Source organism: Micromonospora sp. MH99 (genome assembly GCF_021442385.1).
Lineage (GTDB): Bacteria > Actinomycetota > Actinomycetes > Mycobacteriales > Micromonosporaceae > Micromonospora.
The window spans coordinates 1-51,200 of the sequence record NZ_MUZA01000048.1; the positions used below are offsets into that span (position 1 = coordinate 1).

The window sequence follows — 51,200 nt, forward strand, 5'->3', positions numbered from 1 at the left end:
GCGGTGGCCGTCGCGGACCGCCGCCCCGGCACGCCGTCGGCGCGGATCCGCCGGGCCACCCCCCTGGACGAGGCGACCGCCCGGGAGGCCGCCGGCCCGCTGCTGTCCACGCGCCGCGAGGTGGGCTGGTCCGACGGGGACGTGGTCGCCCGTGAGGTGACCCGGCTGGGCGCGATCGAGCTGGTGGCGCGGCGGCTGGACCGCCCGGACCGGGCGGAGGTGGCGGCGGCGCTGCTGACCGGCCTGCGCCAGGAAGGGCTGGGGTTGCTGCCGTGGACGCCGGCGGCACGAGGGCTGCGCGAGCGGATGGCGTTCTGCCGGCACCACCTCGGCGACGAGTGGCCCGACGTCGGCGACGAGGCGCTGCTCGCGGCCGCGCCGACGTGGCTGGGGCCGGAACTGGCCGCCGCCCGCCGACGCGCCGACCTGAGCCGGGTGGACGTGACCTCGGCGCTACGCCGGCTGCTGCCGTGGGCGCAGGCCGCGCGCCTCGACGAGCTCGCGCCGGAACGCATCGAGGTGCCCAGCGGCTCGCGGATCCGGGTGGACTACGCCGAGCCGGCGGCGCCGGTGCTGGCGGTCAAGCTCCAGGAGACGTTCGGCTGGCCGGCCGCCCCGCGCATCGGCGGCGGCCGGGTGCCGGTGCTGCTGCACCTGCTCTCCCCCGCCGGCCGACCGGTGGCGGTCACCGCGGATCTCGCCTCGTTCTGGCGTACCGGCTACGCGCAGGTCCGCTCGGAGCTGCGCGGTCGCTATCCCCGCCATCCGTGGCCGGAGGACCCGGGCACGGCGACGCCCACCCGGCGTGCCGCGCCGCGTCGGCGCTGAGGAGGGCTACTCCTCGACGACGTCGGCCACCACCACTGTGACGTTGTCCGGCCCGCCGGCGTGCAGCGCCAGGTCGATCAGCTTGCCGGCGCAGGCGGACCGGTCCGGGTAGCCGGTGAGCACCTCCGCCAGGGTGTCCGGGCGGACGACGTTGGAGAGGCCGTCGCTGCACAGCAGCCAGCGGTCGCCGGCCCGGGGCACCATCGTCGCGTACGACGGTGAGACGTCCTCGCCCTGCAACGCCTGGGTGACGACCGCCCGGCGCGGGTGGCTGCTCGCCTGGTCCGCGGTGATGACGCCCTGGTCGACGAGCATCTGGACGAAGGTGTCGTCGCGGGTGACCTGTTTGAGCACACCCTCGCGGAACAGGTAGGCCCGCGAGTCACCGACGTGGGCGAGGGCCAGGCAGCTGCCGGTACGCGCGAAGAGCAGGGCGGTCAGCGTGGTGCCCATGCCCTGGCGCTCGGGGTCGTCGGCGACCGCCTGCCGGATGCGGGCGGTGGCCAGCGCGATGCCGTCCTGCAGGGCCGCCACCAGAGCGTCCTCGGGTGTCTCCACGTCCAGCGGAGCGACCGCGTCGATGGTGAGCGAGCTGGCCAGGTCACCGGCGGCCATTCCGCCCATGCCGTCGGCGACGGCGACGAGCCAGGTGCCGGCGTGCAGGGCGTCCTGGTTTCCGCTGCGGATCAGCCCACGGTCGCTCGTTCCCACGGAACGCAGCTTCAGGGTCATGGGAGGCAGCCTGCCAGGCGAAGGGCGCAGTTGTCTCTAGGAGATCAGGACGACGGGGCGTGGCGCGGTCAATCTCACGTTGCCCGGCCGACGCGACGACGGTGCGCGACCGGACCGGCCGCCCTCGTCGCGCGCCAGAACCCATCCAGTCAGATCAATTGACACGGCGATCCGCCACTGGAAACATCGAGCCGATACTTGGGAGCGCTCCCAGGTTTTGCCGCACCACCGCACACCATCACCGTTCCTCTTCCCGTCCCGGAAGGACTCCCCGTGACGCCATCCCGACGCCGCCTCCTCCTGGCCGCGGCGACCACCCTGGCCCTCACCGGCGCGGGCGCCGGCGCGGCCCACGCCGACCCTCCACCGGACGCCCCCGAGCAGATCGACAACGGCGACTTCAGCGCCGGTGTGAGCCCCTGGTTCTCCTTCGGCACCGGCGCCCTCGCGGTCACCGACGGCCGGCTCTGCACCACAGTCCCCGGCGGGCTGGCCAACCCCTGGGACGCCGGCATCGGCCAGGACGGGGTGCCGCTGATCGCGGGCGCCGAATACACCCTCGGCTTCGCCGTCTCCGCCACCCCCGGCGCGGCGGTCAAGGCCGTGCTGCAGCTCGGCAGCGCCCCGTACACGACGTACGCCGCCGTGGACGCCACCGCGACCGGCACCGCCCAGCGGGTCGAGCAGACCTTCACCGTCCCGGACGACAACCCGAACGCCCAACTGATCTTCCAGGTCGGCGGCAGCGCGCAGGCGCAGACCATCTGCCTGGACGACGTCTCGCTGCGCGGCGGCGAGCCGCCCGCGCCGTACGAGCCGGACACCGGGCCGCGGGTGCGGGTCAACCAGGTCGGCTACCTGCCCGGCGGCCCGAAGAACGCCACAGTGGTCACCGAGGCCACCGCGGCGCTGCCCTGGCAGCTGCGCTCGGCCGCCGGCGCGGTCCTGGCCAGCGGCACGACCACCACGCGCGGCGTCGACGCCGCCTCCGGGCAGAACGTGCAGACCGTCGACTTCTCCAGCTACCGCACGCCCGGCAGCGGGCTGACCCTGACCGTCGACGGCGAGACCAGCCACCCGTTCGACATCTCCGGCACCCTCTACGACCGGCTGCGCGCCGACTCGCTGCAGTTCTTCTACGCCCAGCGCAGCGGCATCGCCATCGACGGTGACCTGATCGGCGACGAGTACGCCCGCCCCGCCGGTCACCTCGGCGTGGCCCCCAACAAGGGCGACACCAACGTGCCCTGCCAGCCCGGCGTCTGCGACTACTCGCTCGACGTGCGCGGCGGCTGGTACGACGCCGGCGACCACGGCAAGTACGTGGTCAACGGCGGCATCGCCACCTACCAGCTGCTCAACACGTTCGAGCGGACCAAGACGGCGGCCACCGCCGACGGCGGCGCGGGGCTGGCCGACGGCTCGCTGCGGGTGCCCGAGCGCGGCAACGGCGTGCCGGACATCCTCGACGAGGCCCGCTGGGAGCTGGAGTTCCTGCTGCGCATGCAGGTGCCGGCCGGCAAGCCCCTCGCCGGCATGGTCCACCACAAGATCCACGACCAGAACTGGACCGGCCTGCCGCTCGCCCCGCAGGACGACCCGCAGCCACGTGAGCTGCACCCGCCGTCGACCGCGGCCACCCTCAACCTGGCCGCCACCGCCGCCCAGTGCGCGCGGCTGTTCGCCCCCTACGACGCGGCGTTCGCCGGCCGCTGCGCCACTGCCGCGAAGACGGCCTACGCCGCCGCCAAGGCCCATCCCGCGGTGTACGCCAGCCCCAACGACGGCACCGGCGGTGGCGCGTACGACGACGGCAACGTCACCGACGAGTTCTACTGGGCAGCCGTCGAGCTGTACCTCAGCACCGGGGAGCAGTCCTACCTGACCGACCTGAGCGCCTCGCCGCACCACACCGGCGACGTGTTCGACCCTCGGGGCTTCGGTTGGCAGAGCGTCGCGGCGCTCGGCCGCCTCGACCTGGCCACCGTGCCGAACGGCCTGCCGGCCGCCGAACTGACCCGGGTCCGCGCCTCGGTCACCGGCGCCGCCGACGCGTACCTGGCCGAGCTGCGCCGGCAGGCGTACGGACTGCCGATGCCCGGTGACGCCGCCAGCTACTTCTGGGGCGGCAACAGCAGCATCATCAACAACGCCATCGTGCTGGCCACCGCCTTCGACCTGACCCGCAACGCCACCTACCGCGACGGCGCCGTCCAGGCGATGGACTACATCCTCGGCCGCAACGCCCTGAACATCTCGTACGTCACCGGCTGGGGCGAGCACAACGCCCAGAACCAGCACAGCCGGATCTTCGGCCACCAGCTCAACCCCGACCTGCCCCGCCCGCCCGACGGCTCCCTCGCCGGTGGCGCGAATGCGGCCCTGCAGGATCCGTTCGCGGCGCAGCTGCTCGCCGGCTGCAAGCCGATGTTCTGCTACGTCGACGACATCAACTCGTACTCGACCAACGAGGTCGCGATCAACTGGAACTCGGCGCTGGCCTGGATCTCTTCGTTCCTGGCCGACCAGGACGAGGCCGGCGCGGTGCCGGCCTCCACCTGCTCGGTGAGCTACGCCAACTACGGCGCCTGGGAGGGTGGCACCGGCTTCACGGGGCAGCTGACCGTGCGCAACACCGGCACCACCGCCGTCAACGGCTGGACCGTACGGTTCGCGTTCACCGGTGACCAGCGCGTCCGGGAGGCATGGCTGGCGAAGGTCACCCAGGCCGGCGCGACGGTGACGGCACGCAACGAGTCGTACAACGCCAAGATCGCCCCCGGCGGCACTGTGACGTTCGGCTTCAACGCCACGACCAACGGCGGCGCCAACCCCAAGCCGGGTCTGGTCACCGTCAACGGAAACCCCTGCTCGCTGTCCTGAGCAGGCACGGCTGGTGGCCGCCCTCCCCCCGGGCGGCCACCAGCTCGGCTGGACCCGCGTACCTACCATCACGAACATGGATGGACGAACGTGGCTCCTGACCGGGGCGGCGGCAGCCGTGGTGCTGGCCGTCCTGGCGCTCTTCGCACTACTGCGCCGTCGCCGGGCCCGGACAGACGGACCCGACGAGACGATGCGCCGAGCCCGCCAGGCGATCCGGGCCAGCGGGCACGAGCAGCGCCGCCAGCGCCGTGGCAGTCTGCGCGGCAAGGGGTACGGCGGCGACGACAACCAGGCCTACAACAGCGGCGTCGCCAGCGACTCCGGCGGCACGCCCTGACACCCGCTTCCACAGTCGATGTGACGGGCAGCGGCATCGGACGGCAGAACGGCCCGCACCCGGCAGGTGCGGGCCGTTTCAGCGTGCCTCAGGGTCTGCGTCTCGCGCCCGGTGCGGTCGGTGCTCACGGCCACCGGACAGCAGACGACTGCGCGGCACGGGCGCGCTGACCCACGGCACGACCCCGGCGCTGCGGCCAGGCGCTGCGGATCGCGCAGGTCGAGCTGCCGGACGCGCTGCGGGTCGTGGCACAAAAGTTGTCGTACACCTGTTCTATTCTCGGTCCATGGTGGAGGAGTTGACGCAGGCCGAGGCGGCGGTCGCCGCGTGCGTCGACGCCCCGGCCTGGGCGCTCACCGAGCCCGACCTCGTCGCGGCACTCGACACCGCCCACCGGCTCGAGCAGCGCTTGGCGGCCGTGCAGCTGGCGCTGGTGCGTGAGCTGGACGGTCGCGGCACGGCCCAGGCCCAGGGCGCGTCCTCGACGGCCGTCTGGTTGCGTGACCGGCTACGACTCACGGTCTCCGCCGCCCGCCGGCTGGTCGACCTCGCCGGCGCGATGGACGCCGGAGCGCCGGGCGTGCGCGCCGCTCTGGCCAGCGGCGACATCAGCGTGGAGCAGGCCCGCGTCATCGACGACACGGTCCGCACCGTGCACAACGCCGCCGGCGCCGAGGCCGCCGACAAGGCCGTCGGCATGCTGGTCGGGTGGGCCGGGCAGTTCGAGCCGACCGTCCTGCGCAAGCTGGGCACGCGGATCCTCGACCACGTCGCCCCGGAAGTCGCCGACGCCGCCGCCCGGGCCGCGTTGGAGGCCGAGGCCCGCCGCTGCGACCGGGACCGGCACGTCACACTGTCCGAGTTGTCGGACGGCCGACTGCGGCTCAGCGGCACCCTGGACGCCGAGGCCGGCGGCCTGCTCCGCGCCGCGATCGACCCGCTGACCGCGCCGTCCGGCCCGGACGACGCGCGCAGTCCCGGGCAACGCCGCCACGACGCGCTCGCCGACCTCTGCCGCCTCACCCTGCGCACCGGCGAGCTACCCGAGCACGGCGGCGAGCCCGCGCAGATCGTCGTCACCACCAGCTTCGACACGCTGGCCCGGCAGCTCGACGCCGGCACCCTCGACACCGGCCCCCGTCTCACCCCGGAGACGGTCCGCCGCCTCGCCTGCGACGCCGCCATCCTGCCCGCCGTCCTCGGCAGCACCAGCCAGACCCTCGACGTCGGCCGACAACGCCGCCTCATCACCGGCCCACTCCGCCGCGCACTCGTCCTGCGCGACCGCGGCTGCGCCTTCCCCGGCTGCGACCGCCCACCCCGCTGGTGCGACGCCCACCACATCCACCACTGGGCCGACGGCGGCAACACCAGCCTGCCCAACGCCGTCCTGCTCTGCGGTCACCACCACCGACACATCCACCACGGCGACTGGACCATCCGCCTCGGCAACGACGGCCACCCCGACTTCATCCCACCGGCCTGGCTCGACCCCGCACAGGTCCCCCGCCGCAACCACTACCACCAGCGGACGTGACCAGAGCCCACCCGGCCAGGCACGAGCCCAACCCCGGAGTTCCTGCCATCGCGTCGGGGCGGTGTGACGGGCGTCGCGTCGTTCGGGACCGCCAACTCCGCGCGGCCTGCCTAGCGTCGCCACCATGACTGTCAACGGCGACACGTTCGAACGGGCCACCGGGAGCAACCGGGCCACGCACCGCGCCCAGGTCACCGACGGCGATCTCGCCACCCCCGGCGACCGGGTCATCGACTTCGCCTCGGCCGTGGTCATCGCGCGCTGATGCGGGGCGTCTCGCCGCTGCCGCCGTCCGGGCGGCTGCGCACCCTCTCCCTCGCGACGTTGGCGAACACCGTCGGCTCGGGACTGTGGCTGACCGGCGCCGCCATCTATCTCACCCGGGACGTGGGGCTCTCGGCCGCTCAGGTGGGCGTCGGGCTCAGCGTCGCGGGGCTGGTCGGTCTGACCGCCAGCGTGCCACTCGGCGGTCTGGCCGACCGACGTGACCCGCGTACGCTGCGGGCCGTCCTCCAGGTGCTCCAGGCGGTCGTCGCGGCAACGTACCTGCTGGTCGGCTCGTTTGCGGTGTTCCTCGTCGTCGCGGTGCTCGACCTGCTCCTGGCCTCGGGCAACCTCGCGGTCCGCGCCGCGCTGGTCGCCGCCGTCGCCGGCCCGCAGGGCCGGGTGCACGCCTTCGCCACGCTACGGGCGGTGGCGAACCTGGGCATCGGGGTCGGGGCGGGTCTGGCCGGGTTCGCGCTGGCCGCCGACACGCACCTGGCGTACCAGATCCTGGTGGCCGGCAACGCCGCCACCTATCTGGTGTCGGCGGCGCTGCTGTTGCGGCTGCCGGCCTGTCCCCCAACCGCGCAGCGCCGGGCCGCGCCGGCCCCGACCGAGCAGCCCTCGTCCGCGCTGGCCCCCACCGCGCAGCCCTCGACCGCGCGGCCCTCGGTGCCGGCCTCGACCGAGCAGCCATCGACCGCGCCGGCCTCGACCATGCCGGCCCCGACCGCGCTCGCCCCGACCGAGGCGGCCCCGACCGCGCTGGCCCCGACGGCCGCTGCCCGCCGTGGGCGGCCGCTGCGTGACGGCCGTTTCCTCGCGGTGAGCGGCGCGTCGGCGGTGCTCGCCCTGCATCAGACGATCCTCACGCTGGTGGTGCCGCTCTGGGCGGTGACAGTGGTCGGAGCATCCCGCCGGTCGTGTCGGCGGTGCTGCTGACGAACACGGCGCTCACCGTCCTGCTGGCGGTGCGGTTGAGCCGGGGCGCGGACACCGCCGCTCCCGCGGCGCGGACGATGCGCCGGGCCGGCCTGGTGCTGGCCGCCGCGATGCTGCTGTACGCGGCCACGGCCCGCCTGCCCACCACTGCGGCCGTCGCACTGCTGCTGATCGCCACCGTCGTCTACACCGCCGGTGACCTGTGGCACTCCGCTGGCGGAGCGGGACTCGCCTACGATCTCGCTCCGCCGGACGCGGTGGGCGCCTACCAGGGAGCGGACGGCATGCTGGCCGGTCTGGCCCGTGCCGTCGGCCCGGCCCTGTTGACGCTCGTGGTGCTCGACGGCGGGATGCCCGGCTGGGTGGCCGTCGGTGCGCTCTTCGCCGCGGTGGGTCTGGCCAGCCCCGCGCTCACCCGCTGGGCCCTCGCCGGCCGCCCCGCGACGCCGGGCCCGGCAACGACGGACCGCGCTGGCCGGGTAAGCGGTGGCCAGCCTCCCGGCCGCCGCGACGCCGTGCCGGACCAGCCGGTGAACGATGCCGGCCGCCCCGCAACGCCGTCCCGGACCAGCCGGTGAACGATGCCGGCCGGTCCTGCGATGGGCAGGACCGGCCGGTCAACGGCGTTCGGGATCGGTCAGCCGATCTCCTCGTCAACGAAGCACCAGCGCCAGGCCTCGCCCGGCTGCGCCGAGCGGATCACCGGGTGGCCGGTGGACGCGAAGTGCTTGCTCGCGTGCTGGTTCGGCGACGAGTCGCAGCAGCCGACCTGGCCGCAGCTCAGGCAGGTACGCAGGTGCACCCAGTAGGTGTCGCCGCTGGCGACGCAGTCGGCGCACTCGTCGGGGGTGCGCGGCTCGGCCGTGCCGGCCTCGGTCAGGTGCTGACAACTCACTGCTCGACCTCCTGCCGCAGCAACGACTCTTCCAGGTCCAGGTCACGATAGGCCCGCACCAGCACCTCCTCAGGAATTCGACCGGCGTCCCGGGCGGCCCGGAACACGTCCCGCTCGGCGTCGATCATCTCTTGTCGCAGCCGACCGTACGCCTGCGACGGGGTTTCCCGCTCGTCGCCGCCGAGCCGTTCCCAGGCCATGTTGGTGCGGTCCTCCTGCACCCGGCGCAGCCGATCCACCACGGACCCCGGTGCGCTCTCGGCCAGCTCCTCCAACCGGTCCCGTGCGGCCCGGCTGGCCTGCTGCTGCACTCCGGCGGCCGACAACGCGTCCTGCACCGGGTCGTCCTGCGGGAGCTTCAACCGTCGGGCGACCAGCGGCAGCGTCGCGCCCTGACCGACCAGGGTGACCACGATCACCGCGAAGGCCAACCAGATGAACAGGGCCCGGGGGTACGCCTCGTCGTCGGCCAGGGTCAGCGGGAGGGCCAGGGCGGCGGCGAGCGTCACCACGCCCCGCATTCCGGCCCAGCCGATGATGATCGGGACCTTCGGTGACGGGGCCGCATCCCGGCGGCGGATCCGGGGGACCAACCGGGCCAGGTAGGTGGCGGGGAAGAGCCAGACGAAGCGGGTCAGGAAGACGGTGGCGAGCACCCCGAAGGTGATCAGGACGAGTGAGCCAGTGGGCTCGTCGAGCTCGCGCAGCACCTCCCGCAGTTGCAGTCCGACCAGGAGGAAGACCAGTCCTTCCAGCAGGAACCGGACCAGCCGCCAGAACGCGCCGACCTGCAACCGGGACGCCGCCGACAGCAGTTGCGGCAGTTTGTGCCCGAGCACCAGACCGGTGACGACCACCGCGACCACGCCGGAGGCGTGCAGGTGCTCGGCGCTGAACACCACAGCGAACGGGATGATCAACGACAGGGCGTTGTCCAGCAGCGGGTCGCTGATCCGCCGGTGCAGGAAGCCGAACACCAGCGCCCCGAGCGCCCCGATCAGGATGCCGCCGCCGGTGGACCGCAGCACTTCGAGGGCGATCCTTTCGGTGCCGACGGCCGTGCCGATGGAGGCCATTGTCGCGACCCGCAGCAGCACCAGCGCGGTGGCGTCGTTGACCAGGCTCTCCCCCTCCAGGATCGTGACCACCCGGCGGGGCAGGCCGACGCGGCGGGCGACGGCCGTGGCGGCCACGGCGTCCGGCGGTGCGACCACCGCGCCGAGGGCCAGGCAGATCGCGAACGGGACCTGCGGCAGCAGCAGGTGCAGCACGACGCCCACCGCGAACGCGGTGAACAGCACCAGGCCCACGGCGAGCAGCAGGATCGGCCGGATGTTGTTCTTGAACGCCGGCACCGACGTGTCCAGCGCGGCGACGTACAGCAGCGGCGGCAGGATGCCGATCAGCACCAGCTCCGGTTCGAGCTCGATGTGCGGGAAGCCCGGCACGAACGAGAGCGCCAGGCCGAGCACGACCAGCACGATCGGCGCGAGCAGGCCGAGCCGGCGGGCCAGCGCCGCGCCGAGGGTGGCGATCGCCAGAAAGACGACGACCGGAAACAGGCTTTCCATGGGGTACGAGCCTAGGGGTCGGGCGAGCGACGCCCGATCAGCCCGCCGAGCGCAGCTTGGGCAGCACCTCCGCGCCGAACGCGTCGATGAACCCGCGCTGCTCCTGCCCCACGTGGTGCAGGGCGATCTGGTCGAAGCCGAGCGCCGCGTACTCCTGGAGCCAGCCCACGTGCCGGCCGAGGTCGGCGGAGATGTTCACCACCTGGGCGATCCGCTCGGGCGGCACGTCGGCCGAGACCACGTCGAAGTGTTCGACGGTCTCCAGGTCCCAGCAGACCGGAGGGGTGAAGACGTTGCTGCGCCACTGGTCGTACGCGAGCGCCTCGGCCTGCGCCTGCTCCGGCGCCCAGGAGACGTGCACCTGCAGGTGCAGTGGACCGCGCCCGCCGGCGTCCCGGTACGCGTCGATCATCTCGCGCAGGTGCTCCACCGGCGCGTTCACGGTGATCAGTCCGTCGGCCCACTCGGCGCACCAGCGGGCGGTGGCCACGCTGACGGCCGCGCCGACCAGCGCGGGCGGCTCTTCGGGGCGGGTCCACAGGCGGGCCCGGTCCACCCGGACCAGACCGTCGTGGCTGACCTCCTCGCCGGCCAGCAGTGCCCGGATCACGTCCACGCACTCGCGCAGCCGGGCGGCGCGGACGTCCTTGCGCGGCCACGGGTCGCCGGTGATGTGTTCGTTGCTGGCCTCGCCGGTGCCGAGGGCCGCCCAGAACCGGCCCGGGTACATCGCGCCGAGGGTGCCGATCGCCTGCGCGATGATCGCCGGGTGGTAGCGCTGACCGGGAGCGTTGACCACGCCGAACGACATGCCGGTGGCCTGCAACGCGGCGCCCAGCCAGGACCAGGCGAAGCCGGACTCACCCTGCCGGGTGCTCCACGGGGAGAAGTGGTCGGAGCACATGGCGGCGTCGAAGCCGGCCCGCTCGGCGTGCATCACCGCCTCCAGCAGGGCGCGGGGTGGGATCTGCTCGTGGGAGGCGTGGAATCCGAACGACGTCATGGGCGCACTTCCTACCCATGACGCCGTCAGGTGATGCGTACCGCGCGGGAAGCTACTCGGCGTGCGCGCCGGCACCGGCCGACGCGGCTCCCTCACCCACCCAGACCGTCTTGATGTTGCAGAACTCCCGCATGCCCAGCTCGGACAGCTCCCGGCCGTAGCCGGAGTTCTTCACGCCACCGAACGGCAGCTCCGGGTAGGAGGTGGTCATCCCGTTGATGAAGACGTTGCCGGCGTCCAGGTCGGTGGCGAAGCGCTCCTGCTCGGCCGCGTCCCGCGTCCAGGCGTTCGACCCGAGGCCGAAGCTGGTGCCGTTGGCCACCTCGATCGCCTCGGCGTACGAGGACACCCGGTACAGGCCGGCGACCGGCCCGAAGACCTCCTCGGACCACATCCGCATCTGCGGGGTGAGGTCGGTGACCACCGTCGGCGGGTAGAACCACCCGTCGCCGGCGGGCACCTCGCCGCCGCAGAGCACCGTCGCGCCGTTGTCCGCCGCGTCGCGCACCTGCGCGTGCACCTCGTCGCGACCGCGTTCGCTGGCCAGCGGACCCACGTCGGTGCCCGGCTCCATGGGGTCGCCGACGCGCAGCGCGGCCATGTTGGCGGCGAACTTCTCGGCGAACGCGTCGAAGACGTCGGTGTGCACGATGAACCGCTTGGCGGCGATGCAGGACTGGCCGTTGTTCTGGCAGCGGGCCGTGGTGGCGACCTCGGCGGCGGCGTCGATGTCGGCCGAGGGCATCACCACGAACGGGTCGCTGCCGCCCAGCTCCAGCACTGTCTTCTTCAGCTCCCGGCCGGCGATCTGGGCGATGGAACGCCCGGCCGCCTCGCTGCCGGTGAGAGTGGCGGCGCGGACCCGGGGGTCGGCGAGGATCCGCTCGACGGCGTCCGAGCCCACCAGCACTGTGGTGAACGCCCCCTCGGGGAAGCCTGCGCGACGGAACACGTCCTCCAGCAGCAGCGCCGTCTGCGGCACGTTCGAGGCGTGCTTGAGCAGGCCGGTGTTGCCGGCCATCAGCGCCGGCGCGGCGAAGCGCATCACCTGCCACAGCGGGAAGTTCCACGGCATCACCGCGAGCACCACGCCGATCGGCTGGTAGCGGATGAACGCCCGGGTCGCCTTCACGGCGGCGGCGTCGGCCGGTTGGTCGGCGAGGAACGCGGGCGCCTTGTCGGCGTAGAAGCGGGCGGCGGTGGCGCACTTGGTCACCTCGGCCTGCGCCGCGACGTACGTCTTGCCCATCTCCGTGGTCATGATCCGGGCGATCTCGTCGCGCTCGGCGTCCAGCAGGTCGGCGGCGGCGTTCATCCACCGGGCGCGCTGGTCGACGCCTGTGCCGCGCAGCTGCTGGTACGCGAGGTCGGTGCGCTCGATGGCGGCGTCGAGCTGTTCGGTGGACATCGCCTCGTAGGTCTTGAGCACCTGTCCGGTGGCGGGGTTGGTGGTGGCGATGTGGGGCATCTCGTCCTCCTGTCACTCGAACAGCGAGTGTCGTACGCCTGGCTCCTCGCGGCGGCGAGCGGCGCGGCGGCGCTGGATCACGATCAGGTCGACCACGGCGACGACTGCGAAGATCGCGCAGAGCACGCCGAGCCAGGCGAGCCCCGCCCAGAACGCCAGCACCGCGAACAGCACCATGATCACCAACCCGAAGCCGGCGAGGGTGAGCCGGAGGTTCAGCGCGCTGTACGCGTGGCCGACCGTGCCACGGGCACGCCGGGGCTGCGATCTCGTCATACCTCCTGACCTACCCCCGATCGGCGCCGTTAACCGGCAGCCATCGTCCGCGCTGGTGGCGCTTATAGCACTCCCGCCGCTCGTTCGACGGCACTCGGCCGCATACCCGACAGCAACTTCCCGCCCGACCACGTCCAGCGCATACAGTTACCGCGCTGTCGCTCTGTGCTGCTAGACGGGGGATGTCATGCCTCGACGCTGGGTTGCCGCCCTGGCCTGTCTCGCCGCGCTTGTGGCGCTGGCCTGCGAGGGGGGCACGTCGGCCTCCCCCCGTCCGACGAAGAGCGCACCGTCGTCCAGCGGGCCTGGCGGCATCGCCGCGCTCGGCGACTCGATCAGCACCGGCTTCGCCTCCTGCCTGGTGCTCACCTCCTGCGAGCGCAACTCCTGGTCGACCGGGGACGGCCTGCGGGTGCAGAGCCACTACCGGCGGCTGCTCGACCAGAATTCCGCGATCCGCGGCAAGGCGTACAACCACGCCCGGCCCGGCGCGCGCGCCGACGCCCTCGAAGGCCAGGCGCAGGCGGCCGTACGCGACCGGGCCGACTACATCACCGTGCTGATCGGCGCCAACGACATCTGCCGGGGCGGGGTGGACGCGATGACCCCGGTGACGCAGTTCCGGGCCGACGTCGACAGGGGTCTGCGGGTGCTGCGGACCGGCCGGCCGAAGGCCCGGGTGCTGGTGGTGAGCATCCCCGACCTCTACCGGCTCTGGGAGGTCGGGCACGGCGACGCGCGGGCGGCACGCGCGTGGCGGCGGGGCATCTGCCCGGCGCTGCTGGCCAACGCGACGTCGACGGCGCCCGCCGACAAGGCCCGCCGCGCCGCCGTGCGAGCCCGGATCGACGCGTACAACGCGCAGTTGGTGGCGGCCTGCCGGGCGTACGGCTCGCGCTGCCGGCACGACGGGGGCGCGGCGCACAAGGTCCGCTTCACCCTGGGCCTGCTCAACCCGCTGGACTGGTTCCACCCCAACGCCACAGGTCAGGGCCGGCTGGCCGAGGTGACCTGGCGCTCGTCCGGCCTGGCCGACTGAACCACCCGAGGATGGTTCAGGAGCGGCGAGGCTCCGGGACGGCGGTGCCGCGCCGGCCGTAGAGCGCCCGGGAGCGCTCGGCCAGGTCCTTGGTCGCGGACGAGTTGGCCCACGTGCCGAGCACTATCGCCGCCCCCGGGACGATCTTGGCGACGAGTCGCTTGGCCGCCCGGACGCCGGCCATCTGGGCCAGCCGGACGCCGAGCTGCAACATCACCCGCCCGAGCGGGCGCTGGCCGCCCAGGCCGAAGAGCGCGTCGGCGCGTTCCCGGCCGGCGGCCACCCCGAGCGCCAGGCGGGCGCTCTCGGCGACCTTGTGCACCCGCTGGAGCACGAGCAGGTCGGTGGCCCGGTCGCTGTGCAGCGGGTCGACGTCGTACGCGGCGGCGATGTGCAGGACCATGCGCGCCTGGGTCCAGGCCAGCACGCCGACGTCGAGGACGGCCCCTGGCAGCCCGGCCGCTCCGGAGACCGCCCCGGACAGGCGAGCCAGGTTGACGAACTTGCGGGCCGCCTGGTCGGCAAGGACGTCGGACGAGACACCGGGGTGCTCGCTGCGGACGCGGGCGGCCCACTGCGCGGCCTCCGGCCCGAGCCGGCGCACCGCCTCCAGGGCGAGGTGCTCCGGGGCGTACTGCGGATCGTCGCGCATCCGGTCCCAGAGTCGGGCCGGCGGCCCCTCGGGCACGGCCACCGGCACGGCCGGCAGGCCTGCCGACGGCTCGGGCGTGGACGGGGCGGGCTGACCGCCGGCGGGCGGGGTGTCGGTCACCGGGTCTCCCCAGGGGTGGGTACGGGCAGGACGGCCGGTGGCGCGGTCAGCGGCGGCGGTTGGACAGTCGCGCCGCCAACCCCTTGAGCTTCTGCTGGTTGTCGGGCTTGGCCAGCTCGCGCCGACCCCGGTCCACCAGCTGCTGACCCTTGGGCGATCTCAGGAAGGTGCTGATCCGCTGCATCAAAGACATAACGTCCTCCTGTCGGTGATCCCTCAGTCATGTGTACCCCGAACCCGCAACGGATGTACCCGGGACGCGACAGGCTCAACCCTCACCGTCCACTGTGGTCGGTAGGCTACCGCCCGGCCGGCACGATGGCGTCGACGACCCGGGTGGCCCGCCACTCGTGCTGCTGGTAGTGCTCGGGGTACGCGGAGACCTGCACCGCCTGCGCGGCGTCGGTGAGCCGCATCTGCTGCCAGCCGGGCACCTGCTCCAGCGCGCTGAGGAACTGCCGGGTGGCGAACTCGGGGTCCATCAGCCGGCCGACCGGGCCCCAGCCGCTGCTGGAGCGCTGCTGGAACAGGCCGACCGAGTCGTGGTCCCAGCCGACGCCCTGGTGCGGGTAGTTCTGCGACTCCGGCAGCACGCCGCTGGCGACGTTGTAGAGGTTGCTCTCCTGCATGGCTGTCGCCACCGCGATGACCAGGCCACGGCGCGGGACGCCCATCTTGCGTCCGGTGTTGACGATCGCCTCGGCGTTCTCCATCTGGTCGTCGCTCAGGCCGACGACCGGCGCCGGGTCGGTCGGCCGCGCCGAGGCGGCCTTGCGGGCACGCGCGGTGGTGTCCGGGTCGGCGGAGGTAGCCGAGGCGGACGGGGTGGCGGAGGGGGTGGCGGCACGGTCGAGAGAGCGGGAAGCGCTCTGCTGCTCGGCGCGCTGCGCCAGCTCGGTGCTGCTGTCGGCCCGCGTCGCCGCGCCGGCGGTCTCGTCGCGGACCTGTGCGACGGCGGTCAGACCGAGGCAGCAGACCACGCCGGTGGCGAGGGCCACCTGGGCGCGGCGTCGACCGGTCAGGTCGCGGGCGTACGCCCGAAGCCGACTCGCGGCGGTTGTCCGTTCGGCTGAGGTGCCTTCCTCCGTTTCGGTAGTGGGGCTGCTCGGGGCGTACGGGTCGTCGAGGGTGCCGTCGTCACGCATCAACCGAGGCTAGGCAGGCGGAAACCCCGATCACGCACAGTGATCACGTGGCCCTCGCCACAGAATCAGGGTCTCCGGGTGGACGAGCGGGGCGGCTCGACCCGCCCGGGGAACGGACCTCGCGTACCGGAGAAAACCGGCGCGGCACGTGGGCCGGCACGGACGGCGACAGGGACGGACATCGGGCCGCGAGGACCGACATGATCGACAAACTCGGCCTTTGGGCCGAACCGCCCATCGGCCGAACGACGTAATCGGGTGGTTCGTCCGATCACGCCCAGCCGACGGTCGACGGATCGCCCGACGCAGGAATGCGCCAGGATGGCGGGTACGTTGCCCGAATCGGGTGCCGTCCACCGTGTCGGCATCCGCGTAGGCACATTTCAGGGAGGTCCGCACCGGTGCTCGACCCACACGAGCTCTATCAGCTCACCGACGATCTGCCCGACCTCGGGCAACCGGTCCTGGTCCAGGCCCTGACCGGGTTCGTGGACGCCGGCAACGCCAGCCGGCTGGCCCGCGAGCAGCTGCTCACGTCGCTCGAGGGCCGGCCGATCGCCACCTTCGACGTGGACCAGCTCTTCGACTACCGCTCCCGGCGACCGGTGATGACCTTCGTCGAGGACCACTGGGAGAGCTTCGACGCCCCCAAGCTGGAGCTGCACCTGCTGAACGACGACGACGAGACACCCTTTCTGCTGCTCACCGGCCCCGAACCGGACCTGCAGTGGGAGCGGTTCACCGCCGCCGTCGCGGGGCTCGCCGCCCGCTTGGACGTACGGCTCACCGTCGGGCTCAACTCGATCCCGATGGCGGTGCCGCACACCCGGCCGACCGGCGTGACCGCCCACGCCACCCGCCCGGAGTTGATCAGCGGGTACGAGCCCTGGCTGCAACGGGTCCAGGTGCCCGGCAGCGTCGGTCACCTGCTGGAGTTCCGCCTCGGCCAGCAGGGCCGCGACGCGCTCGGGTTCGCCGCGCACGTGCCGCACTACGTGGCGCAGACCGAGTACCCGGCCGCCGCCGAGGTGCTCCTGAGCGCGGTGTCGCGCAGCACGGGGCTGCTGCTGCCGGGCGACGGGCTGCGCTCGGCCGCCGAGGTGGTCCGGGTGGAGATTGACCGGCAGGTCGCCCAGACCGAGGACGCCGCAGCCCTCGTCCAGGCCCTGGAGGAGCAGTACGACGCGTTCGCCCGCGGTCGCGGCGAGCGGAACCTGCTCGCCCCCGACGCCGGCCCGCTGCCCACCGCCGACGAGCTCGGCGCGGAGCTGGAACGGTTCCTGGCCGAACAGACCCGTCCCGGCGACACCCCGGGCAGCTGACCCGGCGACACGGCAGCGGATGCGGCAGGGTGGAGACATGCGCCTGGCGACCTGGAACGTGAACTCGGTGAAGGCCCGGCTGCCCCGGCTGTTGGAGTGGCTGGCCGGCACCGGGCCCGACGTCGTCTGCCTGCAGGAGACGAAGTGCCCGGACGGCGCCTTCCCGGTGGCCGAGGTGGGCGAGCTGGGCTACACCGTGGCCAGCCACAGCGACGGCCGCTGGAACGGGGTGGCGATCCTGTCCCGGGTCGGCCTGGACGACGTCCGCGTCGGCTTCGCGGCTGAGCCGGGCTTTCCCGCACCGGAGGCCCGCGCGATCTCCGCCACCTGCGACGGGCTGCGGGTCTGGTCGGTGTACGTGCCCAACGGCCGCACACCGGACGACCCGCACTACGCGTACAAGCTGGCCTGGTTCGCGGCGCTGCGCGACGCGTTGGAGGCGGAGCTGGCCGGCGGCCCGCCGCTGGCCGTGTGCGGCGATTTCAACGTCGCACCGACCGACGCCGACGTCTGGGACCCGGCGGTGTTCACCCACTCCACGCACGTCACCCCGGCCGAGCGGGCCGCCCTGGCCGCGCTGCGCGACCTCGGGCTCAGCGACGTGGTGCCGACCCCGATGAAGGGGCCACACCCGTTCACCTACTGGGACTACCGCGCCGGGATGTTCCACCAGAACAAGGGCATGCGGATCGACCTGGTGTACGCCTCGGCCCCGTTCACGCGGGCGGTCCGCTCGGCGTACGTGGACCGGGAGGCCCGCAAGGGCAAGGGCCCGTCCGATCACGCCCCGATCGTGGTCGACGCCGATCTGGTCCCCGCCGTCGAGGCGTTCTGAGCGCCGGCGCTGGCTAGGGTGGGCAGATGGCAGTCGTGAAGATCAACGCAATCGAGGTTCCGCCGGGCGCGGGCGCCGAGTTGGAGAAGCGGTTCGCGGCCCGGGCGGGCGCGGTGGAGAACTCCCCCGGCTTCCTCGGCTTCGAACTGCTCCGCCCGGTGGCCGGGGAGACCCGCTACTTCGTCTACACGAGGTGGGAGAGCGAGGAGGCGTACCAGGCCTGGGCCTCCGGCCCCTCCCGCGAGGCCCACGCCGCCGCCCCCGGCGACAAGCCCCGCCCGCCGGTGTCCAGCGGCGCCAGCCTCCTGGAATTCGAGGTCGCCCTGCACGTCCCTGCGCCCTGACCCACCTGCCGACGATCCTGGGCTCGTCGGAACCCCGCCCGGGCGGTGACCTGCGCTGATAGCGTCCGGCCATGTTCGACGGGTTCGAAGAGTTCGACATCCCCACGTCCGGCGCGACGATCCACGGACGCCGGGGCGGCAGCGGGCCACCCGTGCTGCTCCTGCACGGCATCCCGGAGACGCACCTCATGTGGCACACGGTGGCGCCCCGGCTCGCCGAGCACTTCACGGTCGTCGCCACCGACCTGCGCGGCTGGGGAGACAGCGGCACACCGCCGAGCACCGCCGATCACGAGCCGTACACCATGCGCGCCATCGCCCGTGACCAGATCGAGGTGATGCGGCACCTGGGTCATGACCGGTTCCACCTGGTCGGCCATGATCGCGGGGCCCGGTGCGCGTACCGTCTCGCGCTGGACGAACCGGACGCCGTCACCCGGCTGGCGGTCATGGACGTCGTGCCGGTCGGGGACGTCTACAACCGCGCCGACAAGGCGTTCAGCCTCTCCTACTGGGTCTGGTCCTTCCTGGCGGCGCCGGCGCCGGTGCCCGAGCAGTTCATCGGCGCGGCGCCCGCCGTGCTCGTCGACTACATGCTCGGCACCTGGCCCAAGGTGAAGGACGCCTTCCCGGCCGAGGTGCGGGCGGCGTACGTCAGGCAGTTCAGCGACCCTGACACCGTCCACGCGATCTGCGAGGAGTTCCGCGCTGCCGCGACGCTGGACTACCAGCAGGACGAGGCGGACCGCGGCAACCGGAAGATCCGGTGCCCGCTGCTGTTCCTCTGGAGCCAGGAGGGTCAGGTCGCGAAGCTCTACGACGACCCGATCGCGATCTGGCGGGAGTGGGCCGACGACGTACGCGGCGGGCCGGTGCCGGTCGGGCACTTCATCCCGGAGGAGGCCCCCGACGAGACGGTTCGCCAGCTCCTGGACTTCCTGCGCTGACGCGGCCCGTACTGCTTGATCCACTCGGGTTCGGCGAAACCGGTCTGTCCGGGTCGGCCGGACACCGCGACTTCAAGGATTCCGAGTCGATCAAGCGCCAGGGGTTCGTCCGAGCAGGCGGGCGGGCGGGCCGGGTCCGTCTCACGGCTTGCGCGACGACTGGAGGGTGGCGAAGGCGATCACGTTGTCGGCGTAGCCGGTGCGACCGCCGATGAACTGGCCGCCACAGGTGATCAGCCGCAGGCCGGCGGGGCCGTCGTGGCCGTAGATCCGCTCGGCGGGCAGCCGGTCCTTCGGGAAGTGCTCGACGGTGTCGACCTTGAACACCACAGTCGACCGGTCCGCCCGGGCCACCTCGATCAGGTCACCGGGCTTGAGCTTGCCCAGGTCATAGAAGACCGACGGGCCGCTCTTGGTGTCCACGTGGCCGACGATGACCGCCGGACCGGGCTCGCCGGGGGTCGGCCCACGGTCGTACCAGCCGGTCTCGTTGTGCCGTTCCAACGGCGGTACGGCGATGGTGCCGTCCCGCGCCTGCCCGACGGGCGCCACCGGCGCCTCCACCTTGATCGCCGGGACGGTAAGCCGCACCGGGCGGCTGGCCGACAACCCGACCGTCTCGCTGCGCGGTGGGCGGTCACCGCCCGCCGGGGTCCAGTCGAGCGGGCCGACCGAGCGGCCCAGCCCCGCCCCGGTGGCGAAGACCCCCGCCAGCACCAGCACCACAGCCAGCGGCACCGACCAGGGGCTACGGCCCGACGGACGGCTGCGCCGAGGAGCGACGGCGGTCGGCGGCCGGCTCGCGACCGGTGGTCTTTCGGAGGCCCGCTCTGCGCCGTCGGGCGACCACGAACCGGCAGGTGGACGGGAGCCCGGGGGCGGGCGGGAGCCGGCGGGGGGTGGCGTGGGGCGGAAGATCTCCATGGCGGGCTCAGCGGCGCGCGACGCCACGGACGGCGCGGGGCCGACGCATTGCCACCACGGCGAGGATCAGCCCGGTGATGGTGAGCGCCGCACCGCCGGGCAACAGCAGCTTGCCGGTCATCCCCCCGGAGGTGCCGCCGAAGCCGGTGGCCGGGCCCCGGCTGGGCTGGGGGGACGGCACCTTCTTGACCACCTGGAGCATCGTCGACGCGGTCTCGCCGTCGCGGCACTCCAACTTGACCCGGTAGTTGCCGGGGCGGGTCCGCTCGCGCACCATCGGCGCGGCGGTGAGCACGCCGCGCTGCGGTTGCACGCCGACCGCGCCGAACGCGTCGGAGACGACTGTGGCGCCCACCGAGTTGTCCCGACAGCTGGCGCGGATGCCGACCAGGTAACCGGGCTGCACCGTGCTGGGACTCACCTCGACGAAGACGTCCACCGGGCCGGGCTGCGGTGCGCCCCCGGGTTGGCTCTCGGGCTGACCCCCGGGCGCCGCCGCGGCGAACACGAGCGGGCCGGCGACGGGCACGAGACCGGCGGAGACGAGGGCAGCCGGCGCGGCGAGCACCGACGCGGCGGCCACGGGACCGCCGGCAGCGGGTGCGGCGTGTGCGGGGGCGGCGGCCAGCAGGGGGCCGGCGAGCACGGTCACCACCGACAGGGTCACGCCGCCGCGGGTCACTGCCACGATGCCCCCTCTCGACGCCGTAGGACCGCGCCGGGCAGCGGACCGCCCGGCCTGCCGTACCAGATCGATCCTCTCATTACCTGTCGCACATCACATCCGATCCGCGGACGACGTCGCGTACCCTCGAACCGCTGTGACCACCACCGACCCTGACCCCGCCGCCGTCCCGCCCGCGGGCCGGACGATCCGCACCTTCCACCCCCGACGGGGCCGGATGAGCGGCCGCCAGACCGAAGCGCTGGAGCGGCTCTGGTCGACCTACGGCCGGGACGTGTCGGGCGAGCCCGTCGACCTGACCGCCCTGTTCGGCCGCCGGGCCCCGGTGGTGCTGGAGATCGGCTCGGGGATGGGCGACAGCACCGCCGCGATGGCCGCCGCCGACCCGGATCGAGATTATCTGGCGGTCGAGGTGCACACGCCGGGAATCGCGAACCTGCTCGACCTGGTGGACCGCGATGGCCTCGGCAACGTACGGGTGGCCCAGGGCGACGCGTTGGAGCTGGTCAGCGGCCTGCCCGAGGGTGTCCTGGACGCCGTACACATCTTCTTTCCCGACCCCTGGCCCAAGGCCCGCCACCACAAGCGGCGGATCATCCAGCCGGCGCACGTGGCGCTGCTGCGCTCCCGGCTGGTTCCCGGCGGGACGCTGCACTGCGCGACCGACTGGGCCGAGTACGCCGAGGCGATGCGGGAGACCCTGGACGCCGACCCGGAGCTGGTCGACGCGTACGGCGGCTTCGCGCCGCGTCCGGCGCACCGCCCGGTGACGAAGTTCGAGCGGCGGGCGATCACCGCGGGGCGGCCGGTCGCCGACCTGATCTACCGCCGACGGTGACGGGCCGGCCCGGACGGGTGCCCGCCGGAGGTCGGGTTGGCGCGCGGGGGCATGATCCAGGCACCATGGACGGGATATGACGCTCACCGCCGCGCTGCCGACAAGCGCCGACCCCGACACCCTCTTCGACGCGTTCGCCAGTTGGGCGAAGGAGCGCGGCCTCGACCTCTACCCCCATCAGGAGGAGGCGGTCATCGAGATCGTCTCCGGCGCCAACCTGATCATGAACACGCCCACCGGCTCGGGTAAGAGCCTGGTGGCGATCGCGGCGCACTTCGCGGCGCTCGCGGACAGCCGGACGACCTTCTACACCGCGCCGATCAAGGCCCTGGTGTCGGAGAAGTTCTTCGCGCTCTGCGAGGTCTTCGGCGCCGAGAACGTCGGCATGCTCACCGGCGACGCCAGCGTCAACGCCGACGCGCCGATCATCTGCTGCACCGCGGAGATCCTGGCCAACCTGGCGCTGCGCGAGGGCGCCAAGGCCGACGTCGGCCAGGTGATCATGGATGAGTTCCACTTCTACGCCGAGCCCGACCGGGGCTGGGCCTGGCAGGTGCCGATCATCGAGCTGCCGCAGGCCCAGTTCGTCCTGATGTCCGCCACCCTCGGGGACACCACCCGGTTCGTCGACGACCTGACCCGACGCACCGGTCGGCCGACAGCCGTCGTGCGCTCGGCGGAGCGGCCGGTCCCGCTGATCTTCTCGTACGCGATGACGCCGCTGCACGAGACGCTCGAGGAGCTGCTGGAGACCAAGCAGGCCCCGGTGTACGTCGTGCACTTCACCCAGGCCGCCGCGCTGGAACGCGCCCAGGCGCTGATGAGCGTGAACGTCTGCACCCGCGCCGAGAAGGACATGATCGCCCAGGCGATCGGCGGCTTCCGGTTCACCTCCGGCTTCGGCAAGACGCTGTCCCGGTTGGTCCGGCACGGCATCGGCGTGCACCACGCCGGCATGCTGCCCAAGTACCGCAGGCTCGTGGAGACCCTCGCCCAGGCCGGCCTGCTCAAGGTCATCTGCGGCACCGACACTCTCGGCGTCGGCATCAACGTGCCGATCCGCACCGTGCTGTTCACCGGCCTGTCCAAGTACGACGGGGTGCGCACCCGACTGCTCAAGAACCGCGAGTTCCACCAGATCGCCGGGCGGGCCGGCCGGGCCGGCTACGACACCATCGGCCGGGTCGTGGTGCAGGCTCCCGAGCACGTCATCGACAACGAGAAGGCGCTCGCCAAGGCCGGCGACGACCCCAAGAAGCGCCGCAAGGTCGTCCGCAAGAAGCCGCCGGAGGGCTCGATCGGCTGGGGTCAGCCCACCTTCGACCGCCTCGTCGACGCCGAGCCGGAGCCGCTGACCTCCAGCTTCCAGGTCAGCCACTCGATGCTGCTCAACGTCATCGGCCGCCCCGGGGACGCCTTCACGGCGATGCGGCACCTGCTCACCGACAACCACGAGGAGCCGGCCGCCCAGCGCCGGCACATCCGCCGGGCCATCGCCATCTACCGGGCGCTGCGCGCCGGCGGGGTGGTCGAGGAGCTGCCCGAGCCGGACGAGACGGGCCGGCGGATCCGCCTCACCGTCGACCTCCAGCTCGACTTCGCCCTCAACCAGCCGCTCTCCCCCCTCGCCCTGGCCACCATCGAGCTGCTCGACGCCGAGTCGCCGTCGTACGCGCTCGACGTGCTCAGCGTGATCGAATCGATCCTCGACGACCCCCGGCAGATCCTCTCCGCACAGCAGTTCAAGGCCCGCGGCGAGGCCGTCGCCGCGATGAAGGCCGAGGGAATCGAGTACGAGGCACGCCTCGAACTGCTCGACGAGGTGACCCACCCGAAGCCCCTGGCGGAGCTGCTGGAGGCCGCGTACGAGATGTACCGGCAGGGCCACCCGTGGGTCGCCGACCACCAGCTCTCCCCCAAGGCCGTGGTCCGCGACATGTACGAGCGGGCCATGACCTTCACCGAGTACGTGCAGTTCTACGGGCTGACCCGTTCCGAGGGGCTGGTCCTGCGCTATCTGGCCGACGCGTACAAGACGCTGCGCCAGACCGTGCCCGAGGACGCCAAGACCGAGGAGCTGATCGACCTCATCGAGTGGTTGGGCGAGCTGGTCCGCCAGGTCGACTCCAGCCTGATCGACGAGTGGGAGCGGCTGCGCAACCCGTCCGACGTGGCCGAGGTGGCCCAGGCGCACGCCTCGCTGAGCGACCGGCCACCCGCGGTGACCCGCAACGCGCGGGCGTTCCGGGTGCTGGTGCGCAACGCGCTGTTCCGCCGCGTCGAGCTGGCCGCGCTGCGCCGCTGGGACCTGCTCGCCGAGCTGGACGCCGAGGACGGCTGGGACTACGACGCGTGGGCCGACGCCCTCGCGCCGTACTTCGAGGCGTACGACTCGATAGGCGTCGGGCCGGACGCCCGCGGCCCGGCGCTGCTGATGATCGAGCGGGGCCGGGAGCGGTGGACCGTCCGGCAGATCTTCGACGACCCGGACGGCGACCACGACTGGGGTATCAGCGCGGAGATCGACCTCGTCGCCTCGGACGAGGTCGGGGCGGCTGTCGTCCGGATCACGGACGTCGGCCAGCTCTAGCCACCGTCTCGACAGGGGGTCGTCCGCACGCCGGGCGGCCCCCTTTGTCGCGTCTTCCGCACCTCCGTTTTCACTGGGCGATGTCAGGGGTGTCGATTAGAATGTATGTACTAATACCGCTCCTGAACTGGGAGGACGCCCGTGACCGCGCCCGCCTCCACGCCCCTCACGCCGTACGCCACGTTGCTCGGTTTCACCCGCTACGTCGACCGCACCGGCCCCACCAAGGCGACCTTCGTGGGCGGGCTGCGCAAGCAGCGCGCCAGCCGGTCCGGCTTCAACCCGCACGGCCAGTTCGTCAAGGCACTCAAGGCCGACATCGCCTTCCACACCGGCGGCACCCACCTGGCCGGGGTGGCCGACATCGTCAAGCCACGGTGGCGCCCGCTCTACCAGGCCCTCGTGCCCGGTGCCACGGCCTGGCTGCACTCCCTCGGCGAGCCGGCCGCCATCGACCTCGCCCAGACCCGCGACGCCCTGGCCATGCTGGGTGACCTGCCCGTCAAGATCAACCCCCATTTCGGGGTACGCCACGCCGACGGCCGCGCCGAAGCGGTCCGCCTGCACTTCGACGAGGCCCCACCGAGCGAGGAGTCGGTGCTCGCCACCCTGCACCTGATGGCCCGTCACATGGATGCGGTCCTCCCGCACGCCGAGCCGGTCCTGGTCGACGTCCGCCGGGGCCAGGCCCACCGCACACCCGCCGACGCCAAGCCCGACCAGATCGAACGATGGCTCTCCGGCGAAGCGGCAGCCTTCCGCGCCATCTGGTCCACCGCCGCCTAACCCCGACCCACCGCCTCCGTCTCACCCACCCGCGCGGCCACCCGTCGCCGCCGCGCCCGGCAAGATCGCGCTCGATCCAGGATGTAGTGGTCTCCGCTTCTCGGGGAGGCCACTACATCCATGTTCGAGCGCGATCATGGGGACAGCGTTGCGCACCGACGCCGGCCCGGTGACGGTGGTTATCCACAGGGGCAGCGTGGTGCGCGCGGATTCGGCCAGCCTGACGCCATGCCGAAAGCTCCTCGTCGGCCGCCGCAGTTGCGGGGTCGGGTCTTCCGTGGCTCGACCGCCGTCTCGCGAGGCCTGCTGACCCGCAACGACCTCCGCAGCTCGGCGTGGCGACCGCTCTTTCGGGACGTCTACGCCGATGCCCAGGTCACCGTCACCCACACCATCAGATGCGCCGCTGTCGGACGCTGGTTGGTCCCGCCCGGCGCCGCCATCGCGGGGCGTGCTGCCGCCGGCCTCTACGGCTGCGCACAGCCGATCGCGAACGACCCGGTCGACGTCCTCGTCCCCGCCGCCACCCGGATCGGCCCGAGCGCCGGCATCCGGGTCCACCACGCGGAGATCGACTCCGGCGACACCGTGGACCGGGCCGGGATCACGGTGACCAGCCCGGCGCGTACCTGCTGGGACCTGGCCCGCTGGCTCGACGTGATCGAGGCGGTGGTCGTCATCGACGCCATGCTGGCGAGCCGGCTGACGACCGCGCCAGCCCTGCGCGAGTACGCGCTGAGCCGGGCCGGACGACGCGGCTGGCGGTCGCTGCTACGCGCAGTCGACCTGGCCGACGCGGGCGCGGAGTCCCCGCAGGAGTCGCGCACCCGGGTGCGGCTGGTGCTCGCCGGCCTGCCGCGACCGGAGACGCAGTGGGTCGTGGCCGAGCAGGGCCGGTTCGTGGCCCGACTGGACCTGGCCTGGCCGCAGTTCAAGGTCGCCGTGGAGTACGACGGGCTCTGGCACGACGACCCCGAGCAGTTCCACCGGGACCGCCGACGCCTCAACCGACTGCTCGGCGGCGACTGGATCGTGCTCCACCTGACCGCCAGACGCCTCCGGGACGACTTCGACGGGTTCCTCGCCGAGGTCCGAGCCGCGTTGCGAACCCGCTCGCGCTTTCCTCGGTGACGGTGATCGCGCTCGAACATGGAAGTAGTGGCCTCCCCGTCGAGGGAGGCCACTACTTCATGGATCGAGCACGATCATGGTCGGCGCGCGGGGTGCGCGGCTGGTCAGGCGGCGGGGAGGTACTTGGCCAGGTCGTCGAGGATCTTGTTGGCGGCGCCGACGCCGATGCCGGTCATCCAGACCTCGTCGGAGACCGGGTACGCCTTGCCGGCCTTGACCGCGCCGAGGCCCTTCCAGAGGGTGCCGCCCGCCACCTTGGCCTGCTCGGCGGCTGCCTTGTCGCCGTACGCGGTCACGAAGATGACGTCGCCGTCGACCTCGTTGATCCGCTCGGGGCTGACCAGGTCGAAGCGCTTGTCCTCCTTGTTGGCCAGCATCTGCCGCTCGGGGCGGCCGAGGCCGGTGTCGCCGACGACGATGCCGGAGAAGGAGTCCGGGCCGTACACCCGGATGTTGCCCGGGATGAAGCGCACGATCGACACCTTGCGGGCGGCGGGGTCACCGAGGGTGGCGCCGAAGTCCTTGGCCCGCTTCTCGTACGCGCCGAGCAGGTCCTTGGCCTGCTGTTCGCGGCCGAGCGCCTTGCCGTCGAGCAGGAAGTTGTCCTTCCAGGTGATGCCCACCTTGTCGGTGAACACGGTGGGCGCGATGGCGGCCAGCTCGTCGTAGAACTTCTCCTGGCGGAACTTGCTGCCGAGGATGAGGTCCGGCTTGAGTGCGTTGATCGCCTCCAGGTCGGGCTCGGTGAGCACCCCGACCTCCTTGATGCCGGTGAGCTTGTCCGCACCGAAGTACGTCGGCCAGCTCTTCGCCTCACCTGCGGTGGCCGCGCCGACGGGGGTGATGCCCAGCGAGAGCGCCGTGTCGATCTTGTCGGTGTCGAGCACGACGACGCGCTTGGGGTCGGCCGGGACCTTGGTGGTGCCCATGGCGTGGGTGATCTCCCGGGTCTCCCCGGTGGCGGAGCCGGCGACCGGGTCGCTCTCACCGCAGGCGGTGAGGCCGGCCCCGAGGGCGACGGCCGCGGCGAGAGCGGCGACGAGACGACGCATCAGAGTCCTTTCGAGGGGTACGTGCCGGCGAGCGGGTTGACCGCGTCGCCGGTGGCGGGTCGGGCGTCCGGTACGGACGCCGTCGACGAATCGGAGCCGCCGGCGGCAGCGGGGCCGCCGGTGTGGGCGGGGCCGCCGGTGTGGGCGGGGCCGCCGGTGTGGGCGGGGCCGCCGGTGTGGGCGGGCACCACGAGCGGCGCTCCGGTCACCGGGCAGGGGACGACGACGCAGGCCAGCCCGAAGACATCCCGGACCAGGTCCGCGGTGAGGATCTCCCGGGGCGGCCCGGCTGCCACCACCGCGCCGTCGCGCATCGCGATCAGGTGGTCGGCGTAGCGGGCCGCCTGGTTGAGGTCGTGCAGCACGGCAACCACGGTGCGGCCCCGCTCGACGCGCAACCGGTGCAGCAGGTCCAGCACCTCCACCTGGTGGGCCAGGTCGAGGAAGGTGGTCGGTTCGTCCAGCAGCAGGGCGTCGGTGTCCTGGGCGAGGGTCATGGCGATCCACACGCGTTGCCGCTGGCCGCCGGAGAGGCTGTCCACCGGCCGGTCGGCCAGGTCGGCCACGTCGGCCAGGCTCATCGCCTCGTCCACCGCCGCGGCGTCGGAGGACGACCACTGCCGCCACCACCGCTGGTACGGCTGCCGGCCGCGCCCGACCAGGTCGGCCACCGTGACGCCCTCGGGCACGAGCGGGCTCTGCGGCAGGACGCCGAGCCGGCGGGCCACGTCGCGGGTGGGCAGGTCACGGATGGCGGTGCCGTCCAGCAGGACCGTGCCGCGTCGCGGGGTGAGCAGGCGGGCCATCGTGCGCAGCAGGGTGGACTTGCCGCAGGCGTTGGGGCCGACGATGACGGTGAACGCGTCGGTCGGCAGGTCCAGGGTGAGCCCGTCGAGCACGGTCCTCTCGTCGTAGCCGACCACCAGGTCGCGGGTGGAGAGCATCACACGACTCCTTGAGGGCGTCACGACGACCGCCGCCGTCCACGAAGCAACAGGAAGATGAGGTACGGGCCGCCGATCGCGGCGGTCAGCACACCGGCCGGCAGCTGGGTGGGTGCGAACAGCCGCCGCCCGGCCAGGTCGGCCAGCACCAGCAGCAGCGCGCCGAGCAGCGCGGCGCAGACCAGCGGGGGCCGTTCGGCGCGGACCAGCCGGCGGGCCAGTTGGGGTGCGACGAGCGCCACGAAGTCGACGGCGCCGACCTGGGCGGTGACCATCGCGGCGACGAGCACGCCGGTGCCGGCCAGCCCGATCCGGCGGGCCACGGGACGCAGCCCGACGCCCCGCGCGGTGTCGTCGTCCAGGGCGGTGCTGTTCAGCGCCCAGCCGGCCCAGGCCAGCACCGGCAGCAGCACCAGCAGGGTGCCGGCGATCCAGGCGGCCTCGGTCCAGCCCTTGCCGGCGAGGGTGCCGATCAGCCAGATCTGCGCCCGCAGCCCGTCGATCGGGTCGGCGGTGAGCATGACCACCTCGGTGAGCGCCCGGAAGGCGAACGCGACAGCCACGCCGGCGAGGACGAACCGCTGCGCGGCCAGCCCGTGCCGGGCGCCGAGGGCGAACAGCAGCACGGCCGCCAGGAGTCCGCCGACCAGCGCGCTCGGCGCCACCAGCACCGCCGCCGCACCGCTGGTCAGCGCCACTGTCGCGGCGAGGCCGGCGCCCTGGGTGATGCCGATGACGTCCGGGCTCGCGAGGGGGTTGCGCGCCACGCTCTGGATCAGCGTGCCGGCCACGCCGAAGGCCGCCCCGGCCACCGCGGCCAGCACGATCCGGGGCAACCGCAGATCAAAGACGACGAGGTCGTACGGGGTGCCCGCGCCGGAGAGCGCCCGCAGCACGTCGGCCGGGGCGACGTAGGGGGTGCCGAGGGACAGGCTGAGCAGCATCGCGAGCAGGAGCAGCACGGTCAGCACGGCGGCGACCAGCACCGCCCGGCGGCGGATCTGCAGGCTGACCGGGCCCAGCAGCAGCAGTGACCGCCCCGGCAGCCGGGCAGAGCCGCCACCGGGCGAGGCGGCGGGGCCTGCCGGGCCGGGGACCGGGCGCTGGGTGGTCGTCACGCGGTCACCACCCGGGCGCGGCGGACCAGCACGGCCAGCAGCGGCGCACCGATCAGAGCGGTGATGATCCCGGCCGGTATCTCGCCGGGCGGGGCGACGAGCCGGCCGACGACGTCGGCGCCGAGCAGCAGCGCGGGCCCGAGCAGGGCGGAGACGGCGAGGGTCCAGCGGTGGTCCGCGCCGACCAGGGCGCGGGCCAGGTGCGGCACGGCCAGCCCGACGAAGGCGACCGGCCCGGCGGCGGCCACCGCGGCGCCGGTCAGCAGCACCGCGGCGAGGCCACCACCGAGGCGGACCAGCCCGATGCGGTGGCCCAGGCCGCGGGCCACGTCGTCGCCGAGAGCCAGCGCGTCCAGGCCCCGGGCCACCAGGACCGCCAGCAGCAACCCGACGAGGACGAAGGGCAGCACCTGGGCGGTGACGCCGAGGTCCCGGCCGGCCAGCCCGCCGACGACCCAGAACCGGTACTCCTCGAAGGTGCGGGCGTCGATGCTGAGCAGCGCGTACACCCCGGAGGCGAGGCTGGCGTCGAGCGCCGCGCCGACCAGCGCGAGGGTGACCGGACTCGCGCCCTCGCGGGCCCGGCTGGCGATGGCGAAGACCAGCAGCCCGGCGACCAGCGCCCCGGCGATGCCGAACCAGACGTAGCCGGCGAGCGTGCCAACGCCGAGGACGGAGATGGCGAGCACCACGCCGAACGACGCGCCGGCGCTGATGCCGAGGATGCGGGGCTCGGCGAGGGGGTTGCGGGTGAGCGCCTGGAACAGCACCCCGGCCACGGCGAGGGCGAGCCCGACAGCGAGGCCCAGGGCGGTACGCGGCATGCGCAGTTCCCAGACGATCGTGCTCGCGTCGCTGCCGTCCGGCGCGACGATGGCGTGCCACACGGCACCGACACCGAGTGGCCGGCTGCCCAGCGCGAAGCTCGCCAGCACGGCGAGCAGCAGCACCAGTGCCGCCCCGACGGTGACGGCCACCCGCCGGCCGGTACGGGTACCGGACCGGTTGCGGGCCGGCGTCGGCCGGTCGACGAGGGTGGTCACGAGTCTCCTGCACGTTCGAGCTTAGGTTCGCCTAACCTTAGCCGACCTGCAGAAAGTGACCTAACCGGCGTCGGTCGATGCCGACCCGGACGTGTCCGGGTCGCGCGCCGTGCTGCCGTCCCCGGTCGCCGCACCGCCGCCCGGCAGCACGTCAAGTGGCCGCATCATCTCGTTGTCCTCGTGCTCCAGGAGGTGACAGTGCCAGGCGTAGCGGCCGGGCAGGTCGAAGCGCGCCTTGATCCGGGTCACCTCCCACGGGTACGCGAGCACCGTGTCCATCCGTCCCCGTTCCCCCGGAGCCGGCGGCACCCGGCCCGAATGTCCGCGGCCGAGCACCTCGAACTGGGCCTGGTGCAGGTGGATCGGATGGACCAGGCGGGTGAAGTTGCGCAGTTCCCACACCTCGGTGGCGCCGAGGGTCGGCTGCTCGGTCGACGGATCGCTCCAGCGCATGGGCCGAGGACGGCCCCGCTCGTCGAGGGTGCCGAGCAGCATCGTCATCGACCCCGACGAGCCGGACATGCGCTCGTTGAGCGACAACCGCCGAACCCGCTCGGCCGCTGGCAGCCCAGGATGCGCCGGCAGCCGCAGCTGCTCCGGCGGCACGCTCCGGTCCGGGCCGGTCGCCTCGGTGACCACGAAGCGCAGCACCTGCCCGGTGGTTCGCGGATCGGCCGGCGGGAAGTCGACCCCGGGTCGGCCACCGCGGTACGCCCGGTCGGGTCCCTCGTTGACGAGGTACAGCTCGGTACCGGCGGGCACGTCGGTGAAGTCGACGATGACGTCGACCCGCTGGGCGGGGCCGAGGCCCACGCGTTCGTGCGACACCGGCTCGGGAAGGAACCCGCCGTCGCTGCCGATCTGCCAGATCGGCAGCACCGGGCGGGCCGGCCGCGCCGTGGCGTGGGCAGCCACGCTCAGCAGCAGAAAACGATTGTTGGAGGCGTTGAGCAGGCGGAACCGGTAGCGCCGCCGCTGCACCGTGAGGCTCGGCCAGGTGCGACCGTTGACCACGATTGTGGAGCCGGTGCCGTGCCACGAGCGCTCCCCCGGGTAGAGCAACTCGCCGTCGGCGGTGAAGCTCCGATCCTGGATCAGCAGGGGAATGTCGCGGTAGCGGGTGTCCGGCGGATCGTCGTGAGCCGGCGCCGGGCCGGGTAGCACCCCGTCCGGCAGGTCGTCGCCACCGAGCAGGTAGAAGCCGGCCGGCCCGGCGTAGACGTTCTGGGCGGTCACCCCCAACGTGTGGTCGTGGTACCAGAGGGTGCCCGGCGCCTGGTCGTTGGCGTACTCGAAGGTGGCCGAGCCCGGCGCCCAGCGCAGGCCGGAACGCTCGGCGAAGCGGGACCGGAACTCGTCGTACGCGCTTCCGCAGACGGCGAAGTCGGACGGCAGGTCGCGCGCCACCGGCAGGTACCATGCCTCGGCGTGTCCGTCGCTCTCCTGCGGGCTGTGTGCACCGTGCAGATGCACCACCTGGGGCACCGGCCCGCGGTATCCGCGCGGGTCGCCGTCGCGACGGCCGTGCTGGTCCCGGTTGGCGTTTCCGCCGGCGGGGTTGGCCCAGTGCAGGGTGGGATCGACCGGCAGCAGGTGCGGCAGAAAGTCGCCCCGGCCGTCGACGAGCTGGTTGACCCAGGTCACGCGCACCGGGTGGTTCACCCGCGCCACGATGCTGGGCGCCGGGTAGCCGAAGCTGCCGGGGTGGGCCGTCGAGCCGTAACCCCACACCGTCGTACGCGGCCACGAAGGCGGCAGGATCTGCTGGCGGAACTGTCGTACGCCGATGACGTACGTGTCCCGCTCCGGACCGGTCGCCACGGCCGGCATCGCCGGTGGGATCCGCAACGGCGCGACGTACTTCGGGATGTCGGCGGCGTCCAACGACGCCACTCCGGCGAGCGCGCGGCCCGCGGCCGTGGAGCCCGCCGGTACCAGCACCGCCGCGCCACCGGCGGCACCGGCGGCAAGCAGCCCTCGTCTGGTGACCATGCCACACCTCCCATTCGCGTCCCATTCCCCGATAAGAGAATGAGTTTCGCGGACGGGAACAAGTGCGACAGAACACCGATGCCACCCGTAAGAGGGACATCCGGCGCCGATCGCGCCGTAGGGTGTAAGCATGCGATTCGACAGGCACACGGTCGTCCTCCTGATCCGGCCGTCGGATCCGCCGGACCTGCCACTGGAGGCGATCGACCGGGTGCAGAGCGCCCACCTCGCCCACCAGGCGGGGTTCGTGGAGCAGGGGCTGGTGCTGGCGGCAGGGCCGTTCCTGGACGCCGACGACGGGCAACTGCGGGGCTTCGTCGTGTTCTCGATCTCGCCGGAGGAGGTACGCGCGCTCTACGCCGACGATCCGGCCGTCCGCGCCGGCCTGCTCGTCGCACGGGTGACGAGTTGGATGGTGCCCGAGGGCAACGTGCGGTTCGAGAGCGTGCCGATGCCCCGGTCGATGCTGGAGGCGGCCTCCGGCGACTGAGGCCGGCGAATCGGAACCCTCGACGGTCAGCGAAGCGGGGCCCTCGACGGTCAGCCGGGCAGGCCGTCGATCGGGACCACCCGCAGGTCGTCCACCTCGCCGACGATCACCCGCAGCGACGGAAAGTAGGCACCGAGCACCTGACCGCACCTGTCGCACGGCTCGATGACCGCGCGGCCCCGGTCGGTGACCGTGACGATCGTCTCCAGCTCGGTCACGCCCTGAGTGGCGGCGGCGCCGATCACGACCAGTTCCGCGCAGGTGTCACCGCTGTCGTGCTGGATGTTCACGCCGGAGAACACCCGCCCATCGGCGGTCCGGGCGGCCGACGCACCGGTGTGGCGCTGGCTGCGGCACCGCAGCTTGGCGACCGCAGTGGCGGCCTGCACCAACGCCCGGTCGGTGTCCCGCAGCTCCATCCCGGCCCCCCAGCGCTCGACGTCGGCCGCAACTCTAGACGGCGGTGGACGCGCTGCCGCACCGCTTGAGGCGGTAACCCAGGAGCGATCCGCCGCCGCGCTGCCTATCCTTGGGCACGACATGCAGAATCCAGCCGCCTCCGCCGCGACCGATCCCGTCCGCGAGCTGCACCGCCGCCTCACTCCCCTGATGTTCCGCGACCAACGCCGGCTCCAGCGGCGCCTCGACGGTGCCCGCAAGCTGCGCGACCCGCAGCGCCGGGAGGCGGCGCTTACCGAGATCACCGCCGAGCTGACCCGGGCCGAGCAACGGCTGGCCGCCCGACGGGCGGCGGTGCCGGTGATCACGTACCCGGCCGGGTTGCCGGTCAGTGACCGCAAGGACGACATCGCGGCCGCCATCCGCGATCACCAGGTGGTGATCGTGGCCGGCGAGACCGGCTCCGGCAAGACCACCCAGATCCCCAAGATCTGCCTGGAGCTGGGGCGCGGCGTCAACGGCCTGATCGGGCACACCCAGCCCCGGCGGCTGGCCGCCCGCACGGTGGCCGACCGGATCGCCGACGAGCTGGGCACCGAGCTGGGCGACGTGGTCGGCTACAAGGTGCGCTTCACCGACCAGGTCAGCGACCGCAGCCTGGTCAAGCTGATGACCGACGGCATCCTGCTGGCCGAGTTGCAGACCGACCGGATGCTGCGCCAGTACGACACGTTGATCATCGACGAGGCGCACGAGCGCAGCCTCAACATCGACTTCATCCTCGGGTACCTGCGGGAGCTGCTCCCCCGACGACCCGACCTCAAGGTGATCATCACTTCGGCGACCATCGAGACCGACCGGTTCGCCCGGCACTTCGCCGGGCCGCCCACGGCCGACGAGCCGCAGGGCGTACCCGCGCCGGTGGTCGAGGTCTCCGGGCGCACCTACCCGGTGGAGGTGCGCTACCGGCCGCTGGTCGAGGTGGCCGAGGGCGACGACGACGGTGACGGCGACGAGGACAACGTCCGCGACCAGATCCAGGCGATCGGCGACGCCGTCGAGGAGCTGGCCGCCGAGGGCCCTGGTGACATCCTGGTCTTCCTCAGCGGCGAGCGGGAGATCCGGGACACCGCCGACGCGCTGGGCAAGCTGGTGCAGTCCAAGCGCTCACTGCTCGGCACCGAGATCCTGCCGCTGTACGCGAGGCTGTCCAGCGCCGAGCAGCACCGGGTCTTCGCCGCGCACAGCTCGCGCCGGGTGGTGCTCGCCACCAACGTCGCGGAGACCTCGCTGACCGTGCCCGGTATCAAGTACGTGGTGGACCCGGGCACCGCCCGCATCTCCCGCTATTCCAGCCGGCTCAAGGTGCAGCGGCTGCCGATCGAGCCGGTTTCCCAGGCGTCGGCCAACCAGCGCAAGGGCCGCTGCGGGCGTACGTCCGACGGCATCTGCATCCGCCTCTACGACGAGCAGGACTTCCTGTCCCGCCCCGAGTTCACCGACCCGGAGATCCTGCGCACCAACCTGGCGTCGGTCATCCTCCAGATGACCGCGATCGGGCTCGGCGACCTGGCCGCGTTCCCGTTCATCGACCCGCCGGACAAGCGCAACATCACCGACGGCGTCAACCTGCTGCACGAGCTGGGCGCGCTGGACCCGACCGAGGCCGACCCGGGCAAGCGGCTCACCGCGCTGGGCCGGCGGCTGGCCCAGTTGCCGGTCGACCCGCGGCTGGCCCGGATGGTGGTCGAGGGCGAACGAAACGGTTGCGCCACTGAGGTGCTGGTTATCGCCGCCGCGCTGTCCATCCAGGACCCGCGCGAGCGGCCGGCGGAGAAGCAGGCCCAGGCCGACCAGGCGCACGCCCGGTTCGCCGACAAGGAGTCGGACTTCGTCGCGTACCTCAACCTGTGGCGCTACCTGCGCGAGCAGCAGCGGGAGCTGTCCTCCAGCGCGTTCCGGCGGATGTGCAAGGCGGAGTACCTGAACTACCTGCGGATCCGCGAGTGGCAGGACATCGTCAGCCAGTTGCGCCAGGTCCTGCGTACCCCTTCCGAAGGCGACCGGCGGGGTGGGCGACCGGCGCGCGACACCTCGGACGACGCGGACGCCGGCCGGGGTGCGGGCCGGCGCGGCGGCGCGGACCTGCCGGAGGAGATCGACACCCCGAAGGTGCACCAGTCGTTGCTGCCGGGCCTGCTGTCGCACATCGGCCTGAAGGACGCCCAGAAGCACGAGTACCTGGGCGCGCGGGGCGCAAAGTTCGCGCTCTTTCCCGGCTCGGCGTTGTTCAAGAAGCCGCCGCGCTGGGTGATGGCCGCCGAGCTGGTGGAGACCTCCCGGCTGTGGGGCCGCATCGCCGGCCGGGTCGAGCCGGAGTGGGTCGAGCCGCTCGCGCAGCACCTGGTCAAGCGCAGCTACAGCGAGCCGCACTGGGAGAAGAAGCAGGCCGCGGTGATGGCCTACGAGAAGGTCACCCTGTACGGCGTTCCCCTGGTCACCTCCCGCAAGGTCAACTTCGGGCGGATCGACCCGGCGCTGAGCCGGGAGCTGTTCATCCGCCACGCCCTCGTCGAGGGCGACTGGCAGACCCACCACCGGTTCTGGGCTGACAACAAGCGCCTGCTCGCCGAGATCGAGGAGCTGGAGAGCCGGGCGCGACGCCGGGACATCCTGGTCGACGACGAGACCATCTTCGGCTTCTACGACCAGCGGATCCCCGCCGACGTGGTCTCCGGCCGGCACTTCGACACCTGGTGGAAGACGACCCGCCGGGACCAGCCCGACCTGCTCACCTTCACCCGCGACGTGCTGGTCAACGACGGCCGGGCCGGGGTGGACGAGAACGACTACCCCGACGAGTGGCAGGCCGACGGGGTGAGTCTGCCGCTGACCTACCGCTTCGAGCCGGGCACGCCGACCGACGGTGTCACCGTGGACATCCCGCTGCCGCTGCTCAACCAGGTGCCGGCCGAGAGCTTCGACTGGCAGGTACCGGGGCTGCGCGAGGAGACGGTGATCTCGCTGATCCGGACGCTGCCCAAGGCGATCCGCCGCAACTTCGTCCCGGTGCCGGACTACGCGCGGGCCGCGCTCGCCGCGATCACACCCGGCGAGGAGCCGTTGCTGGACGCGCTCACCCGCCAACTGCGGCGGATGACAGGCGTCACCGTGCCCCGCGACGCCTGGGAGCCGGGCAAGCTGCCGGCCCACCTGCGGGTCACCTTCCGGGTGCTCGACGCCGACGAGAAGCCGGTCGCCGAGGGCAAGGACCTGCCGGCCCTGCAACGTCAGCTCCGCCAGGAGGTCCGCCAGGTGGTGGCGGCCGCCGCACCGGAGGTCGCCCGGACGGGGCTGCGCGAGTGGAGCGTCGGCACCCTGCCCCGGACGATCGAGCAGGTGCGCGCCGGCTACGCGGTCACCGCGTACCCGGCGCTCGTCGACGAGGGCGCGACGGTCGGGGTGAAGGTGTTCGACTCCCCCGCCGAGGCGGAGGCGGCGCACTGGGCGGGCACCCGTCGACTGCTGCGGCTCACCGTGCCGTCCCCGGCCCGGTTCCTGCAGGGCCGGCTGAGCAACGAGGCGAAGCTGGCGCTGAGTCGCAACCCGCACGGCGGTGTGCAGCAACTGATCGAGGACGCGGCGGGCGCGGCCATCGACCGGCTGATCGGCGAGGCCGGTGGGCCGGCGTGGGACGCCGAGGGCTTCGCCGCGCTGCGGGAGAAGGTCCGCGCCGACCTGGTCGACACAGTCGTCGAGGTGATGGACCGGGTGCGCAAGGTCCTCGCCGCCGCGTACACCGTCGAGCAGCGGCTCGGCGCCACCCGCAACCTCGCCGTGGTCGCGGCGCTCGCCGACATCCGCAAGCAGCTCGCCGGGCTGGTGCACGCCGGTTTCATCACCGAGACCGGGTACGCCCGCCTGCCCGACCTGCTGCGCTACCTGACCGCCATCGAGCGCCGGCTGGACCGCCTGGGCGGCAACCCCCAGCGGGACCGTCAGCAGCAGGACCGGATCGCTGTGGTGCAGAAGGAGTACGACGACCTGCTCACCAACCTGCCGCCGGCCCGCCGCCAGGAGACGGCCGTCCGGCAGATCCGCTGGATGATCGAGGAGTTGCGGGTGAACGTCTTCGCCCAGGCGCTGGGCACCCCGTACCCCGTCTCCGAGCAGCGGATCTACCGGGCGATGGACGACGCCGAGGGCCGCTGACCCGGCCGGGCGCGGCTGCCGGGCCGGGCCCGTCAGGTCAGCGGTTCCACGCCGGGCGGCAGCTCGCCCCGGTCGATCGCCGACTGGATGTAGTCGAGCAGGATGCGCCGCAGTTCACGGCCCGCATGGGTGGGCACGATGTCGCGGCGGCGGGCCACCGCGATGGTCCGCCGCACCCCGGGCGGAGCGAGGGGAGTGATCCGCACCCCGGGGCGGCGGGCCAGCACGATGCCCGGCACCAGCGCGATGCCCAGTCCCGCCTCGACGAAGCTGAGCACCGCGTCCATCTCGCCGCCGTCCACCGCGAAGCTCGGTTCGAAGCCCGCCTCGCGGCACGCCTGGATGGTGGCGTCGCGCAGGTCGTAGCCCTCCCGGAACATCACCATCGGCTGGTCGCGCAGGTCGGTGATGCGCAGCTCGCCGGTCGTCGACGCGGTGGGCACCTCCCCCACCGAGGCCACCACCAGGCTCTCCCGCAGGATCGGGTCGACCCGCAGACCCGGGTCGGCGCCCTGGGCCGGCATGATGATCAGGGCCAGGTCGAGGTCGCCGCGCAGCAGGTCCCGCACGAGATCCTGGGAGCCGCCCTCCTCGACGCGTAGGTCGACGGTGGGATGCGCGTCGCGGAACCGGCGCAGCACCGGCGGTGCGAGCGAGGTGGCCAGGCTCGGGGTCGCACCGAGCCGGACGCGACCCCGCCGGAGCCCGACCAGCTCCTGCACCTCCCGGGTCGCGGTCTCCACGTCGGCGAGGATCCGGGTGGCCAGCGGCAGGAGCACCTCGCCGGCCGCGGTGAGCGCGATGTTGCCCCTTACCCGCTCGAACAGCGGTGCCCCGAGGTCGGTCTCCAGAGCGTGAATTTGCTTACTGAGAGAAGGCTGAGTGATGCCGACGATGTCGGCGGCTTGGGTGAAATGTCGTACTTCGGCCACCGCAACGAAGTACCGGAGCTGATGGAGCTGCATCTACATAGCCTAAGGCTATTAACACTACGAGTTTGATGCATTGGACGACTGATCGAAGTGCTCCTAGCGTCGGTCCCGTGGTAATGACGAAAACTCGGTCGCCCATCCGCTCGAACGTCGGCCTCAAGGCCGTCATGGCGGTGACGGGCATCCTGCTGGTGCTGTTCCTGATCGCCCACATGCTCGGGAACCTGAAGGTGTTCACGGGGGAGACCTCGTTCGACCACTACGCGCACTGGCTGCGCGACATCGGTAAGCCACTGCTGCCCGGTGTCTGGTTCCTGTGGATCCTGCGCACCGTCCTCGTGGTGGCCGTCGTCGCCCACATCTGGGCCGCCACCGTGCTGGCGTTGCGCGCCCGCGCCGCCCGCCCGGTCAAGTACGCCCACCGCAAGAAGGTCCGGGGCAGCTACGCGGCCCGCACCATGCGCTGGGGTGGCGTGATCATCCTGCTGTTCGTGATCTACCACCTCCTGGACCTGACCACCGGCACGCTCAACCCGGTCGGGACCGAGGGCAAGCCGTACGGCAACGTCGTCGCCGACTTCGCGCCGGAGCGCTGGTACGTCACGCTCTTCTACACCCTGGCGATCGTCACGCTCGGCTTCCACCTGCGCCACGGCGCGTTCAGCGCGTTCCGCAGCCTCGGCCAGCAGACCCCGCGCGGTGAGCGCCGGGCGCGCAACGCCGCGCTCGTCTTCGCCGTGGTGCTCTGCGCCGGATACCTGGTGGTCCCGTTCGCCGTTCTCACCGGATTGGTGTCCTGACATGGAACTCTTCACCGAGGGCGACCCGATCGCCGACACGAAGGCTCCCGCCGGCCCGATCGAGAAGCGCTGGGAGACCCGGCGCTTCGAGGCCAAGCTGGTCAACCCGGCCAACCGCCGCAAGATGACGGTGATCGTGGTCGGCACCGGCCTGGCCGGCGGTTCGGCCGCGGCGACGCTGGCCGAGCAGGGCTACCACGTCAAGTCCTACTGCTACCAGGACAGCCCGCGCCGGGCGCACTCGATCGCCGCGCAGGGCGGCATCAACGCCGCGAAGAACTACCGCAACGACGGCGACTCGGTGCACCGGCTGTTCTACGACACCGTCAAGGGCGGCGACTTCCGCTCCCGGGAGTCGAACGTGCACCGCCTGGCCGAGGTGTCGGTCAACATCATCGACCAGTGCGTCGCCCAGGGTGTGCCGTTCGCCCGCGAGTACGGCGGCCTGCTGGACACCCGCTCCTTCGGTGGCGCCCAGGTGCAGCGCACCTTCTACGCTCGGGGTCAGACGGGCCAGCAGCTGCTGCTCGGCGCGTACCAGGCACTGGAGCGGCAGATCGGCCTGGGCAACGTCGAGATGAACGCCCGGCACGAGATGCTGGAGCTGGTCATCGTCGACGGCAAGGCCCGCGGCATCGTCGTCCGCGACCTGGTCACCGGCGAGATCAGCACCGAGATGGCCGACGCGGTGGTACTCGCCTCCGGCGGCTACGGCAACGTCTTCTACCTCTCCACCAACGCCAAGGGCTGCAACGTCACCGCCACCTGGCGGGCGCACCGCAAGGGCGCGTACTTCGCCAACCCCTGCTACACGCAGATCCACCCGACCTGCATCCCCGTCTCCGGCGACCACCAGTCGAAGCTGACCCTGATGAGCGAGTCGCTGCGCAACGACGGCCGGGTCTGGGTGCCGAAGAACAAGGGCGACGACCGCAACCCGCGCGACATTCCCGAGGACGAGCGGGACTACTACCTCGAGCGGATCTACCCCTCCTTCGGCAACCTGGTCCCCCGCGACATCGCCTCCCGCGCCGCGAAGAACGTGTGCGACGAGGGCCGGGGCGTCGGGCCCACCAAGCTCGGTGTCTACCTCGACTTCGCCGACGCCATCGACCGGCTGGGCCGCAAGGCCATCGAGGCCAAGTACGGCAACCTCTTCGAGATGTACGAGCGGATCACCGGCGAGGACCCGTACGAGGTGCCGATGCGGATCTACCCCGCCGTGCACTACACGATGGGCGGTCTGTGGGTCGACTACGACCTCCAGTCGAGCATCCCGGGCCTGTTCGTGATCGGCGAGGCGAACTTCTCCGACCACGGCGCGAACCGCCTCGGCGCCTCGGCGCTGATGCAGGGCCTCGCCGACGGCTACTTCGTGCTGCCCACCACGATCGCCAACTACCTGGCCTCGGGCCCCCTCGACAAGGTCGACGCCAGCCACCCGGCGGCGGTCGAGGCGCGTACCGACGTCGAGGACCGGATCCAGCGGCTGCTGGCGGTCAACGGCGACCGGACCGTCGACTCGTTCCACCGCGAGCTGGGCCAGATCATGTGGGAGCACTGCGGCATGGAGCGCAGTGAGGCCGGGTTGCGCAAGGCGATCGGCGAGATCCGCGACCTGCGCGACGCGTTCTGGCAGCGGGTCAAGGTGTCCGGCACCGGCGAGGAGCTGAACCAGTCACTGGAGAAGGCCGGCCGGGTGGCCGACTTCTTCGAGCTGGCCGAGCTGATGTGCATCGACGCCCTGCACCGCGAGGAGTCCTGCGGAGGGCACTTCCGGGCCGAGCACCAGACCCCCGACGGTGAGGCGCAGCGCGACGACGAGAAGTTCGCGTACGTGGCGGCCTGGGAGTTCACCGCCACCGGTGAGCCCTCGGTGCTGCACAAGGAAGACCTGAAGTTCGAATACGTCCACCCCACGCAGCGGAGCTACAAGTGAACCTGACCCTGCGCATCTGGCGCCAGAAGGGCCCTGAGGACAAGGGTCGGATGGTGACCTACCCGGTCAACGACGTGTCCCCGGACATGTCGTTCCTGGAGATGCTCGACGTACTCAACGAGCGGCTGATCCTCGACGGCGAGGACCCGGTGGCGTTCGACCACGACTGCCGCGAAGGCATCTGCGGCATGTGCGGCCTGATGATCAACGGTGACGCGCACGGGCCGCAGCGCGGCACCACCGCCTGCCAGCTGCACATGCGGCAGTTCACCGACGGCGAGACGATCGACATCGAACCATGGCGGGCCAGCGCCTTCCCGGTCATCAAGGACCTGGTCGTCAACCGGGGCGCCTTCGACAAGATCATCGCCGCCGGTGGCTACATCACCGCGCCGACCGGCAGCGCGCCCGAGGCGCACTCCACCCCGGTCGCCAAGGCCAACGCGGACGCCGCCTTCGAGTCGGCGGCCTGCATCGGCTGCGGCGCGTGCGTCGCGGCCTGCCCGAACGGCTCCGGCATGCTCTTCACCGCCGCCAAGCTCACCCAGCTCTCGCTGCTGCCGCAGGGCCAGCCGGAGCGCTACACCCGGGTGATCGGCATGGTCGACGCGCACGACGAGGCCGGCTTCGGCGGCTGCACGAACGCCGGCGAGTGCACCGTGGTCTGCCCGAAGGGCATCCCGCTGAACACCATCGGCCGACTCAACCGCGACTACCTCGCGGCCACCACGAAGGGCGCCGGCAACACCCCCGGCTCCTGACCACCGCCCCGGCCACTCCTGGCCACCCCGGACCGCCGTGCCCCGACACTCGGGCACGGCGGTCCGGCGTTCGGTCGACGCCCGCCGACGCAGCGACCGCCCTGGTCCGGCCCAGGCGACCCTGCCGCCGACCCCGACCCACGGGCATCGCGGATCAGACGTCCGGTCGACGCCCGCCGACGCAGCGACCGATCCAGCCCCGGCCCCGCCCCCGGGCGGGACCTTGGCCTGGCCCGAGCGCATGATCCACTCGATATCGCCGATGTGGCGGTGTCCGAGGCGCTCGAATACCGCCGCATCGGCGAAATGGAGTCGATCATGCCAGCGCACCCCCGGTGTACGTGCCGCTTCGCCCAGCACGGTGGATAAAAAGGGTGAATGCTCGCGACTCTCGCCGCTTCCGGAGGCCTTGACCGGGGAGCACGACCTGATCAACTCGGCATCCAGGAAGTCGGCCTGTCCCGGCACCCACGACACCCCGACTTCCGGAAACCCGAGTCGATCAAGGAGGGCCATCGCCCCCCAGCACAGGCCACGAACCGGCCGCGCCAGCCCCCGAAGGCACGGACGGCGACCATCGCGGGCTGGGGGCGACCGTGCCCGGCGCAGGGATCAAGCCTGACCGCCCGGAGCCGGGCACGGTCGCCCCCAGCCCACAACCGCAACCACCGGCAAGCCCGAGCCCGGTCGCCCCCGGCCCACAACCGCAACCACCGGCAAGCCCGAGCCCGGTCGCCCCCAGCCCACAACCGCAACCAGGTCCCTCAGGCCCGCAAAACCCGCCAAACCATCGAGCCACGAACGCCAGCCGAAGGCCCCGCACACCCGTCGGTCGCAGCCGGTTCAACCGCCCGTCCCCGGGTAGCAGTCAGGCAGGACCGACGGAGGGCAGCCAGACATGAAGGCGTTGACCTGGCAGGGCAAGCGGGACGTACGGGTCGAGGAGGTGCCGGATCCCCGGATCGAGGAGCCGACCGACGCGATCGTGAAGATCACGTCCACGGCGATCTGCGGCTCGGATCTGCACCTGTACGAGGTGCTGGGGCCGTACCTGAAGCCCGGTGACGTCCTGGGTCACGAGCCGATGGGCATCGTCGAGGAGGTCGGGTCGGAGGTGACCGGGCTCAAGCCCGGCGACCGGGTGGTGATTCCGTTCAACATCGCCTGCGGCAGCTGCTGGATGTGCCGCCGCCAGCTCTACGCCCAGTGTGAGACGACCCAGGTGACGAGTGAGGGCAAGGGCGCGGCGCTGTTCGGCTACACCTCGCTCTATGGTTCGGTGCCCGGCGGGCAGGCCGAGTACCTGCGCGTACCCCAGGCCCACTTCGGACCGATCAAGATCCCGCAGACCGGCGCCGACGAGCGCTACCTCTACCTGTCCGACATCCTTCCCACGGCCTGGCAGGCGGTGAAGTACGCAGACACGCCGCCGGGCGGCACCCTGGCCGTTTTCGGGCTGGGCCCGGTCGGGCAGTTCTGCGCGCGGATCGGCCGTCACCTCGGCGCCGGCCGGGTCATCGGGCTGGACCTGGTGCCCGAGCGGCTGGAACTGGCCCGCCGGCACGGCATCGAGGTGCTCGACGTCCGCGAGTTGTCCGACGTGCCGGGCGCGCTGATCGACCTGGTCGACGGGCGCGGGCCGGACGCCGTCATCGACGCCGTCGGCATGGAGGCGCACGGTTCGCCGGTCGGCAAGCTGGCCCACGCGGCCGTCGGGCTGCTGCCGGACAAGCTCGCCCAGACGATGACCGACCGGGTCGGCATCGACCGGCTCGCCGTCCTGCACGCCGCAGTGAAGGCGGTCCGCCGCGGCGGCACCGTGTCGCTCTCCGGCGTCTACGGCGGCGAGGCCGACCCGATGCCGATGATGGAGATGTTCGACCGGGGGATCCAGTTGCGGATGGGGCAGTGCCATGTGCGCCGGTGGACCGACGAGATCCTGCCGCTGCTCTCCGGCGACGACGACCCCCTGGGCGTCGAGGACCTGCGCACGCACCGGCTGCCGCTGAGCGAGGCGCCGCGGGCGTACGAGATGTTCCAGAAGAAGGAGGACTGCTGCATCAAGGTCGTGCTGGCTCCGTGAGTCGGGTGGTGGTGGTCGCGGGCGCGACCAGCGGGATCGGCCGGGCGACGGCCCGGGCGTTCGCCGAGCGCGGCGACCGCCTGGTGCTCGCGGCCCGCGCCCCGCAGACCCTCGCCGAGGTACGCGAGGAGTGCGCGGACGTCGAGGTCCTGACCGTGGCGACGGACGTCACCGAGCCGGGCGCGCTGGAGGCGCTGGCGGAGGCGGCGATCGAGCGGTTCGGCCGTATCGACGTGTGGGTGCACACCGCGGCGGTGATGGCCTACGGGCGCTTCGACGAGCTGCCGGAGCGGGTCTTCGAGCAGGTGGTGCGGACCGATCTGCTGGCCGCCGCCGGTGCGGCCCGGGTGGCGCTGCGGCACTTCCGGGCCACCGGCGCCGGCACCCTGATCCTCACCGGGTCGGTGCTGGGGCACATCACCGCTCCGTACATGAGCGCCTACGTGACGAGCAAGTGGGGGTTGCAGGGGTTGGCCCGGACGGTCCAGCAGGAGCTGCGGGACAGCCCGGACATCCACCTCTGCCTGGTCAACCCGGGCAGTGTGGACACCCCGGTGTACCAGCAGGCGGCCAACTACCTCGGTCGGGTCGGCCGGCCCCCGCCGCCGGTCGCCGGGCCGCAGCGGGTGGCCCGGGCCATTGTCGACTGTGTGGACCGGCCGCGTCGGGAGGTGTCGGTGGGCCGGCTGAACGTGGTGCTGCGGGCCGGTTTCACGGTGCTGCCGAGCGTCTACGACGTCCTCGTCGGGCCGTTGATGCGCCTGGCCGGCCTGAGCGGGCGGCCGGTCCCGGCGCACGACGGGACGGTCTTCGCCCCGAACCCGGCCGGCGAGTCGGTCCGCGGCGGCCACCTGCCCGACCTGCGGCAGTTCGCCCGCGCCGTGTCCGGGCCGGCCGCGCAGCTGCGCGGGGCGGCCGCCGGCGCGGTCGACGCCGTGCTGCGCCGATGCCACGGCTGACCTGTTCGGGACTGTTCGGGACTTCTCTGGGGGCATCGTGCATCGATCAACTCGCCTAGGGTGGTGGGCCGGCAAGCGCTCCGGCGCCCCACGACGGGAGAGACGATTGACCATCCGACTGAACCGCAGGACGGCACTCGGACTGGGCACAGTGGCCACCGCCGGTACGGTGCTCGGCGCGGCCGCCCCGGCCAGCGCCGCTGAGAGCACCGAGGCGGCACCGACCACCCCTGCCCGGGCTGCCAACCGGGTCGCCGCCGCCTTCACCCGGTACAGCACCGAGGCCGGTGGCAACTGGCAGGCGTACGTCAGCGTGGCCGACCCGGCGGGCCCGCCGGTCGTCGCGGTGGCGGCGGACCCGGACCGGCGGATCGAGGCGTACAGCGTCAACAAGATCGCGGTGGCCACGGCGGTGTTGGACAAGGTGGACCGGGGGCTGCTGGCGCTGGACCAGCGGGTCGACGTCACCGCGTCGATCGTGGTGCCGGGTGGCGATGGCATCTTCAGCCTGGACGGCGCGTACCCCAGCAGCGTGACCCTCGGGCACGTGCTGGCCAACCTGCTGACCGTCTCCGACGACACGGCGGTGCGGCTGTGCGGGCTGGTCGCTCCCGCCGCCGAGATCAACTCGATTCTGGTCGGTAAGGGCTTCCCGAACACCCAGGTCGAGCCGGTGGCCAACCCGAACCGGTTCTTCCTCGGCACCAGCACTCCCCGGGAGACCCACGACCTGCTGCGCGCGCTGGTCGCCGGCACGCTGCTGTCGCCGGCCTCGACCGCGCACCTGCTCGGGTTGCTGCGCTCGCCGGTGGCCTTCACCGACGGCATCCGGCGCACCATGTCCTCGGACGAGCGGGCCCGCATCGCCACCAAGGCGGGCTGGTTCGCCGACGCCCGGCACGAGGCCGGGGTGATCTTCGACCGGGCCGGCGCGGCAGTGCTGACCTACGCGCTCTTCGCCGACGGTCAGGCCGACCCGGACAACTTCGGCGCGACCCACCCGGCGGTGCAGGCCCGGGCCGCCATGGGTCCGAAGTTCCTGGCGGCGGTGGACCGTCTCGGCGGCACCGGCACCACGTACCGCACGGCCGCCCGCCGACCCAGCAACGGCGGCTGATCCCGCTGCCGGGTCGGTCGTCGGGTGACGACCGGCCCGGTGCGGGCCACCGCCGGGGCGGGAACGGCCGGGGGGAACTACCGTGTAGTGCGGGACACGGCGGAGGGACGGCGATGGCGCCAGCGGAACGCACGGACGGGCAACTGTCGCTCGGGCGACTGATGCGGGGAACGGCAGGGCTGGCCGCGCTCGCCGGCCTGGCCTGGGTGGCCCGGGACGTGCCCGCGGCCCTCGGCGGCCGGCTCGCCGGCGCCCGCGCCGAACGGGCGGCCCGCTCGCCCCAGTTTCGCGACGGCACCTTCCACAACCAGGCCGACACCCGCACGATGGTCGCCGCCGAGCCGGGTCGCAACCTGCTCCGGGAGCTGATCTTCGGCAAGCAGAAACGACGGCCCACCGCGCCCGTGCCGCTGCTGCGCCCCAGCGCGCCGCCCGCCGCCGACACCGCCGACGAGCTGAACATCGTCTGGTACGGCCACGCCTCGGCGCTCATCGAGATCGAGGGTCGGCGGGTCCTGCTCGACCCGGTCTGGAGTGACCGCTGCTCGCCGTCCGGGCTGGTCGGCCCGCGCCGGCTGCACGAGCCGCCGGTACGCCTGGACGAACTTCCCCCGCTGGACGCGATCCTGATCTCCCACGACCACTACGACCACCTGGACCTGCCGACCGTGCGGGCGCTGGTGGCCGGGCAGTCGGCACCGTTCGTGGTGCCCCTCGGGGTGGGCGCCCACCTGGACCGGTGGGGTGTGCCCGCCGAGCGGATCATCGAGCTGGACTGGTCCGAGTCGCACCGGGTCGACGGGCTGGAGATCACCGCGACCGCCGCACAGCACTTCTCCGGCCGAGGGCTGCGCCGCGACGGCACCCTCTGGAGTTCGTGGGTGGTCGCCGGGGCCCAACGCAAGGTCTTCTACACCGGTGACTCCGGCTACTTCGCCGGGTACGCGGCGATCGGCGCCGAGCACGGACCGTTCGACGTGACGCTGATGCAGATCGGCGCGTACGACCAGGCGTGGCCGACCATCCACATGTTCCCGGAGGAGGCGGTCGACGCCCACCTGGACCTGCGCGGCGGCCTGTTCATCCCGGTGCACTGGGCGACGTTCAACCTGGCCCTGCACGACTGGTCCGAGCCGGTGAACCGGCTGTGGGCCGAGGCGAAGGCCCGCGACGTCCGACTGGCCGTGCCCCGCCCCGGCGAGCGGGTGGTCGTCGACGACCCGCCCGCCGTCGACGGGTGGTGGCAGTCCGTCGCCTGAGGCGGCCCGTCAGAGCACGAAGGCGTCGGTCCAGAGCGCGCCGGAGCGGCCGGAGAGCGCGTCCAGCATCGCGACCGCCTGGCCGTCGGTGAGCTGCGCGACGAAGTCCACGATGGCGCGGCCCCGGGCGCGGCCGATCCGGTCCGGCGTACGTGGGTGCAGCTCCGCCTCGGCCAGCTCGACCAGGTCGTGCAGCCGGCGGGGCAGTCGGGACTCCTCCTCCGGGTCGAGCAGCCACTCCCACAGCGCCTCCACCAGCGTGCCCAGCAGCCGCGCCTGACCACGCTGGTGCAGGGCCAGATCGGGGCGGGCCAGCACGAACCGGTGGTGGACGAACTTGAGCACCTGCACCTCGTGCCACTGCGCGCAGCCGAGCAGCACGTATCCGGAGCGCACCGACGGCTGGTCGGTCACCGTGATGGCCTCGACGAAGCGGGTGGACCAGCGGGCGGAGAACCGCGACACGTACTGCTCCGCCTCGATCGAACCGTCGAACGGCATCGCCAGCAGCCCGTCCACCAACTCCTCGCGGACGTGCTCGACGGCGGCGGCGAACGCCTCGTCGTCGGCGATCCACGCGTCCTTGCGGTGCAGCTGGCGGCGCAGGCGTTCGATGGCGGCGCCGGGCCGCCGGGCGGCGGTGGCCAGCGCGGCATCGGTGATCGCCCGGAAGTGCCCGCTCTCGCGCTGCCAGGCCATCAGCTCGGCGGAGACCGACCCCTGCTGGAGCACACCGACACGGTAGAAGTCCTCCACGTCGTGGATGGCGTACGCGATGTCGTCGGCGGTGTCCATCACCGACGCCTCCACGGTCTGCTGCCAGTCCGGGATGCGGCCGACGAACGGCTCCCGCGCCTGCCGCAGGTCGTCCAGCTCGGTCCGGTACGCCCCGAACTTCAACGAGCCGCTCTCCGGGTCGTCCGGGGGCGGGGTGGCGCCGCGGGGCGGCGGGTCCAGCAGGCGTGGGTGCGGGTCGGGGTAGTCCAGCCGCGTCCACGGGTACTTCAGCATCGCCGCGCGGACCGCGGCGGTCAGGTCCAGCCCGGTGGTGGCCGCGCCCCCGATCTCGGTGCTGGTGACGATCCGGTACGACTGGGCGTTGCCCTCGAAGCCGTCGGCGAGGCCGAGACGCTGGCGGGCCAGCCGGTCGAGCACCCGCTCCCCCAGGTGCCCGAACGGTGGGTGGCCGAGGTCATGGGCGAGCGCCGCGGCCTCCACCACGTCGGGGTCGCAGCCGCCGAGCTTGTCCAGCAGACCGCGCCACCTGTCGTCGGCCGTCAGGCGCTCGGCGATCGCCCGGGCCACCTGAGCGACCTTCAGGCTGTGCGTGAGCCGGTTGTGCACCAGCAACCCGGAGCCGACCGGGCTGATCACCTGGGTGACCCCGCCGAGGCGGGCGAAGAACGGCGAACCGACGATCCGGTCCCGGTCGGCGCGGAACGGGTTGGCCGTGAGGTCGCCGAGAGCCCGGGCGCTGCCGCCGAAGAGCCGCCGGGTGCGCGACTCCGCAGGTGATTCCATGATCGCCACGCTAGCGCAGGCCCGGCGGGGCCGTCGCCGGTCACCCCGGCCGGGCGCGGCGGTTCGGTCTGCCGCCCCGGCCGGGCGCGGCGACAGCGCCCCGGGCCGCCCGGCAGAATGCAGGCGGTACCCACTCCCGAAGGCGGATCGAGATCGTGACCCAGTCTGTTCATCAGCGGATCGCCGACGAGCTCGGCGTGGCCGAGCGTCAGGTACGGGCGGCCGTGGAGCTGCTCGACGGCGGCGCCACCGTGCCGTTCATCGCCCGCTACCGCAAGGAGGCCACCGGCCTGCTCGACGACACCCAGCTGCGCACCCTGGAGGAGCGGCTGCGCTACCTGCGGGAGCTGGACGAGCGGCGGGCCGCCGTGCTGGAGTCGATCCGCGGCCAGGGCAAGCTGGACGAGGCCCTGGAAGCGCAGATCATGGCCGCCGACTCGAAGTCGCGGCTGGAGGACATCTACCTGCCGTACAAGCCGAAGCGGCGGACCCGGGCGCAGATCGCCCGCGAGGCCGGGCTCGCGCCGCTGGCCGAGACGCTGCTGGCCGACCCCAGCCAGGACCCGAAGGCCACCGCCGCCGGGTTCGTCGACGCGGAGAAGGGCGTCGCGGACGCCGCCGCCGCGCTGGAGGGCGCGCGGGCGATCCTCATCGAGACCTTCGCCGAGGACGCCGACCTGATTGGCACGCTGCGCGAGCAGATGTGGTCGCGGGGCCGTCTGGTGTCGCGGGTACGCGACGGTCAGGAGACGGCCGGCGCCAAGTTCTCCGACTACTTCGACTTCTCCGAGCCGTACCCGAAGCTGCCCTCGCACCGGATCCTGGCGATGTTCCGGGGCGAGAAGGAGGGCGTGCTCGACCTGACCATGGAACCGGAGGCGGCCGGCGAGGCGGATGCCGTACCGACCGGCCCGAGCCGGTACGAGGCGGTGATCGCCGGCCGGTTCGGGGTGTCCGACGCCGGTCGTCCGGCCGACCGCTGGCTGGCCGACACGGTCCGCTGGGCGTGGCGTACCCGGATCCTCATCCACCTCGGCGCCGACCTGCGGATGCGGCTGTGGCAGGCGGCCGAGGAGGAGGCCGTACGGGTCTTCGCCACCAACCTGCGGGACCTGCTGCTGGCCGCTCCGGCCGGCACCCGAGCGACGATGGGCCTGGACCCGGGCCTGCGCACCGGGGTGAAGGTGGCCGTGGTGGACGCCACCGGCAAGGTGCTCGCCACCGACACCATCTATCCGCACGAGCCACGTCGACAGTGGGACGCGTCGATCGAGACCCTCGCCCGGCTGGCCGGGGCGCACGGGGTGGAGCTGATCGCGATCGGCAACGGCACCGCCTCCCGGGAGACGGACAAGCTCGCCGGGGAGCTGATCGCCCGGCACCCGCAGCTCAACCTGACCAAGGTGATGGTCTCCGAGGCCGGCGCGTCGGTCTACTCCGCCTCCGCGTACGCCTCGCAGGAGCTTCCCGGGATGGACGTGTCGCTGCGCGGCGCGGTCTCCATCGCCCGCCGCCTCCAGGACCCACTCGCCGAGCTGGTCAAGATCGATCCACGGTCGATCGGTGTCGGCCAGTATCAGCACGACCTGTCCGAGGTGAAGCTGTCCCGGTCGCTGGACGCGGTCGTGGAGGACTGCGTGAACGCCGTCGGGGTGGACGTCAACACCGCCTCGGCACCGCTGCTGACCCGGGTCTCCGGGATCGGGGCCGGGCTGGCGGAGAACATCGTGCTGCACCGGGACGCCAACGGGCCGTTCCGGTCGCGGACCGAGCTGAAGAAGGTCGCCCGGCTCGGGCCGAAGGCGTTCGAGCAGTGCGCCGGCTTCCTGCGCATCCCCGACGGCGACGACCCGCTGGACTCCTCCAGCGTGCACCCCGAGGCCTACCCGGTGGTGCGGCGCATCCTCGCCAGCACCGGTCAGGACCTGCGCTCGGTGATCGGCAAGAGCGCGATCCTGCGCGGGCTGCGGGCCACCGACTTCGTCGACGACCGGTTCGGCCTGCCCACCGTCACCGACATCCTCGCCGAGTTGGAGAAGCCCGGCCGAGACCCGCGACCGGAGTTCCGCACCGCCACCTTCGTCGAGGGGGTGGAGAAGATCAGTGACCTGACGCCCGGCATGGTCCTGGAGGGTGTGGTGACCAACGTGGCCGCGTTCGGCGCGTTCGTCGATGTCGGGGTCCACCAGGACGGCCTGGTGCACGTGTCGGCGATGTCCCGGACGTTCGTCAAGGACCCCCGCGAGGTGGTCAAGTCCGGCGACGTGGTCAAGGTGCGGGTGCTCGACGTGGACGTACCCCGTAAGCGCATCTCATTGACCCTGCGCTTGGAGGACGATCCCGCCGCCACCGGTGGTGGTCGGACGAGTCAGGAGGGGCGCGGCGGCCCGGCGCAGCGCGGTCCGCAGGGTGCGCGCGGCGGGCAGGACGGTCGTGGCGGGTCCGGTGGCGGCGCCGGCGGTCGCGGCGGGTCTGACGGTCG

The 51,200-nt window shown here is 72.6% G+C and carries 43 protein-coding genes and 1 pseudogene; 25 read left to right on the top strand and 19 right to left on the bottom strand.

What is annotated here, in order from left to right:
• Positions 1-828, top strand: an 828-nt coding sequence (locus B0E54_RS22365; protein ID WP_305076142.1) for an ATP-dependent helicase C-terminal domain-containing protein, incomplete at its 5' end; no start/stop codon positions are given.
• A gap of 6 nt (positions 829-834) precedes the next feature.
• On the opposite strand, the gene B0E54_RS22370 is transcribed toward B0E54_RS22365, so the two are convergent.
• The gene (locus tag B0E54_RS22370) at positions 835-1,560 is read right to left on the bottom strand and encodes a PP2C family serine/threonine-protein phosphatase (RefSeq protein ID WP_234587811.1); all 726 of its coding nucleotides are present in this window, start codon (positions 1,558-1,560) and stop codon (positions 835-837) included.
• Between the two features lie 273 nt (positions 1,561-1,833).
• Between B0E54_RS22370 and B0E54_RS22375 the strand changes: the two genes are divergently transcribed.
• The 5 genes and pseudogenes from B0E54_RS22375 to B0E54_RS32930 all read left to right on the top strand — a co-directional run bounded on the left by B0E54_RS22375 (position 1,834) and on the right by B0E54_RS32930 (position 8,104).
• Positions 1,834-4,443, top strand: coding sequence for a glycoside hydrolase family 9 protein (locus tag B0E54_RS22375; RefSeq protein WP_234587812.1), 2,610 nt, complete (start codon positions 1,834-1,836; stop codon positions 4,441-4,443).
• A gap of 76 nt (positions 4,444-4,519) precedes the next feature.
• Entirely contained in the window at positions 4,520-4,783 is a 264-nt protein-coding gene (locus B0E54_RS22380) for a hypothetical protein (RefSeq protein ID WP_234587813.1), read from the top strand.
• A gap of 286 nt (positions 4,784-5,069) precedes the next feature.
• Positions 5,070-6,320: an HNH endonuclease signature motif containing protein gene (locus B0E54_RS22385; protein ID WP_234587814.1), complete on the top strand. Its 1,251-nt coding sequence runs from the start codon at positions 5,070-5,072 to the stop codon at positions 6,318-6,320.
• Positions 6,321-6,444: 124 nt separating this feature from the next.
• A complete protein-coding gene (locus B0E54_RS22390; RefSeq protein WP_234587815.1) occupies positions 6,445-6,585 on the top strand; it encodes a hypothetical protein in 141 nt (46 codons plus the stop codon).
• Positions 6,585-8,104, top strand: a pseudogene (locus B0E54_RS32930) (MFS transporter). The gene B0E54_RS22390 and the pseudogene B0E54_RS32930 overlap by 1 nt, the downstream one beginning before the upstream one ends.
• A gap of 59 nt (positions 8,105-8,163) precedes the next feature.
• On the opposite strand, the gene B0E54_RS22400 reads toward B0E54_RS32930, so the two are convergent.
• Genes B0E54_RS22400 through B0E54_RS22420 form a run of 5 tightly spaced genes read right to left on the bottom strand, consistent with a single transcriptional unit; the run spans position 8,164 to position 12,739 of the window.
• Entirely contained in the window at positions 8,164-8,421 is a 258-nt protein-coding gene (locus tag B0E54_RS22400) for a UBP-type zinc finger domain-containing protein (protein ID WP_234587817.1), read from the bottom strand.
• Positions 8,418-9,992 (bottom strand): Na+/H+ antiporter, encoded by a 1,575-nt coding sequence (locus B0E54_RS22405; protein ID WP_234587819.1) that lies wholly within the window; start codon positions 9,990-9,992, stop codon positions 8,418-8,420. Before B0E54_RS22405 ends, B0E54_RS22400 begins: the two co-directional genes overlap by 4 nt.
• A 37-nt stretch (positions 9,993-10,029) precedes the next feature.
• Entirely contained in the window at positions 10,030-10,995 is a 966-nt protein-coding gene (locus tag B0E54_RS22410; RefSeq protein WP_234587821.1) for a TIGR03885 family FMN-dependent LLM class oxidoreductase, read from the bottom strand.
• Positions 10,996-11,047: 52 nt separating this feature from the next.
• Positions 11,048-12,463, bottom strand: coding sequence for an NADP-dependent succinic semialdehyde dehydrogenase (locus tag B0E54_RS22415; protein ID WP_234587823.1), 1,416 nt, complete (start codon positions 12,461-12,463; stop codon positions 11,048-11,050).
• Positions 12,464-12,475: 12 nt separating this feature from the next.
• Positions 12,476-12,739 carry a DUF6343 family protein gene (locus tag B0E54_RS22420; RefSeq protein ID WP_234587826.1) on the bottom strand — a complete coding sequence of 88 codons (264 nt, stop codon included), beginning with the start codon at positions 12,737-12,739 and terminating at the stop codon, positions 12,476-12,478.
• A 187-nt stretch (positions 12,740-12,926) separates the two neighbouring features.
• Between B0E54_RS22420 and B0E54_RS22425 the strand changes: the two genes are divergently transcribed.
• Positions 12,927-13,778: a GDSL-type esterase/lipase family protein gene (locus B0E54_RS22425; RefSeq protein WP_234587828.1), complete on the top strand. Its 852-nt coding sequence runs from the start codon at positions 12,927-12,929 to the stop codon at positions 13,776-13,778.
• 16 nt (positions 13,779-13,794) lie between these two features.
• Here the strand turns inward: B0E54_RS22425 and B0E54_RS22430 are convergent, their stop codons facing one another.
• The 3 genes from B0E54_RS22430 to B0E54_RS22440 all read right to left on the bottom strand — a co-directional run bounded on the left by B0E54_RS22430 (position 13,795) and on the right by B0E54_RS22440 (position 15,695).
• The gene (locus B0E54_RS22430) at positions 13,795-14,550 is read right to left on the bottom strand and encodes an EcsC family protein (RefSeq protein WP_234587831.1); all 756 of its coding nucleotides are present in this window, start codon (positions 14,548-14,550) and stop codon (positions 13,795-13,797) included.
• A gap of 46 nt (positions 14,551-14,596) precedes the next feature.
• Positions 14,597-14,743 (bottom strand): hypothetical protein, encoded by a 147-nt coding sequence (locus B0E54_RS22435; protein WP_007457988.1) that lies wholly within the window; start codon positions 14,741-14,743, stop codon positions 14,597-14,599.
• A 106-nt stretch (positions 14,744-14,849) separates the two neighbouring features.
• Positions 14,850-15,695 carry a peptidase M23 gene (locus B0E54_RS22440; RefSeq protein WP_234587833.1) on the bottom strand — a complete coding sequence of 282 codons (846 nt, stop codon included), beginning with the start codon at positions 15,693-15,695 and terminating at the stop codon, positions 14,850-14,852.
• A gap of 401 nt (positions 15,696-16,096) precedes the next feature.
• Here B0E54_RS22440 and B0E54_RS22445 point away from each other — a divergent pair, with 401 nt between their 5' ends.
• The 4 genes from B0E54_RS22445 (at position 16,097) to B0E54_RS22460 (ending at position 19,143) form a co-directional block, all read left to right on the top strand.
• Positions 16,097-17,017, top strand: a complete 921-nt coding sequence (locus B0E54_RS22445) for a proteasome assembly chaperone family protein (RefSeq protein ID WP_234587836.1) — start codon at positions 16,097-16,099, stop codon at positions 17,015-17,017.
• A 37-nt stretch (positions 17,018-17,054) separates the two neighbouring features.
• A complete protein-coding gene (locus B0E54_RS22450; RefSeq protein ID WP_234587838.1) occupies positions 17,055-17,852 on the top strand; it encodes an exodeoxyribonuclease III in 798 nt (265 codons plus the stop codon).
• 26 nt (positions 17,853-17,878) lie between these two features.
• Positions 17,879-18,196: an antibiotic biosynthesis monooxygenase gene (locus tag B0E54_RS22455; RefSeq protein ID WP_234587840.1), complete on the top strand. Its 318-nt coding sequence runs from the start codon at positions 17,879-17,881 to the stop codon at positions 18,194-18,196.
• 71 nt (positions 18,197-18,267) lie between these two features.
• Positions 18,268-19,143 carry an alpha/beta fold hydrolase gene (locus B0E54_RS22460; RefSeq protein ID WP_234587842.1) on the top strand — a complete coding sequence of 292 codons (876 nt, stop codon included), beginning with the start codon at positions 18,268-18,270 and terminating at the stop codon, positions 19,141-19,143.
• Between the two features lie 141 nt (positions 19,144-19,284).
• On the opposite strand, the gene B0E54_RS22465 is transcribed toward B0E54_RS22460, so the two are convergent.
• Together B0E54_RS22465 and B0E54_RS22470 are read right to left on the bottom strand one after the other, a co-directional pair.
• Complete coding sequence (locus B0E54_RS22465) at positions 19,285-19,881, bottom strand: class F sortase (RefSeq protein ID WP_374109301.1); 597 nt, start codon at positions 19,879-19,881, stop codon at positions 19,285-19,287.
• Positions 19,882-20,074: 193 nt separating this feature from the next.
• Positions 20,075-20,758, bottom strand: a complete 684-nt coding sequence (locus tag B0E54_RS22470; RefSeq protein WP_234587876.1) for a hypothetical protein — start codon at positions 20,756-20,758, stop codon at positions 20,075-20,077.
• 130 nt (positions 20,759-20,888) lie between these two features.
• Here B0E54_RS22470 and trmB point away from each other — a divergent pair, with 130 nt between their 5' ends.
• From trmB to B0E54_RS22490, 4 genes are all read left to right on the top strand, one after another.
• Positions 20,889-21,590, top strand: coding sequence for a tRNA (guanosine(46)-N7)-methyltransferase TrmB (gene trmB, locus B0E54_RS22475; protein ID WP_234587846.1), 702 nt, complete (start codon positions 20,889-20,891; stop codon positions 21,588-21,590).
• A gap of 76 nt (positions 21,591-21,666) precedes the next feature.
• Positions 21,667-24,180 carry an RNA helicase gene (locus B0E54_RS22480; RefSeq protein ID WP_234587848.1) on the top strand — a complete coding sequence of 838 codons (2,514 nt, stop codon included), beginning with the start codon at positions 21,667-21,669 and terminating at the stop codon, positions 24,178-24,180.
• 141 nt (positions 24,181-24,321) lie between these two features.
• Complete coding sequence (locus B0E54_RS22485) at positions 24,322-24,966, top strand: hypothetical protein (RefSeq protein WP_234587851.1); 645 nt, start codon at positions 24,322-24,324, stop codon at positions 24,964-24,966.
• Between the two features lie 228 nt (positions 24,967-25,194).
• Positions 25,195-26,097, top strand: coding sequence for a hypothetical protein (locus B0E54_RS22490; protein ID WP_234587853.1), 903 nt, complete (start codon positions 25,195-25,197; stop codon positions 26,095-26,097).
• A gap of 104 nt (positions 26,098-26,201) precedes the next feature.
• Here the strand turns inward: B0E54_RS22490 and B0E54_RS22495 are convergent, their stop codons facing one another.
• Genes B0E54_RS22495 through B0E54_RS22515 form a run of 5 tightly spaced genes read right to left on the bottom strand, consistent with a single transcriptional unit; the run spans position 26,202 to position 32,246 of the window.
• Complete coding sequence (locus B0E54_RS22495; RefSeq protein WP_234587856.1) at positions 26,202-27,149, bottom strand: ABC transporter substrate-binding protein; 948 nt, start codon at positions 27,147-27,149, stop codon at positions 26,202-26,204.
• On the bottom strand, positions 27,149-28,093 hold the full coding sequence (locus B0E54_RS22500) for an ABC transporter ATP-binding protein (protein WP_234587857.1): 945 nt from the start codon (positions 28,091-28,093) through the stop codon (positions 27,149-27,151). Before B0E54_RS22500 ends, B0E54_RS22495 begins: the two co-directional genes overlap by 1 nt.
• Positions 28,094-28,113: 20 nt before the next feature.
• Positions 28,114-29,211, bottom strand: coding sequence for an iron chelate uptake ABC transporter family permease subunit (locus B0E54_RS22505; RefSeq protein ID WP_234587858.1), 1,098 nt, complete (start codon positions 29,209-29,211; stop codon positions 28,114-28,116).
• Positions 29,208-30,254 (bottom strand): iron ABC transporter permease, encoded by a 1,047-nt coding sequence (locus B0E54_RS22510; RefSeq protein WP_234587859.1) that lies wholly within the window; start codon positions 30,252-30,254, stop codon positions 29,208-29,210. The genes B0E54_RS22505 and B0E54_RS22510 overlap by 4 nt, the downstream gene beginning before the upstream one ends.
• Before the next feature lie 60 nt (positions 30,255-30,314).
• On the bottom strand, positions 30,315-32,246 hold the full coding sequence (locus tag B0E54_RS22515; RefSeq protein ID WP_234587860.1) for a multicopper oxidase family protein: 1,932 nt from the start codon (positions 32,244-32,246) through the stop codon (positions 30,315-30,317).
• A gap of 130 nt (positions 32,247-32,376) precedes the next feature.
• On the opposite strand from B0E54_RS22515, the gene B0E54_RS22520 reads away from it, so the two are divergent.
• Positions 32,377-32,736 carry a YciI family protein gene (locus B0E54_RS22520; protein WP_234587861.1) on the top strand — a complete coding sequence of 120 codons (360 nt, stop codon included), beginning with the start codon at positions 32,377-32,379 and terminating at the stop codon, positions 32,734-32,736.
• A gap of 50 nt (positions 32,737-32,786) precedes the next feature.
• Here the strand turns inward: B0E54_RS22520 and B0E54_RS22525 are convergent, their stop codons facing one another.
• The gene (locus B0E54_RS22525; RefSeq protein ID WP_234587862.1) at positions 32,787-33,155 is read right to left on the bottom strand and encodes a cytidine deaminase; all 369 of its coding nucleotides are present in this window, start codon (positions 33,153-33,155) and stop codon (positions 32,787-32,789) included.
• Positions 33,156-33,276: 121 nt separating this feature from the next.
• Between B0E54_RS22525 and hrpA the strand changes: the two genes are divergently transcribed.
• Positions 33,277-37,347, top strand: coding sequence for an ATP-dependent RNA helicase HrpA (gene hrpA / locus B0E54_RS22530; protein ID WP_234587863.1), 4,071 nt, complete (start codon positions 33,277-33,279; stop codon positions 37,345-37,347).
• Positions 37,348-37,379: 32 nt separating this feature from the next.
• Here the strand turns inward: hrpA and B0E54_RS22535 are convergent, their stop codons facing one another.
• Positions 37,380-38,312 carry a LysR family transcriptional regulator gene (locus B0E54_RS22535; protein WP_234587864.1) on the bottom strand — a complete coding sequence of 311 codons (933 nt, stop codon included), beginning with the start codon at positions 38,310-38,312 and terminating at the stop codon, positions 37,380-37,382.
• Between the two features lie 83 nt (positions 38,313-38,395).
• Between B0E54_RS22535 and B0E54_RS22540 the strand changes: the two genes are divergently transcribed.
• From B0E54_RS22540 to B0E54_RS22570, 7 genes are all read left to right on the top strand, one after another.
• Positions 38,396-39,079 carry a succinate dehydrogenase cytochrome b subunit gene (locus B0E54_RS22540; RefSeq protein WP_255787444.1) on the top strand — a complete coding sequence of 228 codons (684 nt, stop codon included), beginning with the start codon at positions 38,396-38,398 and terminating at the stop codon, positions 39,077-39,079.
• Position 39,080: 1 nt separating this feature from the next.
• On the top strand, positions 39,081-41,018 hold the full coding sequence (locus B0E54_RS22545) for a fumarate reductase/succinate dehydrogenase flavoprotein subunit (RefSeq protein WP_234587865.1): 1,938 nt from the start codon (positions 39,081-39,083) through the stop codon (positions 41,016-41,018).
• Positions 41,015-41,779 (top strand): succinate dehydrogenase/fumarate reductase iron-sulfur subunit, encoded by a 765-nt coding sequence (locus B0E54_RS22550; RefSeq protein ID WP_234587867.1) that lies wholly within the window; start codon positions 41,015-41,017, stop codon positions 41,777-41,779. The genes B0E54_RS22545 and B0E54_RS22550 overlap by 4 nt, the downstream gene beginning before the upstream one ends.
• An 898-nt stretch (positions 41,780-42,677) precedes the next feature.
• On the top strand, positions 42,678-43,862 hold the full coding sequence (locus B0E54_RS22555; RefSeq protein WP_234587869.1) for a zinc-dependent alcohol dehydrogenase: 1,185 nt from the start codon (positions 42,678-42,680) through the stop codon (positions 43,860-43,862).
• On the top strand, positions 43,859-44,821 hold the full coding sequence (locus B0E54_RS22560; RefSeq protein ID WP_234587870.1) for an SDR family NAD(P)-dependent oxidoreductase: 963 nt from the start codon (positions 43,859-43,861) through the stop codon (positions 44,819-44,821). The genes B0E54_RS22555 and B0E54_RS22560 overlap by 4 nt, the downstream gene beginning before the upstream one ends.
• A gap of 106 nt (positions 44,822-44,927) precedes the next feature.
• A complete protein-coding gene (locus B0E54_RS22565; protein WP_234587871.1) occupies positions 44,928-45,938 on the top strand; it encodes a serine hydrolase in 1,011 nt (336 codons plus the stop codon).
• A 113-nt stretch (positions 45,939-46,051) separates the two neighbouring features.
• Complete coding sequence (locus tag B0E54_RS22570) at positions 46,052-47,197, top strand: MBL fold metallo-hydrolase (RefSeq protein WP_234587872.1); 1,146 nt, start codon at positions 46,052-46,054, stop codon at positions 47,195-47,197.
• A gap of 9 nt (positions 47,198-47,206) precedes the next feature.
• Here the strand turns inward: B0E54_RS22570 and B0E54_RS22575 are convergent, their stop codons facing one another.
• Positions 47,207-48,718, bottom strand: a complete 1,512-nt coding sequence (locus B0E54_RS22575; protein WP_234587873.1) for a deoxyguanosinetriphosphate triphosphohydrolase family protein — start codon at positions 48,716-48,718, stop codon at positions 47,207-47,209.
• A gap of 155 nt (positions 48,719-48,873) precedes the next feature.
• Between B0E54_RS22575 and B0E54_RS22580 the strand changes: the two genes are divergently transcribed.
• Positions 48,874-51,200, top strand: a 2,327-nt coding sequence (locus B0E54_RS22580; protein WP_234587874.1) for a Tex family protein, incomplete at its 3' end; no start/stop codon positions are given.

Excerpts from the sequence above, each read along its gene's own strand:
- B0E54_RS22370 (WP_234587811.1), bottom strand. The coding sequence starts at position 1,560 with ATGACCCTGAAGCTGCGTTCCGTGGGAACGAGCGACCGTGGGCTGATC.
- B0E54_RS22380 (WP_234587813.1), top strand. The coding sequence starts at position 4,520 with ATGGATGGACGAACGTGGCTCCTGACCGGGGCGGCGGCAGCCGTGGTG.
- B0E54_RS22385 (WP_234587814.1), top strand. The coding sequence starts at position 5,070 with ATGGTGGAGGAGTTGACGCAGGCCGAGGCGGCGGTCGCCGCGTGCGTC.
- B0E54_RS22390 (WP_234587815.1), top strand. The coding sequence starts at position 6,445 with ATGACTGTCAACGGCGACACGTTCGAACGGGCCACCGGGAGCAACCGG.
- B0E54_RS22405 (WP_234587819.1), bottom strand. The coding sequence starts at position 9,992 with ATGGAAAGCCTGTTTCCGGTCGTCGTCTTTCTGGCGATCGCCACCCTC.
- B0E54_RS22410 (WP_234587821.1), bottom strand. The coding sequence starts at position 10,995 with ATGACGTCGTTCGGATTCCACGCCTCCCACGAGCAGATCCCACCCCGC.
- B0E54_RS22415 (WP_234587823.1), bottom strand. The coding sequence starts at position 12,463 with ATGCCCCACATCGCCACCACCAACCCCGCCACCGGACAGGTGCTCAAG.
- B0E54_RS22420 (WP_234587826.1), bottom strand. The coding sequence starts at position 12,739 with ATGACGAGATCGCAGCCCCGGCGTGCCCGTGGCACGGTCGGCCACGCG.
- B0E54_RS22425 (WP_234587828.1), top strand. The coding sequence starts at position 12,927 with ATGCCTCGACGCTGGGTTGCCGCCCTGGCCTGTCTCGCCGCGCTTGTG.
- B0E54_RS22435 (WP_007457988.1), bottom strand. The coding sequence starts at position 14,743 with ATGTCTTTGATGCAGCGGATCAGCACCTTCCTGAGATCGCCCAAGGGT.
- B0E54_RS22440 (WP_234587833.1), bottom strand. The coding sequence starts at position 15,695 with ATGCGTGACGACGGCACCCTCGACGACCCGTACGCCCCGAGCAGCCCC.
- B0E54_RS22450 (WP_234587838.1), top strand. The coding sequence starts at position 17,055 with ATGCGCCTGGCGACCTGGAACGTGAACTCGGTGAAGGCCCGGCTGCCC.
- B0E54_RS22455 (WP_234587840.1), top strand. The coding sequence starts at position 17,879 with ATGGCAGTCGTGAAGATCAACGCAATCGAGGTTCCGCCGGGCGCGGGC.
- B0E54_RS22460 (WP_234587842.1), top strand. The coding sequence starts at position 18,268 with ATGTTCGACGGGTTCGAAGAGTTCGACATCCCCACGTCCGGCGCGACG.
- B0E54_RS22480 (WP_234587848.1), top strand. The coding sequence starts at position 21,667 with ATGACGCTCACCGCCGCGCTGCCGACAAGCGCCGACCCCGACACCCTC.
- B0E54_RS22490 (WP_234587853.1), top strand. The coding sequence starts at position 25,195 with ATGCCGAAAGCTCCTCGTCGGCCGCCGCAGTTGCGGGGTCGGGTCTTC.
- B0E54_RS22495 (WP_234587856.1), bottom strand. The coding sequence starts at position 27,149 with ATGCGTCGTCTCGTCGCCGCTCTCGCCGCGGCCGTCGCCCTCGGGGCC.
- B0E54_RS22500 (WP_234587857.1), bottom strand. The coding sequence starts at position 28,093 with ATGCTCTCCACCCGCGACCTGGTGGTCGGCTACGACGAGAGGACCGTG.
- B0E54_RS22515 (WP_234587860.1), bottom strand. The coding sequence starts at position 32,246 with ATGGTCACCAGACGAGGGCTGCTTGCCGCCGGTGCCGCCGGTGGCGCG.
- B0E54_RS22520 (WP_234587861.1), top strand. The coding sequence starts at position 32,377 with ATGCGATTCGACAGGCACACGGTCGTCCTCCTGATCCGGCCGTCGGAT.
- B0E54_RS22525 (WP_234587862.1), bottom strand. The coding sequence starts at position 33,155 with ATGGAGCTGCGGGACACCGACCGGGCGTTGGTGCAGGCCGCCACTGCG.
- hrpA (WP_234587863.1), top strand. The coding sequence starts at position 33,277 with ATGCAGAATCCAGCCGCCTCCGCCGCGACCGATCCCGTCCGCGAGCTG.
- B0E54_RS22535 (WP_234587864.1), bottom strand. The coding sequence starts at position 38,312 with ATGCAGCTCCATCAGCTCCGGTACTTCGTTGCGGTGGCCGAAGTACGA.
- B0E54_RS22540 (WP_255787444.1), top strand. The coding sequence starts at position 38,396 with ATGACGAAAACTCGGTCGCCCATCCGCTCGAACGTCGGCCTCAAGGCC.
- B0E54_RS22545 (WP_234587865.1), top strand. The coding sequence starts at position 39,081 with ATGGAACTCTTCACCGAGGGCGACCCGATCGCCGACACGAAGGCTCCC.
- B0E54_RS22555 (WP_234587869.1), top strand. The coding sequence starts at position 42,678 with ATGAAGGCGTTGACCTGGCAGGGCAAGCGGGACGTACGGGTCGAGGAG.
- B0E54_RS22570 (WP_234587872.1), top strand. The coding sequence starts at position 46,052 with ATGGCGCCAGCGGAACGCACGGACGGGCAACTGTCGCTCGGGCGACTG.
- B0E54_RS22575 (WP_234587873.1), bottom strand. The coding sequence starts at position 48,718 with ATGGAATCACCTGCGGAGTCGCGCACCCGGCGGCTCTTCGGCGGCAGC.